The sequence below is a fragment of the Paenibacillus chartarius genome (genome assembly GCF_042432825.1).
In the GTDB taxonomy this organism is placed as follows: domain Bacteria; phylum Bacillota; class Bacilli; order Paenibacillales; family NBRC-103111; genus Gordoniibacillus; species Gordoniibacillus chartarius.
On the sequence record NZ_JBHLWN010000068.1, the window covers coordinates 1 to 57,671 of the forward strand.

At 53.7% G+C, this 57,671-nt stretch carries 53 protein-coding genes, 3 pseudogenes and 1 riboswitch (1 of these 57 running past the window's edge); of the genes and pseudogenes, 43 read left to right on the plus strand and 13 right to left on the minus strand.

Annotated elements, in window-relative coordinates:
- Positions 1-70 precede the first annotated feature (70 nt).
- From ACFFK0_RS16515 to ACFFK0_RS16530, 4 genes are all read left to right on the plus strand, one after another.
- On the plus strand, positions 71-886 hold the full coding sequence (locus ACFFK0_RS16515; protein ID WP_377471375.1) for a Cof-type HAD-IIB family hydrolase: 816 nt from the start codon (positions 71-73) through the stop codon (positions 884-886).
- A gap of 32 nt (positions 887-918) precedes the next feature.
- The gene (locus ACFFK0_RS16520; protein WP_377471472.1) at positions 919-1,404 is read left to right on the plus strand and encodes a DUF456 domain-containing protein; all 486 of its coding nucleotides are present in this window, start codon (positions 919-921) and stop codon (positions 1,402-1,404) included.
- 19 nt (positions 1,405-1,423) lie between these two features.
- Positions 1,424-2,146: a ThuA domain-containing protein gene (locus ACFFK0_RS16525; RefSeq protein WP_377471376.1), complete on the plus strand. Its 723-nt coding sequence runs from the start codon at positions 1,424-1,426 to the stop codon at positions 2,144-2,146.
- Positions 2,147-2,240: 94 nt separating this feature from the next.
- Positions 2,241-3,893 (plus strand): putative polysaccharide biosynthesis protein, encoded by a 1,653-nt coding sequence (locus ACFFK0_RS16530; RefSeq protein WP_377471377.1) that lies wholly within the window; start codon positions 2,241-2,243, stop codon positions 3,891-3,893.
- A 58-nt stretch (positions 3,894-3,951) separates the two neighbouring features.
- Here the strand turns inward: ACFFK0_RS16530 and ACFFK0_RS16535 are convergent, their stop codons facing one another.
- On the minus strand, positions 3,952-4,287 hold the full coding sequence (locus tag ACFFK0_RS16535) for a hypothetical protein (RefSeq protein WP_377471378.1): 336 nt from the start codon (positions 4,285-4,287) through the stop codon (positions 3,952-3,954).
- A 161-nt stretch (positions 4,288-4,448) separates the two neighbouring features.
- Here ACFFK0_RS16535 and ACFFK0_RS16540 point away from each other — a divergent pair, with 161 nt between their 5' ends.
- Positions 4,449-5,669: a C40 family peptidase gene (locus tag ACFFK0_RS16540; protein WP_377471379.1), complete on the plus strand. Its 1,221-nt coding sequence runs from the start codon at positions 4,449-4,451 to the stop codon at positions 5,667-5,669.
- Between the two features lie 131 nt (positions 5,670-5,800).
- Here ACFFK0_RS16540 and ACFFK0_RS16545 read toward each other — a convergent pair whose 3' ends face one another.
- Both ACFFK0_RS16545 and moaD read right to left on the minus strand, forming a co-directional pair.
- A complete protein-coding gene (locus tag ACFFK0_RS16545; protein ID WP_377471380.1) occupies positions 5,801-6,838 on the minus strand; it encodes an HD-GYP domain-containing protein in 1,038 nt (345 codons plus the stop codon).
- A 112-nt stretch (positions 6,839-6,950) separates the two neighbouring features.
- Complete coding sequence (moaD, locus tag ACFFK0_RS16550; RefSeq protein WP_377471381.1) at positions 6,951-7,688, minus strand: molybdopterin converting factor subunit 1; 738 nt, start codon at positions 7,686-7,688, stop codon at positions 6,951-6,953.
- A gap of 77 nt (positions 7,689-7,765) precedes the next feature.
- On the opposite strand from moaD, the gene ACFFK0_RS16555 reads away from it, so the two are divergent.
- The 6 genes from ACFFK0_RS16555 to ytvI all read left to right on the plus strand — a co-directional run bounded on the left by ACFFK0_RS16555 (position 7,766) and on the right by ytvI (position 15,028).
- The gene (locus ACFFK0_RS16555) at positions 7,766-8,002 is read left to right on the plus strand and encodes a hypothetical protein (protein ID WP_377471382.1); all 237 of its coding nucleotides are present in this window, start codon (positions 7,766-7,768) and stop codon (positions 8,000-8,002) included.
- Position 8,003: 1 nt separating this feature from the next.
- The gene (locus ACFFK0_RS16560) at positions 8,004-9,518 is read left to right on the plus strand and encodes a bifunctional metallophosphatase/5'-nucleotidase (protein ID WP_377471383.1); all 1,515 of its coding nucleotides are present in this window, start codon (positions 8,004-8,006) and stop codon (positions 9,516-9,518) included.
- Positions 9,519-9,650: 132 nt separating this feature from the next.
- Positions 9,651-10,751 (plus strand): HD-GYP domain-containing protein, encoded by a 1,101-nt coding sequence (locus ACFFK0_RS16565; RefSeq protein ID WP_377471384.1) that lies wholly within the window; start codon positions 9,651-9,653, stop codon positions 10,749-10,751.
- A 651-nt stretch (positions 10,752-11,402) separates the two neighbouring features.
- The gene (gene yfkAB, locus ACFFK0_RS16570) at positions 11,403-12,533 is read left to right on the plus strand and encodes a radical SAM/CxCxxxxC motif protein YfkAB (protein ID WP_377471473.1); all 1,131 of its coding nucleotides are present in this window, start codon (positions 11,403-11,405) and stop codon (positions 12,531-12,533) included.
- Between the two features lie 96 nt (positions 12,534-12,629).
- Entirely contained in the window at positions 12,630-13,940 is a 1,311-nt protein-coding gene (locus tag ACFFK0_RS16575) for a hemolysin family protein (RefSeq protein WP_377471474.1), read from the plus strand.
- Positions 13,941-13,981: 41 nt separating this feature from the next.
- A complete protein-coding gene (gene ytvI / locus ACFFK0_RS16580; protein ID WP_377471385.1) occupies positions 13,982-15,028 on the plus strand; it encodes a sporulation integral membrane protein YtvI in 1,047 nt (348 codons plus the stop codon).
- Positions 15,029-15,072: 44 nt separating this feature from the next.
- On the opposite strand, the gene ACFFK0_RS16585 is transcribed toward ytvI, so the two are convergent.
- Complete coding sequence (locus ACFFK0_RS16585; protein WP_377471386.1) at positions 15,073-15,756, minus strand: C40 family peptidase; 684 nt, start codon at positions 15,754-15,756, stop codon at positions 15,073-15,075.
- A gap of 187 nt (positions 15,757-15,943) precedes the next feature.
- Here ACFFK0_RS16585 and ACFFK0_RS16590 point away from each other — a divergent pair, with 187 nt between their 5' ends.
- The 5 genes and pseudogenes from ACFFK0_RS16590 to ACFFK0_RS16610 all read left to right on the plus strand — a co-directional run bounded on the left by ACFFK0_RS16590 (position 15,944) and on the right by ACFFK0_RS16610 (position 18,234).
- On the plus strand, positions 15,944-16,213 hold the full coding sequence (locus ACFFK0_RS16590; protein WP_377471387.1) for a spore coat associated protein CotJA: 270 nt from the start codon (positions 15,944-15,946) through the stop codon (positions 16,211-16,213).
- An 80-nt stretch (positions 16,214-16,293) separates the two neighbouring features.
- Positions 16,294-16,569: a spore coat protein CotJB gene (locus tag ACFFK0_RS16595; RefSeq protein ID WP_377471476.1), complete on the plus strand. Its 276-nt coding sequence runs from the start codon at positions 16,294-16,296 to the stop codon at positions 16,567-16,569.
- A gap of 27 nt (positions 16,570-16,596) precedes the next feature.
- Positions 16,597-16,797: pseudogene (locus ACFFK0_RS16600) on the plus strand (manganese catalase family protein); the annotation flags it as partial.
- Between the two features lie 401 nt (positions 16,798-17,198).
- Positions 17,199-17,468 carry a DUF1801 domain-containing protein gene (locus ACFFK0_RS16605; protein WP_377471388.1) on the plus strand — a complete coding sequence of 90 codons (270 nt, stop codon included), beginning with the start codon at positions 17,199-17,201 and terminating at the stop codon, positions 17,466-17,468.
- A 307-nt stretch (positions 17,469-17,775) separates the two neighbouring features.
- Positions 17,776-18,234, plus strand: coding sequence for an SAM-dependent methyltransferase (locus ACFFK0_RS16610; RefSeq protein ID WP_377471389.1), 459 nt, complete (start codon positions 17,776-17,778; stop codon positions 18,232-18,234).
- Between the two features lie 300 nt (positions 18,235-18,534).
- On the opposite strand, the gene ACFFK0_RS16615 is transcribed toward ACFFK0_RS16610, so the two are convergent.
- The gene (locus ACFFK0_RS16615) at positions 18,535-20,127 is read right to left on the minus strand and encodes a recombinase family protein (RefSeq protein ID WP_377471390.1); all 1,593 of its coding nucleotides are present in this window, start codon (positions 20,125-20,127) and stop codon (positions 18,535-18,537) included.
- A gap of 371 nt (positions 20,128-20,498) precedes the next feature.
- Between ACFFK0_RS16615 and ACFFK0_RS16620 the strand changes: the two genes are divergently transcribed.
- Together ACFFK0_RS16620 and ACFFK0_RS16625 are read left to right on the plus strand one after the other, a co-directional pair.
- Positions 20,499-20,699 carry a hypothetical protein gene (locus tag ACFFK0_RS16620; protein WP_377471391.1) on the plus strand — a complete coding sequence of 67 codons (201 nt, stop codon included), beginning with the start codon at positions 20,499-20,501 and terminating at the stop codon, positions 20,697-20,699.
- Between the two features lie 228 nt (positions 20,700-20,927).
- Positions 20,928-21,299, plus strand: a complete 372-nt coding sequence (locus tag ACFFK0_RS16625; protein WP_377471392.1) for an XRE family transcriptional regulator — start codon at positions 20,928-20,930, stop codon at positions 21,297-21,299.
- Between the two features lie 244 nt (positions 21,300-21,543).
- Here ACFFK0_RS16625 and ACFFK0_RS16630 read toward each other — a convergent pair.
- Positions 21,544-21,930 (minus strand): annotated as a pseudogene (locus tag ACFFK0_RS16630) (manganese catalase family protein); the annotation flags it as partial.
- 467 nt (positions 21,931-22,397) lie between these two features.
- Between ACFFK0_RS16630 and ACFFK0_RS16635 the strand changes: the two are divergent.
- From ACFFK0_RS16635 to ACFFK0_RS16655, 5 genes are all read left to right on the plus strand, one after another.
- Complete coding sequence (locus ACFFK0_RS16635) at positions 22,398-23,417, plus strand: DUF3231 family protein (protein WP_377471393.1); 1,020 nt, start codon at positions 22,398-22,400, stop codon at positions 23,415-23,417.
- Between the two features lie 300 nt (positions 23,418-23,717).
- Entirely contained in the window at positions 23,718-24,344 is a 627-nt protein-coding gene (locus tag ACFFK0_RS16640) for an ExeA family protein (RefSeq protein WP_377471477.1), read from the plus strand.
- A 305-nt stretch (positions 24,345-24,649) separates the two neighbouring features.
- Positions 24,650-25,111: a MarR family winged helix-turn-helix transcriptional regulator gene (locus tag ACFFK0_RS16645; RefSeq protein ID WP_377471394.1), complete on the plus strand. Its 462-nt coding sequence runs from the start codon at positions 24,650-24,652 to the stop codon at positions 25,109-25,111.
- 1 nt (position 25,112) lies between these two features.
- Positions 25,113-25,445: a luciferase domain-containing protein gene (locus tag ACFFK0_RS16650; protein WP_377471395.1), complete on the plus strand. Its 333-nt coding sequence runs from the start codon at positions 25,113-25,115 to the stop codon at positions 25,443-25,445.
- Positions 25,438-26,310, plus strand: a complete 873-nt coding sequence (locus ACFFK0_RS16655) for a haloalkane dehalogenase (RefSeq protein ID WP_377471396.1) — start codon at positions 25,438-25,440, stop codon at positions 26,308-26,310. Before ACFFK0_RS16650 ends, ACFFK0_RS16655 begins: the two co-directional genes overlap by 8 nt.
- A 73-nt stretch (positions 26,311-26,383) precedes the next feature.
- Here the strand turns inward: ACFFK0_RS16655 and ACFFK0_RS16660 are convergent.
- A pseudogene (locus tag ACFFK0_RS16660) lies at positions 26,384-27,140 on the minus strand (transposase); the annotation flags it as partial.
- Positions 27,141-27,418: 278 nt separating this feature from the next.
- Here ACFFK0_RS16660 and ACFFK0_RS16665 point away from each other — a divergent pair.
- The 6 genes from ACFFK0_RS16665 (at position 27,419) to ACFFK0_RS16690 (ending at position 36,173) form a co-directional block, all read left to right on the plus strand.
- Positions 27,419-29,866 carry an O-antigen ligase family protein gene (locus ACFFK0_RS16665; RefSeq protein ID WP_377471397.1) on the plus strand — a complete coding sequence of 816 codons (2,448 nt, stop codon included), beginning with the start codon at positions 27,419-27,421 and terminating at the stop codon, positions 29,864-29,866.
- 458 nt (positions 29,867-30,324) lie between these two features.
- A complete protein-coding gene (locus ACFFK0_RS16670; RefSeq protein WP_377471398.1) occupies positions 30,325-32,121 on the plus strand; it encodes a cache domain-containing sensor histidine kinase in 1,797 nt (598 codons plus the stop codon).
- Positions 32,099-32,863, plus strand: coding sequence for a response regulator transcription factor (locus ACFFK0_RS16675; RefSeq protein ID WP_377471399.1), 765 nt, complete (start codon positions 32,099-32,101; stop codon positions 32,861-32,863). The genes ACFFK0_RS16670 and ACFFK0_RS16675 overlap by 23 nt, the downstream gene beginning before the upstream one ends.
- Positions 32,864-33,025: 162 nt before the next feature.
- Positions 33,026-34,375 carry an ABC transporter substrate-binding protein gene (locus ACFFK0_RS16680; RefSeq protein ID WP_377471400.1) on the plus strand — a complete coding sequence of 450 codons (1,350 nt, stop codon included), beginning with the start codon at positions 33,026-33,028 and terminating at the stop codon, positions 34,373-34,375.
- A gap of 73 nt (positions 34,376-34,448) precedes the next feature.
- Positions 34,449-35,330, plus strand: a complete 882-nt coding sequence (locus ACFFK0_RS16685) for a carbohydrate ABC transporter permease (protein WP_377471401.1) — start codon at positions 34,449-34,451, stop codon at positions 35,328-35,330.
- 18 nt (positions 35,331-35,348) lie between these two features.
- Positions 35,349-36,173, plus strand: coding sequence for a carbohydrate ABC transporter permease (locus tag ACFFK0_RS16690; protein WP_377471402.1), 825 nt, complete (start codon positions 35,349-35,351; stop codon positions 36,171-36,173).
- Positions 36,174-36,322: 149 nt separating this feature from the next.
- Here ACFFK0_RS16690 and ACFFK0_RS16695 read toward each other — a convergent pair whose 3' ends face one another.
- Together ACFFK0_RS16695 and ACFFK0_RS16700 are read right to left on the minus strand one after the other, a co-directional pair.
- On the minus strand, positions 36,323-36,853 hold the full coding sequence (locus ACFFK0_RS16695; protein ID WP_377471403.1) for a hypothetical protein: 531 nt from the start codon (positions 36,851-36,853) through the stop codon (positions 36,323-36,325).
- A gap of 172 nt (positions 36,854-37,025) precedes the next feature.
- Positions 37,026-38,792 (minus strand): methyl-accepting chemotaxis protein, encoded by a 1,767-nt coding sequence (locus tag ACFFK0_RS16700; RefSeq protein ID WP_377471404.1) that lies wholly within the window; start codon positions 38,790-38,792, stop codon positions 37,026-37,028.
- 250 nt (positions 38,793-39,042) lie between these two features.
- Here ACFFK0_RS16700 and ACFFK0_RS16705 point away from each other — a divergent pair, with 250 nt between their 5' ends.
- The 8 genes from ACFFK0_RS16705 (at position 39,043) to ACFFK0_RS16740 (ending at position 46,330) form a co-directional block, all read left to right on the plus strand.
- A complete protein-coding gene (locus ACFFK0_RS16705; protein ID WP_377471405.1) occupies positions 39,043-39,405 on the plus strand; it encodes a response regulator in 363 nt (120 codons plus the stop codon).
- Positions 39,406-39,733: 328 nt separating this feature from the next.
- Positions 39,734-40,648 carry an N-acetylmuramic acid 6-phosphate etherase gene (gene murQ, locus ACFFK0_RS16710; RefSeq protein WP_377471406.1) on the plus strand — a complete coding sequence of 305 codons (915 nt, stop codon included), beginning with the start codon at positions 39,734-39,736 and terminating at the stop codon, positions 40,646-40,648.
- A gap of 47 nt (positions 40,649-40,695) precedes the next feature.
- Complete coding sequence (locus tag ACFFK0_RS16715; RefSeq protein WP_377471407.1) at positions 40,696-42,150, plus strand: ABC transporter substrate-binding protein; 1,455 nt, start codon at positions 40,696-40,698, stop codon at positions 42,148-42,150.
- Between the two features lie 96 nt (positions 42,151-42,246).
- The gene (locus tag ACFFK0_RS16720; RefSeq protein ID WP_377471408.1) at positions 42,247-43,146 is read left to right on the plus strand and encodes a carbohydrate ABC transporter permease; all 900 of its coding nucleotides are present in this window, start codon (positions 42,247-42,249) and stop codon (positions 43,144-43,146) included.
- A 17-nt stretch (positions 43,147-43,163) separates the two neighbouring features.
- Positions 43,164-44,024 (plus strand): carbohydrate ABC transporter permease, encoded by an 861-nt coding sequence (locus ACFFK0_RS16725; protein WP_377471409.1) that lies wholly within the window; start codon positions 43,164-43,166, stop codon positions 44,022-44,024.
- Between the two features lie 48 nt (positions 44,025-44,072).
- The gene (locus ACFFK0_RS16730; RefSeq protein ID WP_377471410.1) at positions 44,073-44,561 is read left to right on the plus strand and encodes a GNAT family N-acetyltransferase; all 489 of its coding nucleotides are present in this window, start codon (positions 44,073-44,075) and stop codon (positions 44,559-44,561) included.
- Positions 44,562-44,576: 15 nt separating this feature from the next.
- Entirely contained in the window at positions 44,577-45,530 is a 954-nt protein-coding gene (locus ACFFK0_RS16735) for a GNAT family N-acetyltransferase (RefSeq protein ID WP_377471411.1), read from the plus strand.
- Positions 45,531-45,622: 92 nt separating this feature from the next.
- Positions 45,623-46,330, plus strand: coding sequence for a PIG-L deacetylase family protein (locus ACFFK0_RS16740; RefSeq protein ID WP_377471412.1), 708 nt, complete (start codon positions 45,623-45,625; stop codon positions 46,328-46,330).
- Between the two features lie 756 nt (positions 46,331-47,086).
- Here the strand turns inward: ACFFK0_RS16740 and ACFFK0_RS16745 are convergent.
- Complete coding sequence (locus ACFFK0_RS16745) at positions 47,087-48,040, minus strand: N-acetylglucosamine kinase (RefSeq protein ID WP_377471413.1); 954 nt, start codon at positions 48,038-48,040, stop codon at positions 47,087-47,089.
- Between the two features lie 181 nt (positions 48,041-48,221).
- On the opposite strand from ACFFK0_RS16745, the gene ACFFK0_RS16750 reads away from it, so the two are divergent.
- The 5 genes from ACFFK0_RS16750 (at position 48,222) to ACFFK0_RS16770 (ending at position 54,156) form a co-directional block, all read left to right on the plus strand.
- Positions 48,222-49,076: a MurR/RpiR family transcriptional regulator gene (locus ACFFK0_RS16750; RefSeq protein WP_377471414.1), complete on the plus strand. Its 855-nt coding sequence runs from the start codon at positions 48,222-48,224 to the stop codon at positions 49,074-49,076.
- A 94-nt stretch (positions 49,077-49,170) separates the two neighbouring features.
- Positions 49,171-50,343 carry a DUF1343 domain-containing protein gene (locus tag ACFFK0_RS16755; protein ID WP_377471415.1) on the plus strand — a complete coding sequence of 391 codons (1,173 nt, stop codon included), beginning with the start codon at positions 49,171-49,173 and terminating at the stop codon, positions 50,341-50,343.
- Positions 50,344-50,382: 39 nt separating this feature from the next.
- Complete coding sequence (gene nagZ / locus ACFFK0_RS16760) at positions 50,383-52,005, plus strand: beta-N-acetylhexosaminidase (protein ID WP_377471416.1); 1,623 nt, start codon at positions 50,383-50,385, stop codon at positions 52,003-52,005.
- The gene (locus ACFFK0_RS16765) at positions 51,983-53,170 is read left to right on the plus strand and encodes an anhydro-N-acetylmuramic acid kinase (RefSeq protein ID WP_377471417.1); all 1,188 of its coding nucleotides are present in this window, start codon (positions 51,983-51,985) and stop codon (positions 53,168-53,170) included. The genes nagZ and ACFFK0_RS16765 overlap by 23 nt, the downstream gene beginning before the upstream one ends.
- Before the next feature lie 92 nt (positions 53,171-53,262).
- Positions 53,263-53,453: riboswitch (cyclic di-AMP (ydaO/yuaA leader) on the plus strand.
- A 10-nt stretch (positions 53,454-53,463) separates the two neighbouring features.
- A complete protein-coding gene (locus ACFFK0_RS16770) occupies positions 53,464-54,156 on the plus strand; it encodes a 3D domain-containing protein (RefSeq protein WP_377471418.1) in 693 nt (230 codons plus the stop codon).
- Between the two features lie 57 nt (positions 54,157-54,213).
- Here the strand turns inward: ACFFK0_RS16770 and ACFFK0_RS16775 are convergent, their stop codons facing one another.
- Positions 54,214-55,359 carry a polysaccharide deacetylase family protein gene (locus tag ACFFK0_RS16775; protein ID WP_377471419.1) on the minus strand — a complete coding sequence of 382 codons (1,146 nt, stop codon included), beginning with the start codon at positions 55,357-55,359 and terminating at the stop codon, positions 54,214-54,216.
- Between the two features lie 167 nt (positions 55,360-55,526).
- Here ACFFK0_RS16775 and ACFFK0_RS16780 point away from each other — a divergent pair, with 167 nt between their 5' ends.
- Positions 55,527-56,426, plus strand: a complete 900-nt coding sequence (locus ACFFK0_RS16780) for a C40 family peptidase (protein WP_377471420.1) — start codon at positions 55,527-55,529, stop codon at positions 56,424-56,426.
- A gap of 98 nt (positions 56,427-56,524) precedes the next feature.
- Here ACFFK0_RS16780 and ACFFK0_RS16785 read toward each other — a convergent pair whose 3' ends face one another.
- Together ACFFK0_RS16785 and ACFFK0_RS16790 are read right to left on the minus strand one after the other, a co-directional pair.
- On the minus strand, positions 56,525-56,785 hold the full coding sequence (locus tag ACFFK0_RS16785; RefSeq protein ID WP_377471421.1) for a metal-sensitive transcriptional regulator: 261 nt from the start codon (positions 56,783-56,785) through the stop codon (positions 56,525-56,527).
- An 11-nt stretch (positions 56,786-56,796) separates the two neighbouring features.
- Positions 56,797-57,671: the 3' portion of a CoA-disulfide reductase gene (locus ACFFK0_RS16790; RefSeq protein WP_377471422.1), read on the minus strand. It continues 1,570 nt past the right edge of the window; only the last 875 of its 2,445 coding nucleotides appear in the window; its start codon lies off the right edge, out of view; its stop codon occupies positions 56,797-56,799.

A 57,671-nucleotide genomic window follows, 5' to 3' on the forward strand; every position in this document is an offset into this window, starting at 1 on the left:
CAAAGAAGAAAACACGCGAAAAAGTCAGAAAAACGGAGAAAACATTAATTTATTGAGGGAGAGAGGAACCATGGGAAAGTATAAGCTGGTCGCACTCGATATGGACGGAACGCTGCTCAACGAGGAGAAGCATATCAGCGCGGAAAATCGCGAGGCGATCTTTGCTGCGCTTAACGCCGGTGTAACGGTCATGATGTCGACCGGACGGGGCGTGCAGAGCGCCTCCCCTTATGTGAGGGAGCTGGGCCTGCAAACGCCGATCGTCGCGGTCAACGGCAGCGAAGTATGGAAAAATCCCGACGAGCTGCTTCACCGCGAGCTGATGCCCGTTGCGACGATTAAGGAGCTGCACCGCATCGCTGTGGAGAACGACACCTGGTACTGGGCTTACGCGGTGGAAGGCATCTTCAACAAGGATGGCTGGACGGACGCGCCGGATGACATTCATTGGCTGAAATTCGGGTATTATACGGAAGATGAGGAGAAGCTTGCCGCCATTCGACGTACGGTAGACAGCTGGGGGACGCTGGAAATTACCAATTCTCACCCTTGCAATATCGAGCTGAATCCGCTGGGCGTGTCCAAAGCAAGCGGCCTCCGCCGCGTCTGCGACATGCTCGGCATCACGATGGACGAAGTAATCGCGATGGGCGACAGCTTCAACGATCTCGCCATGATTAAGGAAGCGGGGCTGGGCGTCGCTATGGGCAACGCGCAGGACGGCGTGAAGGCGGCGGCTGATGTCGTGACGGTAACGAATGAGGAGCACGGCGTTGCGAAAATCATCAGCGAATACGTGCTGCAGCGCAGCGATTTGCCGGAAATCGGCACGGCCGGCCGGCATGCAGCCGGTACCGCAGCTGCACAAGCTCCGAAGGAGTATTGATCATTACCTCATAAGGAGGCAGCCCTGTGACACTGGAAGTCATCGGTTGGATCGTTGTCGTGCTGTTGTTCGCCGTCGGCATGCTGGGGGCCGTGTTTCCGGTCCTGCCCGGCGTCTTCGCCATTATCGGCGCTTACATCGCCTACGGATTTTTGATTTCGTGGGAGCCGTTCGGCTGGTGGTTCTGGATTATTCAATCGGCCATCGCTGTAACGCTTATTGCCGCAGATTATGCGGTTAGTGCGATCGGGGTGAAGAAATTCGGCGGTACGCGCGCGTCCGTTATCGGAAGCACGATCGGCATTATTTTGGGCCCGTTCGTCATCCCGGCGTTCGGTCTGTTGATCGGTCCATTCCTCGGCGCGCTCATCGGCGAGCTGATGACCGGCGCTGCGTGGCAGCAAGGGGTTCGGGCCGGAATCGGCGCGGTCGTCGGATTCTTCTCGAGTGTCGTCGTCAAAGTGCTGCTGCAAGCGCTCATGATTGTCCTCTTCATCGTCTGGCTGTTGGTGAACTAACGCAGAGGAGTGAAATCAAGTGGTGAAGGTAACGGTCTGGAACGAAAATGTTCACGAGCAAACGCATGAGGAAGTTCGCAGCGTATATCCCGAAGGTATCCATAACGCCATCGCCAAAGGCATCGCCGGTTCCGGCTTCGACGTTCGTACGGCGACGCTGGAGCAGCCGGAGCATGGCTTGACCGAAGCGGTATTGAACGATACGGATGTGCTGATCTGGTGGGGCCATATGGCCCATGACAAGGTTGACGACGCGATTGTGGAGCGGGTACAGAAGCGCGTATGGGAAGGGATGGGGCTCATCGTGCTGCATTCCGGCCACTTCTCCAAAATATTCAAGAAGCTCATGGGAACGAGCTGCGATCTGAAATGGCGCGAAGCGAACGAGAAGGAGCGGATCTGGGTCGTCGACCCGGCGCATCCGATCGCGGAAGGGCTCGGGCAATACTTTGAGCTGAAGCATGAGGAAATGTACGGCGAGCACTTCGATATTCCGGCTCCCGACGAGCTGGTCTTCATCTCCTGGTTCGAAGGCGGCGAGGTGTTCCGCTCGGGTGTAACGTATCATCGCGGACAAGGGAAAATTTTTTATTTCCGCCCTGGCCATGAGACGCACCCTACGTATTACGACGAGAATGTGCTGAAGGTCATTTCGAATGGCGTGAGATGGGCTGCGCAGCCGCACGGGACGAAGCAGTACTATGGCAACCATAAGCCGCTCGAAGAGATTCGTTCGAAGTAAGTTACGTATGGAGGACCGCTTTGCCGTCAGGCGGGGCGGTCTTCGTACTAAGCGCACTTATTTATTTTGATGAAGGAAGTAGGCAGGAGCCCATATGTCCAAAGATTCGCTGATTAAAGGTACACTCATTCTTACCGTCGCGGCACTGGTGGCGCGCTTCATCGGCGTCTTTCAGAAAATTCCGCTCGTCCATCTGCTGGACGATACCGGCATGGGCTCATACGGCATCGCGTTCAATTTGTATTCCAGCCTGCTGGTTGTCGCCACCGCGGGGATACCGAGTGCGCTCAGCAAGCTGGTGGCCGAATCCACCGCGCTCGGCCGGCAGCGGGAGGCGGACCGGATATATCGGGCGGCGGTATGGTTTTCGCTAGCCTCGGGGTTCGTAATGGCGGTACTGCTGTTCGCGCTGGCGCCTTGGTATGCCGAATCGGCCGGCGACCCGAAAGCTGCTTTAGCGACGCAAGCGATTGCGCCGGCGATGCTGATGTTTCCGCTGATTGCCGTGATGCGCGGTTATTTTCAAGGGCGGCGCCGGATGATGCCCAATGGCGTCTCGCAGGTGATCGAGCAGGTATTCCGCTTGGCGGCAGCCGTCGGTTTGGCTTATGCGCTGCTTCATGTCGGGGACGTTGAAGCGATAGCGGGCGCATCGTTCGGCGGAGTCGTCGGCGGGGCGGCAGCGCTGGCGGTCATGGTCTACTACATGCTGAAGCTGCGGCGGGAAGACCGGGTAGCGGCCTCGGAGGCCGGAAAAGGGAATGAGGATGGAGCTTCGGCGCCGCTGATGCCCTATCGGGTTATCTATGCGAAGCTGCTTCGCCTCTCCGTACCGATCGTTCTGTATTCGGTTGTCGTGACGCTGATATATTTGATCGATTCGAGATTGCTGCACCCGCTGCTGAGCGGTACGTTCGAGCTGGAGCAGCGCCGCGAGCTGCTCGGCATATTGACGGGGCGGGCCCAATCGCTCGCAGGCATTCCGATCATTCTGGCGATCGCCCTCAGCCAGTCGATCGTCCCGATCATTTCCGCCGCATACTCGAGCGGTAATCTCGAGCAGGTACGTTCCCAGACCTCGCGTGTTCTGCAAATCTCGCTGCTGTCCGGGCTGCCGGCCGTGCTGCTCATCGCCATTGCCGCACGGCCGATTGACGGAGCGATATTCGGCTACGAGAAGACGGCGTATGGCTACGAGAACGCTCCTTACATCATCGGTTTGTTGACAATGGGTGCGCTTTTCCAGATTTTGATGCAAACTTCCGGCGGCGTATTAATGGGCATGGGCAAAATGAAGGCGCTCATCGTCAGTGTCGGCATCGGCATTGCGATCAAGCTGGCCGGGACGTATGCGCTGGCCCCATTTATCGGCATATACGGACTGATCGTTTCCACCGGCTTATGTTTTGTTGCGATGACGGCGTTCAATCTCCTTGTGCTTCGCAAAGAGATCAACTTCCATGTGCTGGGCAGGAAATGGATAGGACTCGGTTTGACGACGGCGGTCATCGTCGGACTCGGCATTCCGCTCGAGCTATGGACGCACGGGGCGGTAAAGCTGTTCGCTTATAGCCGGATGAACGAGATCGTGAACGCCGTGATCGTCGCGGGCTGGACGGTCGCCGCATACGCAATCGGCCTCGTGCTGTTCCGGGTCGTGACGAAGAACGACATCGATAAGCTGCCTAAGCCGCTGCAGAAGCTGATCGGCAAGGGGCAGAAGCTGATGGGGCGTGCAGGAGCGTAAACAAACGAACAAAACCCCGATAGCCGAGGAAGAACCGGTTATCGGGGTTTTGCTATGATTATTCCGTTCTAGGTCCGAGAGTCGGATCGACCAGCATCGGCAGTCCGACGCTTGCAAGATAAATCAAAAGTACTAGCGCCGAAACTGCGGCGAGGACGAGTCCTGCACGCCCGCTGCGGCTTGATCTGCCGGCAATGATTCCGCTGATGAGGGCGATAATTCCGAATATCAGACCGAGAGGAGAAGTGATGAAAAAGACGTTCAGCGCCACGGCCGCGATCCCGCATATGAGGGATACGGCGGAAGAGGCGGAGGGAGCCGGGGGCTCGGGCAGCGGCTGCCATATCGGCTGCCGGCCTGACATCTCATCGGTCGATGCCGGTTCCTGGGACATCCGAAATCGCTCCTTTTTCCTTGAGAAACATCGTTACGTTCATCTTAGCATATCGGGGTCGGTTTGGCATCTTTTGCCTCGCTGCGGGCTGCATATGAATGCTGCCAAGTCCCGAGACTACTGAATGGAACGAATCATTAGAACAAAGGAGCAAACCTTACATGAATCGACGCCATATGAAATCGCTCGGCATGCTATTGTTGTCTTTCAGTATTGCAGGCGTGTCGGGCTGCGGCGGAGCGGACACGAACAATGCAGGAACGCAGGGAACCCAGCAATCTCAGCAAGCGAATCAAGCGCCGAATACGCAGCAGCAAAGCCTGAACTCGCCGCAGACAGCCTCAGGTTCATCGTCGGCAAGCGGATCGATGCAAGCCCGTTCGTCTCAGCAGGGCGCGACGATAAACTCGGCCAATGGCAGCGGCGACGCCGTCATCGCGTCGGAGTCGATTAACGGAGCATCGTATATTCCGCTTCGGAAGCTGACGGATATATTGGAATTACAGACGGAATGGGACGCCACGTCGCAAACGATGCGGATGGGAGAGAACGATTTTCCATTTGAATTGACGAATAACTCGACCAAAGCGGTGAAGGACGGAGACCCGGTTACATTGCCGGCGCCTCCGGTTATGAAGGACGGCAGCATGTATGTGCCGCTATCCGCCGTTGTAGACTTGTTCCGGCAGGATATGAATGCTGAGGTCAGGGACGGACAATTGATTGTTCACCCGTCTCCGGAGCAGGTCGAACCCCTGAACGAGTCGGATGACGCCGGGCAGACGACGGCTTCCGGAGCCGGACAGGATGCAGACGGCCTGGATTTTGGCGAAGATCCGAACGATCCGTTCCGTACGGCGGATACGAACCCGAATGCCGAAGCGGGGAAACCTTCGGCTGCGTCAGGAGATCAAGCGGAAATACCGGTTCTGGCCGAAGACTTCGATCTGGAACCGCTCGTTCTCGCAGCGGCCGCCAAAAATATCGATATTAACGGGCTGATCGCCAGAGGCAAACGTTACATGGGTGTGAAATATCAGTTTGGAGCAAGGCCGTACGCGCAGTCAGGCCGATTCGACTGCTCGACCTTCACGCAATATTTGTTCGGCCATTACGGCGTCAAGCTGCCCCGGGTGGCACGGCAGCAGGCGAGAATCGGGACGACGGTCGCCCGCAAAAATCTGCGCCGCGGCGATCTGATGTATTTCTATGTGCCTGGGAGATTTAAGGCGAACAAAACGGTTGGCCACGTCGGTATTTACATCGGCAACAACCAAATGCTCCATGCGAGTCCGAAGCCGAAGAACGGCGTGCAAATTACGAACATTAACAAGGCGTATTGGAAAAGAACGTATTTGTACGCGAAGCGGGTTGCCTATTGAGCCGGACAAAAATCGAAATAGATCGCAATAGGTTAAAGTAAAGCAGTGACCATAGGAAAAGCTCCTGAGCCGCGGATCGACGCGGAGCAGGAGCTTTTCCTACAAGAAGCGATAATAGCGATGAGAGCATGCTACATGGAGATCGTTTCAATTTCCAAATGTCGTTCTTTGCTTAAATCATAGAAAACACCGTTAATACGAACGAGCGGCCGGAAATAGTCTTGGGGATTCGTCATGACGATGGTGCCGCTGCGGCCGTCCTTAAGGGTGACCGCTTTTCCGATAAAATTCGGTATCATATGCGAAATAAACGCATGAACGTGGTGGGGATCCAGCTCGCCGAAGCTCATCCGATGCAGCTCCCTCAATACGACGAGCAAATCCCGCTTCTGCTGGTAAACCCTTGTGCAGATCATAGCGCTGTACACATCCGCGACGGCGACGATTTTGGAGGTCGGATGCATGCGTTCGGCCGATATGCCGTGCGGATAACCGCGGCCGTCCAGTCGTTCATGATGCTGCAGGGCGACAAGAGCCAGCTCATCGTCATGGAAAGAACGCCGTAAGATGTCGTGTCCGTAGATGGTATGCTTCTTGATTTCCTCGTACTCCTCATCGGTGAGACGCGAAGGCTTCTGAAGGATCGCATTGTCGATATGGCTTTTGCCGATATCATGAAGATAGCCCGCTTTGCCTGCGCGCAGCGCCTCATCTTCATTCGCCCCGGACCATTTGGCAATATAATACGACAGCATGCCGACCTGTACGCTGTGCTGATATGTATAATCGTCCTTCGAGTTGAGGACCAGCAGCATCGAGACGACGTCCTTCTCCTGCTGAAAGTTATCGATGAGTGGCTCAAAGCTGCGGTTTACTTCGTTTTCATTGAGCTTGCCTTCTGCGCGAACGCTTTCAAAAAGCTTCTTGATGCCGTCCACGGCACCGTGGAACGAATCCATGCGTTCTTGTTCATAGTATCCGGCTTGTACTGGAGCGTTGTTGTCGCTTCTTGGCAAGATGTCCACATAATCCACGTTATGCGAGGCGAGCTTCGCGATGTCACTCTTCTGCAGCTGGGTGCCGGCAGCAATCAGCTGCAATCCGTAGGAATTAAAAACGTCGGCAAGCAGTCGGTCACCGACCTCGACCTGGAATAGAGAAACTCTCACGGGGATCATCCTTTGTCGGTTGTAAGTTCGGCTTTACAACTAGTGCATTCCCAAGAATTGTAACAAGGCAGTCGATATTCGTCAAATTCCATTGTCATTTGTAAAAAAATATTTAAGAATGGGGGGTGGCCGTCGGATTCCAGGGACCCTGCTGATGCCCTTTCCACTCCGACCCGTCTTCCCAAATTTCCTTCTTCCAAATCGGGACGATCTGCTTAAGCCGCTCGATCGCATATCGGCTAGCCTCGTAGCAGTCGCCGCGGTGCGGTGCGGAAACGGCGATGGCGACGCTCGCTTCACCGATCTGTACCGTACCCAAGCGGTGCGTAATCGCCGTGCGTGTGCCGGGCCAGCGCTGCCCGATCTCATTGCCGATTTGTTCCATCGTCTTTAAGGCCATCGGCTCGTAGGCTTCGTAATCCAGCTTGACCGTCCTCTGGCCCTTGGTCCATTCACGGGTTGTCCCGACGAAGAGAAGCGAGGCGCCGTGGTTCGGATCCAGCACTTGCTGCAGAACCGATTCCGACTGGATGGGTTCATAAGTAAGCCGGTAGAGCGAAGCATCGTCCTCCTGCAGCTGACCTTCAGCCGCGGGCTCGCCGCCGGAAACCGGCGGAATGACTGCTATTTCATCGGTTACGGAAACGATATCCTCCGGCGGTGCATACGATTGGTTGACGGCGACGAAGGACGTCCGCAGAATGGCCGCCGCCTGCGGATACGCTTCGGCCAGCATCGCCTTCAGCTCGGCGACTGTCACCTTCTCACGTTCGGAAGCAAGCCGGACGACTGGGGCGCCGGCCGCTTCGGCAAGTCCTGCAAACAGTTGAACCTGATATTCATTCGACATAGAGCGATACCTCCGTACAAACTATCGACATGAGTCTAATGGGATAAGCATATCACATTTATGAAGAGCAAGGTATAATGGAACCGATGAATTGTTATCACGGCGAGAGCAGCATGGCGGTGACGGTGGACATTACGCCGCTGCGCAAGGGAGCCCCGCTGCAGCTGTATGCTCCTGACGGGTGCAGTCAATGCTTGGATGTGAAGAGCGTCGTTAAGCTCGCTTTCCTGACGGATGTGTCATTAGGAAGTGAAGCTGTCTACGGCTTCGTCATCCGGCTTTCGCCGGAGGAGCAGACTGGGAAGCGGCTTTAGTATGACGAAGGGAGCGGTGCGGATGGAACCGGTATACGAGCAGCAATCGGAGCGGCTGGAGAAGCTGACCATTATCCATACCAACGATATTCATAGCCACTTTGAGTCGATGCCGCGCATCGCCTCGTTCATTCGAACCGAGCGGGAGCGGTTAGGGAGCGAACGGGTTCTCGCCGTCGATATCGGCGATCATCTGGACCGGATGAGTCCGGAGACGGAGGGAACGGGAGGGCGTGCCAACGTGGACGTTCTGAACGCGACGGGGATCGAGGCGTTCGTGCCCGGCAACAACGAGGGACTGACGCTGGAGAAGCATAGGCTTCGCGATGCTTTTGCCGGCCGGGCTAGCTTCCCGGTTATTTGCGCCAACTTGCGGGAGACGTCTACAGGGCAAATTCCCGCCTGGATGACGCCTTCGCATATCGTCCGGAAGGGCGGACTTCGCATCGGCCTTACCGGCGCTACGTTCGCATATCCGATCTACTATACGCTGCTCGGCTGGGAGGTCGACGATCCGCTGGAAGCGGTAGCGAAGCAGGCTGCGCGTCTCAAGCAAGAGTCGGACATCGTCGTTGTCCTGTCGCATCTCGGATTGCGCCTTGACGAACGAATGGCGGCGGAAGTGCCCGGCATCGACGTAATTCTCGGCGGACATACGCACCATGTATTGGAGCAGCCGCTGCAGATCGGTGCGGTGACCGTCTGCGGCGCAGGCAAATTCGGCCAGCACGCGGGCGTCGTCGAGCTGTCCTACGACCGTGAGCGGCGCCGTATCGTCAGCGCCGCCGGGCGCGTCGTCGATGTCGGCGGCTGGGCGCCCGACGTGGCGGTTGGCCGGGTCATCGCCGAGAGCCGGCGGGAGAGCGCGGCCGTGCTGGGCGAGACGGTCGCACTGCTGAAGCAGCCGGTTCCGCTCAGCTGGACCGGCGAATCGCCGCTCGGCAATCTGATGGCGAGCGGGCTGAGGGCGTGGGCCGGAGCGGAGCTCGGGCTCGTGAACGCCGGCCAGGCGCTCGCCGGACTGCCGGCCGGTCCCGTCACGAGATCCGCGATGCTGTCGTTGTGTCCCGGCCCGATCAATCCTTGCCGGCTGCGGCTGCTCGGCAAGCATATCCGGCAAGCGCTGGAGGAGGCGCTGCTGCCGGAATTCACCGCGCTCGAAATTCGCGGCTTAGGCTTTCGCGGCAAGGTGCTGGGCACTTTGGCCGTCGATGGGCTGACGGTCGAGGCCGATCTCGACCGCCCCGCCTACGAGCGCATTCGCCGCATACAAATCGACGGGGGCGGCGAGCTGGAGGACGAGCGGGAGTACGTTGTCGGTACGATCGATATGTTCACGTTCGGATCGGGATATTTGTCTCTCGGTCAAGGAACGCATGTGGAGTATATGCTCCCCGAGCTGCTGCGAGAGGTGCTGGCCGTCCAGCTTCGAAGTGAAGATGCCCTGCGCGATTGCTACCGCTTGCGGTGGAAGCTGACCGGGGACGATCAGCCTCAAACCGCACCGCCTTTGTAAGCAAAATTCGACAGAGTTTGTTGAAACCGCGCGAATGACGCGGTTTTTTCATTGCTCTTTTCCATAAAATCCGATACTCTTAAATGAGATGCTAGCTAAGTGTCGACATAAGGTAGAGAAAGGTGAGGTCCAATGCGGCTGGTGTCTGTGAGCTCCTGCAGGCCGGGAATGAAGCTGGGCAGGAATATCTATAACGAGGATGGGGCTGTTCTGCTAGCTTCCGGAGTGGAGCTGTCCGAACCGCTGATCACCCGGCTCAGCCGTTACGGTATCGATTATGTATACATACAAGATTCGAGAACGGATGATATAGTCATCCAAAACATATTGAGCGACGAGACGAGAATACGTGCCACGAAAGAAATTCGTACCGCTTTCCGGCGAATGATGGAAGACGCCGGCAAGAAGAGGCTCGTTAGCTCATATCAGCTAGGCAAATCGTTCCGTCCGCTGCTGGAGGATGTCATCGACGAGCTTGCGGGCCACCCCGAAGCGATGATCATGCTGACGAATATTTCGGTGACGGACCATTACTTGTATCAGCACTCGATGAATGTCGGCATTTATGCGACGATGCTCGGTCTCGCACACGGATACAGCAAGGAAGAGTTGATGGTGCTGGGGCTCGGGGCGCTGCTGCACGATATCGGCAAGACTATGGTGCCTCTGGAGCTGCTGCGCAAGCCGGGCAAGCTGACGAATGAAGAGTTTGCCGTCATTCGCAAGCACGCCGAGTACGGCTTTCAAATCCTCAAGGACGAGCCGAACATACCTTTGATCTCGGCCCACTGCGCATTTCAGCATCATGAGCGGATCGACGGCAGCGGCTACCCGCGCGGGATCGCCGGAACGGACATTCACGAGTATGCGCGCTGGATCGGGCTCGTCGATTCCTACGACGCAATGACGACGCAGCGGGTATACCGGGATACGATGCTGCCCCATCAGGCAATGGAAATATTGTTTACCGGAGCGGGCACGCTGTACGATCAGGAGAAAATCGCCTTATTTCGTGACAAAATCGCGCTCTACCCGATCGGTGTGACGGTCGGTCTCAATACCGGAGAAACGGGTGTCGTCGTCGATTTGAACTCGTCCGCTCCGCACCGCCCGGTCGTGCGGGTGCTGGAAGATGCGGACGGGCAGGAGGTCCAGCCTTACGAAATCGATCTGTCCAAGAAGCTGACCGTGATGATTACTGCCGTGAATAAGGTCAGCGTCGTGCAGTTTTAAAGTAAGCGGCATGTGGGTAAACTACGACGGATAACGGTCAAAGAGAACCTGGGAGCAGGTTCTTTTTTGCTGCCGGGAACCGATACGGAAACCCAATTTTGCGGATTGTGGCATTTCGTCATCCCGAGGGATTCCCTGTGAGAGTACGGATGAATTTATTCCGCTTTCCTTCTTCCAATCGCTCTATCTCGGAGGTGTGCTCGTTGTGGCGATCTCCGTGCTGGCCGCAGTACGCTGTTTGCGGCTTTCCTGGTCCTATTGGGCGCTCTCATCAACGCGCTTCGGGTCGTTCCCGGAGCATGGCGGCAAGAGGGTAGCGGAGGGGCGTCCTGGCGGTAGCTGAACAAAGCCGTAATGAAACGGCCGATCCTGCTTACTGTCGTTATGAGTAGACTCCTTCTTGTTACTGACATCAGGCTTATAAAGGGGCTTGGGACCCGGTTTGGCCGTCTTGGTCGACGCCGCCGTCGTTCGGATAACGCTGGTCCCGGCATTCATGAAGCTGCTGGGGCGGGCGAACTGGGTGGGCTCCTAAGTGGCTGGGCGTGTTATGGAAAAAACCGTAAGGCAGCGGTACAATTTTCTTTTGCGGTTGTTTCAGGTACAATAAGGGGTAAACTTCTAATAGATAGGTGACTGCAAATCGTGAATATACACACAACAAATGCCGAAGCGTTAGAGCTTGCCCCGCTGACACCGCAATACGACCCATGGGATCCGATCCGCTCGCTAGGGCGGTACGGCCGCCATACGCTTACGAGCGTCGAATTCACTGTGACGAATTTATGCAACATGAGGTGTGAGCACTGCGCTGTCGGAGATTCGCTTACCATGAAGGAAGGGGCGAGAATCCCGGTCGATCGGGTGCTGAGGCGGCTGGAGGAAGTGGAGCGGCTGGAGACGATCTCCATTACCGGCGGCGAGCCGATGCTTCACGAAGCGACCGTACGGGATACGATTGTACCGCTGCTGCAGTACGCACGGTCCCGGGGAATCCGTTCCCAGATCAATTCGAACGCGACACTCGATCTGGAACGCTATGAGCTTATAGCTCCGTATCTTGACGTGCTTCATATATCGTTCAACTACACCGATCCGGCGGATTTCCACCAGGTCGGCTTCGTCCGTACCGGCCGCGATGTAAACCGCGAGACGGCGGATAAGCTGTACCGGCGGATGATCGACAACACCGAGGCGCTAACCCGCGGCGGCCTGTTCGTCTCGGCCGAGACGATGATTAATTTTCGTACGCATAAGAAGCTGCCCGAGATCCATAGATTAATCGTAGAGATGGGTTGTCAGCGCCATGAGGTGCATCCGATGTATCCGAGCTCTTTCGCCGCCGGGCTGCCGCTCCTGACGCTTGAGGAACTGCGGACAGCGATTGGCCGGCTGCTCGATGCGCGCGATCCGAATGTCTGGATGCTATTCGGTACGCTGCCTTTCTTCGCCTGCAGCGACCGGGACGATGATCTGAAGATCGTCAAGCGGCTGCGCGAAGCGCCGAACGTTACGGTTCGCAACGATCCGGACGGGCGAAACCGGCTAAATGTTAACCTGTTTACCGGGGACGTGTTTGTAACCGACTTCGCCAACGAGCCGCCGCTCGGCTCGATGCTGACGGAACGGCTAGACGATATCTTTGCGAAGTGGGAGCGCCATCCGCTGAACCTGCGGGTCAACTGCCATTGCCCGGCCGCCGCCTGCTGCGGCCCGAACCTGCTCGTTGCCGATTCGTACTACCGGGATGTCGATTTTCACCACCGCCAAGCCGTCGTCTAGCTTCGGCGCCGCCGATGTCCGCAGACTCTCGACATAGGAGCTGAAACCGTGCCACAGGAACATTACGCCTTCCACTTGGACCTCATCATAGTCAATATGCTGCTGGTGCTCGCTCTTGTGCTGCTTAACGGATTCTTCGTCGCTGCGGAATTCGCCCTGGTCAAAGTCAGACAATCGAGATTGCAGCAGCTGGCCGACGAAGGCAACGGGAAAGCGAAGTACGCATTGGCCGTTACTCGCGATCTGGACACGTATTTGTCGGCGACGCAGCTCGGCATTACGCTCGCTTCGCTCGCGCTCGGGTGGGTCGGAGAGCAGGCCTTCGCGGAGCTGGTCGTTATGCCGGCGCTGGCGGCGTTCCACCTGGAGAATGCGATCTTTGCCCATACGGTGTCGTTCATCGTTTCGTTCGTCTCAATCACGTTTCTGCACATCGTATTAGGCGAGCTGGCACCAAAGTCGCTTGCCATTCAGCGGCCCGACACGACCTCGTTGTGGCTGGCCATGCCGCTGCTTATGTTTTACCGGATATTCCGCCCGTTCATTTGGATCCTCAACAAAGCCGCAGCCGGCCTGCTGAAGCTCGTCGGCGTCAAGCCGGCGGGGGAGGCGGAAGCGGCTCACACGGAGGAAGAGCTGCGGATCTTGATGGATCAAAGCGCACGCAGCGGTCACATCGACAAGGACGAGATGGCGCTGTTCGACAACATCTTCGAGTTCTCGGACCGCATCGCCCGCGAGGTGATGCTGCCGCGGATCGATATGGACTGCTTGTATTTGACGAGTTCGTTCGAAGAGAACATGAAACTGGTGTATGCAACGAAGCATACCCGCTATCCGGTTGCCGCAGGGGACAAGGACCAGATTGTCGGGTTCGTACATATTACCGACCTGCTTACAGCCGATCCGGATAAAGACAACGTCCTGGAGACGTTCATACGCCCGATCTTGAACGTGCCGGAGTCGATGGAGGTGTCCCGCGTGCTGAAGCTGATGCAAAAGAGGCACTCACAGCTCGCGATCGTCGTCGACGAATACGGGGGGACGGCAGGACTGCTGACAACGGAAGATATTCTGGAGGAGATTGTCGGCGAGCTGCTGGACGAATTCGATGAGAATGAGCGGCCGGAAATGGAAGTGAGCGGCGACGTGACGTTCGTCGACGGGAGAATGCTGCTCGAGGACTTGAACGGTTCGCTTGGGCTCAACATTGAGGACGAGGAGGTCGACTCCATCGGCGGCTGGATGTTCAAGCATTTGGAGGGGGCCGTGGCGAAGGGGAAGAAGCTCGTTCACGGCCGTTACGAATACGAAGTCGCCGAAGCCGAGCGCCTGCGCGTCGTCCGGGTGGCGATCCGCATGCTGGAAAATAAGGTGACGGAAGGCGAGCAGATCGGTCAGCTGTAGTCGATCATTTCGGCGGAGAGCCGGGAGGGAGCGGGGCGCGAATGTCGCTTCGAACGATGGTTCTGCTAGGACTGGCTCTGCTGGTCTTGTACGGGATGTTTACCGTAGGCTTGCCTTTCCTGTTAGCGCTGATGACGGCCATTTTCCTTGAGCCGGTTCATCGGCTGCTTATACAGCGGGTGAAAGTAAACCGCTTCATCGCCGCGACCATCGTATGTACCTGCTTTACGTTAACGGCTTTGCTCGCGGCATATTTGCTGGGAACGAAGATTGTGGCGGAAGTGATTCGATTTTGGAAAGACATTCCCCAGCACATCGCCGATGCAAGAACCTATATCGACAATGCGACGGAACAGACGCGCCTGTTCTATAATTCGCTGCCGCCGGAAACGGCCGACATGCTGCGCGGCACGATCGAAAGCGGGCTTCTGCACTTGACGGATTCTTTGACGGAGTTTATTACCGGGATTTCCGCCTATTTTCTCGGCATTGCGTATTCGATTCCGAATTTTTTCATTTTCCTGGTCGTTTATGTGATTGCGCTGTATTTGTATGCGTACAGCTTGCCCATGCTGCACAGCGGCTTCATCGCTTTATTTGAGGAAGGGTCGAGGGATAAAGTGGCCGACGTATTGGACAATCTGCGGCTTGCGATCTTCGGCTTCCTCCGGGCACAGCTGATCTTATCGATGTTGACATACCTCGTATGCTTCGTCGGACTTATGATGCTGGACGCCGATTATCCGCTTGCTATCGCTGTGCTCGTATCCGTAGCCGAGTTTATTCCGATTGTCGGCACCGCGATGATTTTCGTCCCATGGGCGGGGTATCAGTTTTTGAACGGCAATTCCGGGCTCGGCATCGCCATCCTCGTGCTATTTTTCGTCATCGCCCTGTTCCGCCGGATCGTCGAGCCCAAAATTTTGAGCGATTCCGTAGGCATCAGCTCGCTGGCCGCGCTCATCTCCGTCTATATCGGATTTGAGCTGGCGGGAGTCGTCGGCATTTTCCTCGGGCCAGTCATAGTCATCATTTATCAGGCGATGCGGCGGGTCGGATTATTGAATATCGGTATTAAGCTGGATTGAACGAAGACGCCTCGCGGCCTGTAGCTGCGGGCGTCTTCCGTCGTTTATACGCGCTTGGCTCCGACATAGCGGGGGCCCCAATACGCATGATTCAATGCTCTTGTTGCGATGCCCTTCGACGAAGTCGCCGAAATAAATTTATTGCTGCCGGCATAGATGCCGACGTGCGTGATGACGCCATCCTGTTTGCCGCTAAAGAAAACGAGGTCGCCGGGCTTCAAGTTCGAGTTATCGATGGTTGTGCCCTGCTTGTACAGCTCTGCTGCCGTCGTACGGTACGTAGGAAATCTGAATTTGGTAAACATGAAATAGACAAAGCCGGAGCAGTCGAAGCCGCTCGGCGTCGTCCCGCCCCACAGGAACGGCGTTCCGGTATAGGTGGCCGCATCCTTGACCAGCCGGATCATGACGGCTTCACGGATGGCGGCTAATGTCGCCGAATCGGCGGTGCCGGTCACGGGGAGGCTGTGCTCGTTCTGGAACTTGCGCGTCGCCGCTTCGGTGTAAGGTCCGTAGAAGCCGGTGACGTTCGGATACGTAAAATAACCCATATCCCGCAGATGCGCCTGCAGCTCGCTGACGGCACCGCCGCTGATGCCTCGGGAAAGCGCCGTCGTTGCAGCTTGCGCCTGAGCGGTACCGACCATCAGCGTCAGAGCGCCGCCGGTCGTGAACAGGGCGGCCGACAAAATCAGCGTGCGTAATGTTTTGAATGTATAAGTCATCATTGTGAATGTCCTCCGCATTGGTAAGAGTATTGAGACCCCCGTTTGCTTCCGGTAATCATTGTAGGCGCTCGGGGCCGGTGCAAACAACACGCAAAACTTGTAAGTCGGCGGGCAAAACAGGCATATTGGCGCTTGTACTCAACATAGTTGTAACCATGACAGACGAACAGCGAGGAGGAGCATGCCCATGACTGTTGATCCGAGACGAGAGCAGCTGCGTGTGTGGCATCCGTACATCAGTCCGCAAGACCCGTGCCCGCCGATCCCTGTAAAGACGTATATTGTGCCGCCCAATGTCACCGCACCGTTCCAGCCGCCCGGTCTGCCGCAATTCAGTCCATATGAAGCGCTGCGGCTCGGGACGTTATGGCCGGCCTATTACAGTCCGTACGAGCCGAAGCGCTTCATCACGCACATTCGGGAAGAGGAGCGGCCAGGAGAGGAGCAGGAGCGATGACTGTCAACAAGCCGAGAGCGTCTGAGTCGGAGTCGAGGCTGGAGCAGGCCGGGGCTTTGCCTTCATCCGAGCCGAGAGCGATGCATGCTGCGGTATCAATGCCGATGCCGGAGCGGTATTACAAGCTGCTGCACGATTTGCAGGCGATGGATTTCGTTCTCGTCGAGCTTACGCTTTATTTGGATACACATCCGGGCGATATGGCTGCCCTGCAGCAGTACAATCAATTCGCGGCGGCGCGGCGGCAGCTGAGTATGACCTTCGAGCACGAATTCGGCCCGCTGAAGCCATTCGGACAAAGCTTTTCGCGCGCCCCGTGGGAATGGAACAACGGGCCGTGGCCGTGGCAGGTGTGAGATCGGATCTTAAGGAGGGGCCGTGCAATGTGGGTGTATGAGAAGAAACTGCAGTATCCTGTCAAGGTAAGCAAATGCGACCCGTACATGGCAAAGCTGCTTCACGAGCAGTATGGAGGAGCGGACGGCGAGCTCGCCGCGGCGCTGCGGTATTTGAACCAGCGATACACGATTCCGGACAAAGTGATCGGGCTGCTGACGGACATCGGGACGGAGGAATTAGTACACTATAGATATAGGTGAATGAAAATCCCAAGCACTTGGGATTTTTTATTTTTTCAGCAGAAAATATTGTATTTGACTGACAAGGGGGTTAAGCTATACGAACGGGCAGGATAACGCAGGCATAAACCTTGTTGAATCAAAGATAGCAATCGAAAAGAAGCTCTTAGTTATACATTGTAATAATATTAAGCTGACTGTCCCCCGCCTCTAACGAATAGGGGTTGTAGTATTTCGAAATCGATTGTTATTACTATCAAATAAATAGGAAGTGGTCAGAATGGCGAAACTTTCAGGTCCACAACAAGTCGAAGAATACCTTCAGAAACTTGAACATCCATTAAAAAAATGAGATAGAGGAAGTTCGTAGAATCATCTTAAGTATTGATAAGGAGCTTACTGAACAAGTGAAATGGAATGCACCAAGTTTCTGTTTTCATAATGACGATAGAGTAACATTTAACCTTCATGGTAACGGTTTTTTTAGACTTGTGCTTCACCGAGGAGCCAAAGCAAAGGAAAGCGTAAACTTAAAGCCTCATTTCGAAGATTTGCAAGGGCTTATGGAATGGGCAGCAAATGACAGGGCCAGCATAAAATTTTCCAGTATAAGAGATGTCGAGGCAAAAAGAGAACTGCTAAAAGAAGTGGTCAGAAGATGGGTAGATGTAACGTAAAAAAACAAATTAATCTGCAAGTGAATTTGAAACTTTAGCAGAAGGACTCAACTAACGAAGAACTTTAGTTTATTGATCCAGGAGCAGTTTGCCCGCCGCGGCAGCTGCTCCTCTTGCCGTTGAACTATCGGGCAGATTTGTTGAACAAATGGAACTTTTACCGTAAAATAGTGATACTAACAGATAGAACCTCATTTCACTTAGTGAAACAAAAAGGTGGGGAACGATAAAAGGAATAATTGAGATTGGTGGACTGCAGATGTTGCTTACTTAGTTTGCTACTTATTCAAATTGGGAGGTAAACATTATGATTAACATGCAACCGGTTGCTTATGTTAGAAACAGTAGAGAAACAACAGAAGATGATTATTGGGGTGAAGTTATATCCTCTATTGAGCTTGCAGATGGATACACTGAACAGAGTCTTGTAGGCATCGATGATTTCTCACATATAGAAGTCATCTTTTACTTTGATAAAGTAAAAGATGATAATATCGAAATGGATGCAAGACACCCACGGAATAACAAAGCGTACCCGAAAGTAGGAATCTTCGCCCAACGAGGAAAGAATAGACCAAACAAAATCGGGCTAACTACAGTAGAATTAATAAAGCGAGAAGGCAATAAGATCTATGTTAAAGGACTTGATGCCATAAATGGGACACCGGTACTAGATTTAAAACCTGTAATGAAGGAATTTACACAACATCGGGAGATTAAGCAACCATCCTGGGTCTCAGACCTCATGAAAAATTACTGGGGGTAACTCCGGCTGCGTTCTGAGTTGCTTCAGAAACTTGGAACATGTTCCACGATCGTTGGACCCTTTAGGTAATCAACTCCATGTCGATAGATAAACAAGTATTCAATCCTTTCGTTTCAAGTGATACCCTAAAATGATTAACCTAACGGAGAACGTTAATTCAATAGAACAGCGACAGTCAGGACTTTTATTATCGAGCCCATGGCTGTCGCTGTTTCATGTTCTTTGGCCGGTTAATACTTTGGCTTACAGCCGTGGATTAAAGACATCCAGCCTAAATCTTTCTTTTCATTCTAAACATTTTTATGGGTTTTTATCGATCTTTGGATAAAGCAGCAACTCAAATTGATCCTTCATGCCGCTCCAGCGTCCGCCGCGCTCTTTGCGATAAATCGCACGTTCCAGGACGGATTTCAATAGATCATTTCGAATCTTAGGATCGTCTGTTTTGTAGTATTGATCCAGAAGGTTTTCAACCTTAGGGATAATCTCGATTTTGGCGACATTTCGCTTATTTTCAATGAGCAGCTCAGACTCTGTAGCCGCTATCGTTGATTTGAGCAGATCTGTACGCTCGGTCAGCACCTTGGAGCGTTCGACGTATTTCTCAATAGAGTAGGCCCCTCTTTCAACCAGGTCATCAAGGTTGTTCATTTGAGTCTGCAATTCATTTAATTGCTTTTGCAATCCCTTCAAACGCTCCTCGAGCACCTTAACCACTGTATCTCCGCTGTCATGCCCATCACTTGGTTTTGTCTTATCCCATTCGGCTTTGTAATTGTTTATCCACTCTCTAAGAGCCTGAATTAATCGTTGCTCCACGATTTCCAGATAGGAGCTGACAGTCTTACAATACTGAGTCGAGCACATTAACGTGGGAGGTGTTTTACCCCGATGTGGCCTTAAAATCATTGCAGCATTACACATAGCACATTTTACAAGTCCGGCAAGTGGGTTTTTAACGATACCACGCGGAGCCGGTGCATGAGCATTGTTTTTCATGATTTCTTGAGCCTGTTTATAAGTGGATTCATCGATCAGTGGCGGGTGAAGACCTTCGCCCATGATCCATTGATCGACTGGCTTTCTTGGTCGGCTTTTGCTATCTCTCTTCCGCACTATTGACCGAGCGCCCCATCGTACCTTTCCGATGTATATGGGGTTTCTGATAATCCCGTTTATCGTGGCGACTGTCCACTTCTTATTACGGCGTGTAGGAACCTTCTTATCATTCAGATATGCTGCAATCAATCCGGTACCCATCCGTTTCTCAGGGTCTGGGTTAGTATAAAGGCTGAAGATGAGCTCAACAATGGGAGACTCTTCAGGGTGAGGTTTAAGCGTGAAGCCCTTTCCAGGCAACTTCTCGCGTTCGTACCCATACGGAGCTTGATTGCCCACATATCTACCGAAGTCACGAACACCGCTTATGCGGCCGCCCTGGAGACGGCGTGTAATTGTTTTGAATTCCCTCCGGCTCATGAACAACCCGAATTCAAAATATTCTTCATCGTCGGGGTTCTTGGGGTCAAAAATTCGCATCGGAGTAATGATCAGGGTGTTCGAATATTTAAATGCCTGCGCAACAATCCCCTGGTCCATGGTGTCGCCGCGGGCAAGTCGCTCAACCTCAACCACGAGTATACCGGTCCATTGCTCGTCTTCTACATCGCCCAGCAGAGAAATCATCTCAGGGCGTTCAGAAATGCGCTCCCCAGACGTCGCCGGCTTTTCCCTGTATATCTTAGTCAGATTGATGTTATAACGGCTGCAGAGGTCCATCAAAATCTTCTCGTGTGCTACGTAAGTATCCTCGCCACCGCGGGCTTCGTTTTCGAGGTCAATCCGAGACTTACGAAGGTAAGCGGCATATTTGCCTTCCGGAAGTTGATACATTTTGACCCCCCTGTTTCGTGATCATGAGTGCTTCAACGAGTATGAGATTAAACCACCCATTCATAATACGGGCTAACCTCCATTTGCAACACTTCTTCAATATCGGAAAGCCTGAAAATAAATTGCTCAAGATTATGGAAGAATTCAGTCTCCGCATACCGAGTTACATACGCTTGACGCTGTCCTAGAGTGGTGTGTTTTGGTAGTTATGCAGCATTGGTTCCCTTGATGGGAATGTTTGTTCTTATTTTATTGAAAAAGAAAAGGCCAACGGGCCTTCTCAATAACTCGATGAAAATAATATGCCCGTCCCACTTCAACAGCTGCATACCTTGAATAGTGAACAACCTACACAAGGTGGTGCCGCGATTATGAAAAAAGCTATGGAAGAGCCAAACATCGTTGAGACATATAAATTTGGCAACAGCACGGTTCATATCGCCAGCAATTTTTTTGTTTCAACTCCAGAGGCCAAACAAAGAGTACTTAATGAAATGCACGCGATCGGTTGGCTTATTGAAGAAAAAAGAGCCCGCCAAGAAGTTGCGAGCAGTAGGGAATGCCGATTATGACCATCCATGTAATTGGATGATACATATCAAGATTAACAACTATTAACGTCAAAATCCAGATGGGATTTGGACAAATGGGAGGGTTTTCAAGTAAGTTTTGGACAAACGTTTGATAAGGTTCTGTCCGAGCGCGAAGAAACACGAGATTTACCAGCCAGCGCAGTGCACGTGAGCAGTTCAACGATTGCATAAGTAGCAACAGGTACCCGAGCGCCATCGCTCGATCAGATGACAACCACTGCGGCACATTACGATGAGCGAAAGCTTTATCTCGCAGCTATGGAGGAAGTGACTGCCGGCGATTGCGTTCCGTATTTGAACAACGCTGATGATTTACACAAGGCAAACGTCCACTTGATGACTTCGGAGGAAGTTAGCGAGGCGCTTCAAGCATTGTCTGCGGCGCCGATTACCAAGCGGAAGGATCAGCTTTTAGACAGCGACAAACAGGCCATTAAGGCGGCCATCATGGAATCCATTGAGGCGATCACAGTCTTGACGCATTACGTTGCGGTCCTTTGTAAGGAGTATATGTTCAGTTGGTCATGCATGTGGAAGTTGCACCGGCAGGAGCTGCATTGGAAGCAATATCAGAATTAATAGGTGGAACGAGTATGAAGGTAGTACAGGCAGCACACATGCACTTGACTGGTGCATCTGACTTCACGAAACATGAAGTTGAGACTTTACAAAACATGAAGCGGAAGAGGGCTCTCCTTATGGATATAGGAGCAAGTAGGCCCGTCTCCCTTGTAAACCACTATCGCGCTGAGGTTTCCCTCAGAAATTGACTCCCTTATCCAGACTAAAACCCAGGGAGTTCTCCCTGGGCCAACCATATCATTCAAAATATTTTCTTCGCTGCCTGATCCTCCTTGATGATCTCCACCGCTTCCCGGAACCGCAGCGAGTGAATGACTTCTCGCTCCCGCAGAAACCTCAAGCCGTCCTGCAGATCGACGTCGTCCGTCATATCGATCAGCCACTGATACGTCGCCCTTGCCTTCTCCTCGGCGGCAATGTCCTCGTACAGATCCGCGATCGGATCGCCCTTCGCTTGAATGTAGGTAGCCGTCCAAGGAACGCCGGCAGCATTATGATAAAACAGCGCCGTGTCGTGGTTCGCGTAATGATCGCCCAGCCCGACGGCCCGCAGCTGCTCCGGCGTAGCGTCCTTCGTGAGCTTGTAGATCATCGTGGCAATCATTTCTAGGTGCGCGAATTCCTTGGTACATTGTTGTTATGGGTGATATTGGAATTGTTAATAATCTAATCTCATTGTAGATTTCACATATGATTTCACAATTTGAAGCTCCATCTTGTCAAGAGCATGCACATGGTATGAAGTGATCTGTATGAACAGGAAAATCACAGAAATAAACGGGGTAATCTGCATCAATTGCAAAACATACCTTAATGCTTGGTCCCAAGTCGTCCCCATACTTAGTCGTCGAAATTATTAAAGCTCTCCATAAACCAGGTAACTTTTACAATCATAAATAGGACGCTCTGGCATCATTAATATAATCTCTGTTAGCTTAACGACGCGTTCAATCTGCATCTTTTATTTTCACCGCTGGTGCCGTTTCGCGTCGGTCACCGTTGCTCCTTGAGAAGTGAAAATGCAATTTTGTAACCAGGATAAAATTCCAGTTTAGTGGCATCATATTTTTAATGACTAAAGAGGAGATAAAAACGATGCAGCATAATGAACATTTAACTCGACATAACATCCGCTTAACATCTGCGGAGATCGCAAATTTATGGGGAGCATACATGGGGAATTCAATGGCGGTTTGTATTCTTCAATACTTTAATAAACACGTTGAAGACATAGAAATCAAAGAAGTGTTGGAATATGCACTTTCTATATCTAAGAAGCATGTTTCGACCATAACAGAAATTTTTGAACATGAAAAGTTTCCGATTCCAGTTGGGTTTACGGATAAAGATGTAAACCTTAATGCTCCGAGATTGTATTCTGATACCTTCTTTTTGAATTATCTCCATCAAACTACAAAGAGCGGATTCAGTTTATATGCTATCGCATTACCTAACATCGCTCGTTCGGATGTACGTGATTTCGTGTCGGAGTGTATTGTATCTTTGACGGAACTATACAATAAAGTCGCAGACGTATCCTTATCAAAAGGTATTTTTATACGTCCACCATATATTACGGTTTCACACGACGTTGAGTTTGTTGAATCGAAAGGTTTTTTTACGGGTTTTTTAGGTCACGTCCGTCCCCTAAATGCCTTGGAAATCACGCATTTATATTCTAATATATTAACAAATGCCCTAGGTAAAGCCCTAATAATGGGTTTCAGTCAAGTAACAAAATCTGATGAAATAAAAGAATACTTTAATCGTGGTAAGGATATAGCTTCAAAGCACCTTGAAGTCTTTAGCAGCATGCTACGCAAAGAAGATTTACCTGCTCCAATGACTTGGGACCATGATGTGATGGATTCAAAAGATGCTCCTTTCTCAGAAAAGTTAATGCTTTTTCATGTTAATGGGTTGAATGCATTGGGAATTTTTAATTATGGGGCGGCATTGTCTGGAAGCCAGCGACATGATATTCATGTCGAATATGGCCGTCTGTTATCTGAGATCGGTCTCTATGCTGAAGCAGGGGCTAAACTGATGGTAAAAAATCATTGGTTGGAACAAACCCCTTTATCACCTGACCGGAAAGAAATGACCAAAGCGTGATAGAATTTCCTCAATGAATGTAATCAAGGAGTTGTTATTGGGTTGGGTCGCTGACGGCACTCCAAGGTTCACTTAGCCACGGTCATGATTTTCAACAGTTCCGAACAGGCGTACGAGCATACGAATACGAATACGAACCTGCCGGGCGTTTCTCATTCCCTAGAATCCCAACAATCAGCAGCTTCTTTTCCAACATTACAACGATTCATCCGGTCTATTAAATTTTTTCCCCCAAAAACGCCTCTTTCATAAAGGCGGTTTAAACTTCATATCTGAACCACCGATATTCCAACGACAACGATTCGCAAGTTCACCGAAGTGCTCGATCCGGCCAAGTATAAAGTGCTCTACTTGTCAGATTCAAAACTGACTCCGCGGCATTTTTATAAAGGGTTACTCGAGCAGCTTGGATGCGTATCGAAATTCTACCGTGGCGATGCCAAGCGTCAGCTGCATCGCGACATCGAGCTTATGCGCGGCATTCACCGGCTCTTGCCTGTTGTCGTCGTAGATGAAGCACATCTTTTGGATCGCGAAATGCTGGAAGAAGTGCGCTTCCAGCTCAACTTCAAGATGGATGCGCAGAGTCCCATGGCGCTTATTTTGGTTGGTCAAAGCGAGCTCTGGGATCGCCTGAACCTGCAGGCTTATGCGGCTATCCGTCAGAGGATCGACCTGCAATGTAAGCTTCCGCATTACGATCAGGCTCAGACGGGCGATTATATCAGGCGTCACATGACGTTCGCTGGCGCAGATCATGACATTTTCACTGAAGGAGCGATCGATGACGTCTTTCGCTTCTCAAGTGGCGCCGCCAGAATGATCGACAAAGTATGTACTCACGCTCTCATCTACGGTTCGCAGAATAAACGTCGCATCGTCGACGATCATATGGTCAAGCGAGTCATCCAGGGAGAATTATCGTGATTCTTGTCCGCAGAAAATAAAGTTGTAGACTGACCTGAGGGATTAAGCTAAACAGGGAGATTATTGTGTCGAAACCAGTACGTTATTTGTACCCAAAAGGTAGGTATTCAAAGCAACGAATCACGTATACGGTATATTGATTTGATAAAGCGATAACATATTTTTCGGCTATCTAGGTAGGCCTTACAAAACAAAATAGTTGCAATAACATCCTATTCAGTGTATCATGAATTTAGTTGCAATAACATCCTATTCGGTGCATCATGAATTTAGTTGCAATAACATGCTATTAAAGGAGGGATAATATGAGCGATCGTTGGAGGCAGAATGACAAGGGCGCAGCGGAATCGCATGGTCAATACATCTCGGCCATCTACCGACATATGCAAGTGTTGATCTCAGCCGAGTTGGCACCATATAGAATCGGAAGCGGACAGTATATTTTTCTGATGGCGATTGCGTTTCGGCAACCAATCACTCAGAAGGAGCTAAGTGAGAAACTGCTCATTGACAAAACGACAACCGCCAAAGCGATTACCAAGCTGGAAGCAGAAGGTTACGTACGGAGGGAAGTCGATCCCGCAGATAACCGCTATCATCTGCTCTATTTGACGGACTCGGGACGTGAGGTGGTACCTAAGGTGCAGGAAGCGCTGGACCGCGTTAAGAACAAAACGCGGAAAGGCATTGCCGATGAAGAGTATGACTTGTTAGTAAGCTTGCTGAAAATCGTGCTTCGCAACCTGACCGAGCGGGAGGAGACGTAAGATGAGCAGGTACGCGAAAACAAACTTGACGAAAGAGCTGTTGACTTGGGCTGGCGTTACAAAGCATCCTCATCGGTTCGGAGGAGTGGAATTTCAGCTAAACGGAACGGAAATTGGGCATCTTCACGGCAATCGCTTGTTCGACCTGCTTTTGTCAAAATCCGAACGCGATAGGTGGATTGAAGAAGGGAAGGCAAGTCCGCATCATATGTATCCCGATTCTGGCTGGGTATCCGTTTATTTGAATACCGAGCAAGATATTGCTTGTGCCATTGAAATCGCGCGCTCTAAATATGATCAAATAAAATTGAAGGGTGAGATGAAAAATGATTAACGCTGCATTCCCCTATGAGAAAAAGCGAATTCAAGTATTCGGATTAGAGATGGCATATGTGGATGAAGGAAGCGGTGATCCGATCGTCTTCCTACACGGCAATCCGACATCCTCCTATCTCTGGCGCAACATTATTCCTTATGCCCAGAAGTTTGGCCGCTGCATTGCGCCTGATCTCATTGGAATGGGGGATTCCGCAAAGCTTCCGGACAGCGGTCCTGACTCCTACAGCTTTTTTGAACATCGGAAATATCTCGATGAGCTTCTCGACAAACTTGGAATCCACAAAAATATCATTTTCGTAGTACAAGATTGGGGTTCGGTTTTGGGCTTTGATTGGGCACGGCGACATCCTGACGCTGTAGATGGCATTGTTTATACGGAAGCACTGTTCCCGGGTAGCTGGAGCGAGATGTCGGAACAAGGGCGAAAAATCTTTCAGGCATTGCAATCTTCAGAAGGAGAAAAGATGATACTGGAACAAAACTCTTTTCTCAATGTCAATCTTCCTGTTAATATTTTGCGTGAGTTGACGGAGGAAGAGGTGGAGCAGTATCACCGCCCCTTTATCGAACCAGGTGAAAGTCGTCGTCCGATGTTATCTTGGGCACGACAACTTCCTTTTGATAGCGATTCAGCAGTTGCTGAAATTATGACAGATAATGGTAAATGGTTAGCCCAAAGTCCCGTTCCAAAACTATTCCTCCATACAGAACAAGGAAGAACTACACAATCTCAATTGGATTTTTGTCGCAGTTGGCCTGAACAGACAGAAGTCACAGTGCCGGGAATTCATTATCCAATGGAAGATGCGCCTGATGAGGTTGGGAAAGCCCTTGCCGAATGGCTGAAAAATTTGGCTTAACGTTACGTTTAAGGAATTGTAGGGCCAATAAATGCTGCTCCTCGAAGCTATCTCATTAGAATTTCAATTAGCAGAAGGTTTCTATGCTCCACCGCATTCCGTAAATCCTCACGATTTCTGTGTCGCTCAGCTCGGTATCGGTGCTCAAGATCACAAGCCATTCCCTACGATAGTTACGGTTTTGCACAAATACGAGCCGAATCGGTAGACCGCAAGCAGTTTGAACAAGTAATGAGCCGAGTACCTCTTCCAAGCGCCGCTTATATCCTTGAGTCCGCTTCGACAAGTTATCTTTTATTTCACAAAAACGGTTCGTGATCTTAGCGGAACTGAGCATGACAAAATCGATCGGTGAAAAGCTGAATCCATCCGACCAACCCAGTGTAAGCATATTGTAACCGCGGACGAAACGCCCTGTTGTATGGTCATGAACGCGAGCTAACAGTTCTGCTTTCTTGCTTCGATTTCGCTTCAAAACAGAATCGTCTATGATAAACACGCGAGTACGAGAACTGGAGATGAGCGATTCGAAGCGCCGGACCACCAAGAGACTAAGCTATGAAGGAATTTACGCCACGAAAACCGGAATGATTAAGAAATCGATAAATGACATCCTTGCCAGGAGCCGAGGCGCGCTCACTCTCTAACAAGCGATACCTATTACGCTGCTGGAAGACGAGAGTGAACAGAAGCTGAAACACTTCCAGCGCCGGCATACCGAATGACTTGCGGATGCCTGCCTGGCGTAGCAAATGGCCGATTTTCAAAGTAACAACCAACGATGTAATTCGATGTAAACTCTTTTCAGACGGAGCGTTCTGGTGTACCATGAAGATACGCACCTTTCTGTTTGGAATGGGGATCTAGTCAATTTCCATTTTACCAAAAGAAAGGTGTTTTTTCTGTCAATTCAAAGAATAGACATGCATTGATGTACGATGCGATGAATCCGAGGATATCTTCCTCGGGTTTTTTGTTTCCAAGATAACTGGGAGTATATGATCGCAATTATAAAAATTAATTATTATAAATATATCAGTATTTTATGGTAATATATTCAAAGAAATGTATGGAAAATATTACGTAACAGGAAGGCGGTTTCACTGCAGTGCAGACTTCGACTTACAAAGAACTGAGGGCTAAGATGAATGTGGAGGAAGGTAAAGGCGCTTTCTTGCGGTGGATCTTTCTAGGCTTCACCATTTGTTTTTTGGCGGTGGCGCCGTTTTATCAGGGGTTATTCTTCTCGGCAAGAGTTGAATTTGCCCCGTTCCGGAAGCTGGATTACGATCTTCCTATGTATATAGCTTTGATGATTACTTTTGTCGTCCTTGGGTTAATAGGCATCTATTTGTTTTCCAAATGGTCCATACGGGATTATAGGGATTTTGCCCTGATTTCTATCGGATTCATTCCTCTCGTGTACTTCATCTCCTTCCTTCACGCCCCGGCATCTGCGCAAATGGCTTCGCAATCGATATATGTTCAATTCATGATCGCGGCGTTTTTCATGCTCGGCATGCTGCTTTCAGAGCATGAGCGAGCATCGGCTGTAATCCAGCAAGCCATTATGGCTGCAGGCTATGTGATCGTTATGTTTGGTTTGTTGGTTTGGTATGGAAATATAGATAGTCCGGGTGTGATTATCGAGGATAGCAACGGTCTGCGGCTAACGTCTGTGTTTACTTATGCCAATTCTTATGCCGGAATGCTGATCGCCATTATTTTGGGCTCAGCGTATTTGAGCGCCCGGTATCGCAAATGGCCGTTCGTCGCGATTCATGCATTGTTTTTGGTGCCTGCCATCTTGTCGTTGATCTTGACGTTATCCCGCGGGGGCCTGATCCTACTTCCCGTTATTTTCATACTCATTCTGCCGTTAATCCCGCTGGCCAAACAAATGACGATGCTGTTTAACCTGCTTGCAGCGGCAGCGGGATCGATACTCATTTCTTCCTTCAGTACGTCGTACGGCATACAGCTGCAAGATTCCTTCAGCCTGGACATTTCGTTGCGCGCGTGGGGCATTCTATGTGTCGCATCGGTAGTTTCGGCACTTTGCATTGTCATGTTCGGCAGATGGGTCAGTCCGCTGATCACCGCTTTCATCGAGAAGAAAAAGCTGAAATACGGCAACCTGTACTTTCCGATTCTCATTATGCTTGCGGGGGCTGGAGGATTTTTACTTGTCAGCAACAGCGGCATCGTCGGCCGCTTATTGCCTCCAAGCATTTCGCAGCGTATCGCATCGATTAACCTGCAGCAGCACAGTGTTCAAGAGAGATTTGTGTTTTATAAGGATGCGCTGAAAATATTGCAGGAATATCCGCTGCTCGGTGCGGGCGGGGGAGCATGGGCTTCGCTGTATCAGAAGTTCCAGGACTACGGCTACTCCAGCAGACAGGCTCATAATTACATTATTCAAACGCTCACGGATGTCGGGATTGTCGGGGCGCTGCTTATTTTCATATTGATTCTGGGAATCTACGTCGCGTTCGTTCGGAACGCCATGAGGAATTGGAATACCGAACAATCCGGCCGAAGCATGGTTTACTTTATCGTCGGAAGCGCCATTCTTGTCCATAGCTGGATGGATTTCGATATGAGTTATATGTATTTGTCGTGTCTCGTGTTTCTTTGCCTGGGAGGGATGCTTTCCGGCATAACGGTGAAGCCGATTCCATCGGGAGCTTCAAGCAAACCGTTTCAAATCGTCAAATGGGCGTATCCGTCGATCCTGATCGTCATTTCATTGATGCTATTTATTCAGTCTGCCATTCTGCTGCAAGGGAATATGAACATTCGACAGGTCCAGGAACAGCTGAAGCAAGGTAATGTTAATCTGTCTGAGGTCATACCTGCCTTGGACTCGGCCATAAGTGCAAATCCGAATATTGCTGAGTATAGATTGATCAAGATCAATTTGCTTCTGACCGCTTTTAATCAATTAAAGGATAAGCGGTACATCCAGCAAGCGGTAGATGCGGTTCAAGCCCTCAAACGCAAAGAGCCCTTCGACAAGGAAGCGGCTGAGTACGAATATTTATTAGCGGTTGGCAATCAAGATGAACAGCAAGCGTTGGAAGCGGCAAGCCGGGCGATGGTCAACAATCCATGGAATATGACATGGTATGCAAGGATGATATCCCTGAACGTGTCATTGGGAGAGAAAGCCCAGGCGGAAGGCAAAGCTGCGGATAGTCAAAAATATGGGGACGATGCACTATCCGTATACGACCAGATCCTGGCGAATCAGAAGCATTTGGAGACCGTACCGAAGTCGATTGCCGTTCCTCCGTTCGCTGTATCCAGCGATATTTATGTGAATATTGGCGGAATTTTGTATAAACGCGGTGAATACCGTTTGGCTGAGGAAACGCTGCAAAAGGGATTAACCGCAGACTTGAGCCAAGATGGCAACCAGAAGCAGCTGGCTTTGTTATACTTGGCATCCAAACGGAGGCAAGGTCAGGACGATGCGGCTTTATACGATAAGCTGATAGCGATTGATGCGGAAGCGGGGACGAAGCTGAACGGCTTGCTGGAGGGCATGTAGCTTCGTTGCATGCTCGCCGCGTCATTTTCCTCCGGTCGCATGAAAGGAGTCGTGCTGCGAACACGACTCCTCTGACAACAGGCCGCTTCAAAGGCGGTCGGCATCAGGTGAATGATCTATGAATAGACCGCATCCCTTTGCGAGGAGGGCGGTCTATTTGCGTTCGTTCCGGCTCGAATGAAGCAGTAATGCGATTATGTTGATTAGCATGAGGAGCAGTGATAACCCAAATAGGAGATAACGAACGTTTGCAGGAAGACTATCAAACTGAAAGGCCAAAACTCCCGAAATAAATGATAAGCCCATATTTTCTTTGTTCCATTTGCGGAAGCGATGGAGCCAGAAACGATTTAGCCTTTCCCTTACCAAATTTTAAGCCCAGAAAAATAAAGACCTTCCGCCGAGTTTGCAGTATGATAAAAGCAATCAACCGTATTTCAGCCAAGGAGACGACCGCGATGAAGGTCTTGTTGAAAGCGATTACGCCGGCTCAACTGAAAAACCGACTGTTCATTTCCTTTCTGCTGCTCATTTTGCTGCCGTTCTCGATGTTGTCCTACTATAACTTCAACGAGACTGAGAAGCTGCTCCAGCGCAAATACAGCCAGCAGGATTTGGAGCGGCTGGAGAGCATCAAGCGCTCGCTGGAGGATTTCATGGGCGAGGTGGCGAAGTCGGCTATTTTGCTGGAGCAGGACGCCGCGATCGTTCCGATCATGGAACATCCGGAGCGTTATGACGCCTGGACTCGGAAGGTGACGGTGGAGAACAAGTTCTTCGCCATTACGAACAGTTTTTTTCTGTCTGCGTCCCAGGTATTCTATACGATGCTGGACTACCATGGGAACGTGTATTCATCCTATCTTCCGGAAAAAATGCTGAATTACCATGAAATCAGCAACGAGCCATGGTATCGTTCGGTAAGCGGAGATTCATCCGCGAAATATATATGGAACAGCTCGGAGCCGAACTACGTGTCCCGCGGGCTATCCACGAGCCCTTATCTCGTGTCGCTATACGCGGAGCTGAAGAACGAGCGCCTGGTGCCTTTCGGCGTTGTGCGGATCAGCATCGATTACAAGGAATGGTTCAAACGCGCGATCGGAACGGCGATGCCGGGGCAATCGTTTTACATCTTGAATTATGACGGACATGAAGTGCTGCGGTCGGAGGGGGCGGATCCGATCGGGCCCGAGCTCGCCGGGCAAATGACGGCCGCAGGCGGCGAAGCCGGCTCGATCACCGATCAATCCGGCAACGCGATGTACACGTTCAGCTACTTGCCTTCGCTTCGCTGGTATGTCGCCAAGAAGGTGCCGCTGGATGTGCTGTTTCTGGAGTCTGAGCAATTGAAGCAGCGCTATTACGGGTCGATCCTTCTGTTCACGTCGCTGTTCATCGCGATGACTTTTCTCATTGCGTCCACCATTACGAGACCGATCAAGCTGCTGGAGAGGAAGATGGTGGCCGCTGCCGAAAGCAGCTTGAAGGTCGAGCTCGCGGAGAAGGGACAGGGTGAAATCTTGTCGCTCACCAAGAGCTTCAACCGGATGATGCGGGACATGAAGGATTTGATTCAGAGGCTGAAGATGGAGGAACGCCACAAGCAGGCCGTCCGCTTCCAGGTATTGATTTCCCAAATGAATCCGCACTTCCTGCTGAACACGCTGAATACGATCAAGAGCATTTCCATGCGCAACGGCGACGAGGAAATTCACGAAATATGCCTGGCGCTCGGACGTATGCTCGAACAGAGCCTGAACCTTGATGTCGATATGATTTTCCTAAAGGATGAAATTCAGCTCGCTCAAGCGTACATGCACATTCAAAATTCCCGGTACGACCACCAGTTTGAAGTGGAGTTTGAGTTCGAAGACAGGCTGAAGTATGCGCTCGTTCCGAAATTCAGTCTGCAGCCACTGATGGAGAATTCGATCTACCATGGCTTCGGACCGACACGGCAAAAGGGTGTGATCGCCATTCGGGTACAGGAGGAGGCGAAGCAGCTCGTGATCGAAGTCCGCGATAACGGCGTTGGCATCGAGAAGGCGCTCGAGTACAAGACGCCGCGGAGGCGCAAAGGCATCGGGCTGCAAAACCTGCGCGAACGGCTGGAGCTGCTGTTTCCTGCGCAGAACGAGCTGAAGCTGATGCCGCTGCCGCAAGGAGCCATGGTACTGCTCCGCTTCCCGCTGCTGTTATCGACGCCATATTCGGAAGGAGGCGAGGCCGGTGTGGACCGTATTGCTCGTTGAAGACGAGCCGCAGGCGAGAGAATACGTTCGGGCGGTCTTTCAGAAAGTGACGGCCGATTTCCGCGTCGTCGGCGAGGCCAATCACGGAGAGGAAGCGATCGCCTTCATTCGGGAGCACGAGCCGGATCTCGTGATTTCCGATATTGTCATGCCGGTGATGGACGGTGTGGAGCTGCTGCAGACGGCAAGAGAGGAAGGGTTTGACTGCCGGTTCGTGATGCTGACCTGCATGAGCGATTTCGAATATGCCCGGCAGGCCGTGGAATACGGCGCGTCCGGCTACCTCCTGAAGCTGTCGATGGACGCCGTCTCTCTGGAACGCACCTTGTCCAAGGTCGGTCAGGAGCTTAGGCAGAGAGGGAAGCTGCGCAAGATCGAACGGTATTTGTCCGATGTAACGGAGCCTTCCTTGCAGCCGACCGATCATCCGACGGTAAATCAGGTCATTGCCTTGATCCAAAACCATTACCGCGACAACTTGTCCCTATCCTCCCTCGCGGAGCAGGTGAATATCGATTCGAGTTACTTGAGCGATCTGTTCCGCAAGAAAACAGGGGATACGGTTACCCATTATATGCAAAAAGTAAGAGTAGAGGCCGCTAAGCTGCTATTGCTGGAAACGGACCGGACGGTCAGCGAAATCGGGGAGCAGGTCGGGTTCGTCAACGATAACTATTTCATTAAGATTTTCAAGAAATGGACCGGGGCTACACCAAGCGATTTTCGCAGAAAAGAGAAGTGACGGGACCGGCAAAAGAAGTCTATCGCGGCGGATAGGCTTTTTTTGTTCCAAAAATCGTTCTATCGTTTCCCAAAATGCGTTCCTACAGAACCGATTTGACCCGTGCTATAGTTTGAAGTGTCAAGGATACAGCGCTTACAGAGACGAAGGAGGTTCAACCCTATGAAGATGTCAAAGGGATGGTCGATTGCGGCAAGCGTTTTACTCACAGCAACGGTTCTTGCCGGATGCGGGGGCGGAGGCGGCACGAATACCGGAAGCGGGACGGCGGGGAATGCCCCGGCAGGCAATGCGGGAACGAACCCGGCGTCTCAGAAAGCCGTCAAGCTGAAGTTTTGGGGCGGCGTTCCGGCGGAAGCGGGACCACAGGCGGTCGTCGATGCATGGAATGCGAAAAATCCCGATATTCAGGTGGAATACGTGCGATTCGTCAACGACGACAACGGCAATCTGAAGCTGGATACCGCATTGATGGCGGGACAGGATGCCGACCTTTACGTCAACTACCAGCTGTCGCGGTTAAAGAAGAGAGCGGACGCGGGACTCGCTGTCGATCTCGGCACGTTCAAGGATTATAACATCGACGAGAAGATGGGCCCGGATGCGAAGCAGTGGCTTGTGAACGACAAATATTACGGCATGCCGACCAAGAAAAACATGAGCTTCGTCTGGCTGAACAAAGATATGCTGGACGCGGCGGGGCTGCCCCTTCCTCCGCTGGACTGGTCATGGGAAGAACTTCAGGTGTACTCGGCCAAGCTGAAGAAAGACAAAGTGTGGGGAACCGTGATCCACGAAGCGGCGAATACGACACAGTTCGACGGAACGATCGCTTCGCTCGGCGCCGTGAAGAGCGACGGTACTTCCAATTTCAACAACCCGCTTTGGCAGCAAGGGTTTGAAATTTGGCACACGATGATGCATAAGGACAAAACGACGCCGACCTACGGCGAGCAGTTTACGAGCAAGATGTCGGTGGATACGATGTTCCTGAAGGGCGAAGCGGCGATGCTGGGCGCGGGCGAATTCGTGTTCCGGAACGCCAACAACACGAAGGATTTCCCGCGCAGCTTTAAGATCGCCTTTGCGACTTGGCCGAAAATATCCAAGGATCAGAAGGACTTTAAATATCCGGGCGGCCTGGGCGACGTCATCTCCATTAACGCCAAATCGGCCAACAAAGAGGCGGCATGGAAATTCCTGAAGTGGTATGCGGACGGAGGCATGCTGCCGATGGCGAGCGGCGGACGCATTCCATCCTCGAAAGAAGTAAACAGCGACGAAGCAATTAAGCTGATGCTGCAAGGCGTAGAGAACATGTACGACCAGGAATCGCTCAAGAAAGTCGTCTTCGGCAATTTCCCGACATACCAATTGGACATCGATCAGCAGGTGCTCGACGCCCGTAAGGAAGAGTTCGAGAAATATTTCCTGAACAAGCAAGATATCGCAGCAACGCTCAAAAATATGGAAAAGCGCCATAACGATTTTATCAAGCAGAGCAAAAAATAAAGAAAGGAACGGGAAGGAAGCGTTCTTCGGGACCTTCCTTCTCGGTTTCTCAGCGGAGAGGGGCATAACGGCGATGAATCGAAGCTGGCTACAGAGACAGCAGTTGACCGGATACTTATTCATACTTCCGAATTTACTCGGCATTCTTCTCTTTTTTGTAATCCCTGCAGTGTTCTCGTTCGGACTCATGTTTACGAATTATCAGTTCGCCAATCCGGATTTCCGCTTTGTCGGTTTGGACAATATCATCAGACTGTTTCAAGACGAATCGTTTTATGTTTCCATCCAAAATACGCTGGTGTACTTGGCTTCAGTCCCCGTCTCGATCGGGCTCGCCTTCTTCGTTGCCGTCGTGTTGAACCGCAGCGTCTATTTGAAAAATTTGCTTCGCACCGTTTATTTCATGCCGTACATTACGAGCGGGGTTGCCGTCGCCTTCGTCTGGATGCTGCTGTTTCAGCCTTCGCAGGGGCCGATCAACGCCTTCCTGAGAGGGATCGGCATCGCCAATCCTCCCGGCTGGTTCGCCGAGACGGAAACGGCGCTTTATGCGATTGACATCATCCAAATTTGGCTCTTGCTGGGCTATAACATGATCATCTATTTGGCTGCGATGCAGGAAATTTCCCCTGAGCTGCTGGAAGCGGCCAAAATCGACGGCGCCAAATCGTGGACCTCGCTGCGGCATATTATCTGGCCGCTCGTCAGCCCGACGACGTTCCTACTGCTCATTACCGGCATCATCGCTACGATCAAATCGTTCGGCTTGATTCAGGCTGTTACGCAGGGCGGACCGGGCAACAGTACGATGGTTATTTCTCTGTTTGTGTACAAGACGGCTTTCCGTTATTACGAGATGAGCTATGCCTCGGCCATTTCGTGGGTGCTGTTCGCCATCATTTTGCTGTTTACGATCACCCAATGGGTCGGCCAAAAACGGTGGGTCCATTACTAGGACGGGAGGAGGAGCGATATGGCAACGCGCAATGCTGTAATTTCCAAAACACTCATGACGGCCGTGATGCTCGCCTTCGGCATCTTAATGATCCTTCCGTTTATTTGGATGGCGCTCACCTCGGTCAAGACGCCGCTCGATGTGTTCGCCGGCTGGTGGCCTACCCAATTCGAATGGAAGCATCATATCAACGTATGGACCGGGCCGCAGAGCTTCGGCAGCTATTATCTCAATTCGATCAAAATATCGCTGATTTGCATGGCAGGCGCTACGTTTCTTTCGGCGCTGGCGGCATACGGATTTTCACGTATCGAATTTAAAGGCAGAGAGACGCTGTTTCTGTTTTATTTGTCGATGATGATGATTCCGCCGCAAATTTTGTTCGTTCCGAAATTCATTATGTTTGACTGGCTCGGGATCTACAATACGCATTGGGCGCTCATTCTCCCGGGACTGTTCTCCATCTTCGGCGTGTTTATGCTTCGGCAGTTTATGCTCGGCATCCCAAAGGAAATATCGGAATCGGCGTTCATCGACGGCGCAGGCCATTTCACGATTTTTACCCGGCTCGTGCTGCCGCTTGCCAAGCCCGCGCTCGCTACGTTCGCGATCATTGACTTCTCGTGGAGCTGGAACGATTACGAGAACTCCCTGGTGTTTCTGACCAGTCCGGAGCTGTATACCGTACCGCTTGGGCTGCAAAACTTCATTCTGGAAAATACGATAGATTACAACGGCATGATGGCGGCGGCTACGGCCGGTGTCGTTCCGATGATCATCGTGTTCCTGCTCGGTCAGCAATACATTATTCAAGGTCTCTCGAATACGGCGGTCAAAGGTTAATGACGCCTGCAACCAGACTTTCGGACGGGAGACGATCCTCCGAAAGCGCAAATAGCCGGGCAAGGGTGAGCCCTGCCCGGCATGATTTTCGATTATTTTCCCAATTCCAAGGGATCGCTTGCAAGCAGTCGCATAGTTCTCAGCTTGCTCTACTCCGCCACCTTTACCATAATGTTGGCAACGTACCCCTCAGTGCCAATACTATCGCCGTTGTAAATTTGCACAGTCGCGTCCATTTTATCGGATTTTCCGGCTAAAATAACGGTGTCGACTCCTGCATCGCCGGTAAGCTCCGTTCGCTCGGCCTCGATCCCTTTAGACTTGAGGGCTTCTGCATAGTAGGCCGCTACTTCCTTGATCGGTTTCCGGGATGAGACGGATACAACGTAGCTTTTGGCTCCGTTTTCGGTTGAAGCCAGGGAGCTTTCCACCTTTCCGCCGGGAAGGATGGTAAAAGGAAAACCTTCCGGCACTTTACCCGAATCGGTGGAAATTTCGACTTTCTCGCCGTCCTTGCCGGTGACTGTTATCGAATTATCCTTCTCGTCAACTTTGACACCGGTCGTTTTCTCGACAGCAGTTTGGACGGCCTTCTCGCTCACCCCGCAACCGGCGGCCAGGGCGGCGCCCGCCAGAAGCATTCCCCCAATGAATAGACCCCGCAATACGGTTTTGCACATGATACTGATCCTCTCCTTCTTTTTATCTGCTACCAATTGTAGCATTTTGCATTCGGAAAAGATGTAATGCGCATTACAAGTTGAAAATTTTATCGTAACGTAATGCCTATACATCGTAAAAGCTGCAATCTGTGACTATTGCTAGCTCTAGACTGCCGCTTTTCGGATGCGTTCAAACGTTGATTTTCCCGACCGCCGCTTTCATTTCGCTCGACATGCCATTTAATTGCCGGGCGAAATCCGCTATGTGACGGGCCGCCTGCAGTTGTTGAGAGGTTAGTCGGTGGATCTCGCGAATTTCTGCGGACGCTCCATTGGAAATATCGGAGATCTCCGCAACGGAAGCGGCGACTTCCTGCGAGCCCGCTGATATTTGCTCGGCCGAAGCGGATATGTCTTCGATCTGCGTAGTCACGAACCGGAACGAGGTGACGACATGGCTGAACGCTTCGTCCGCCTCTGCCGAGAGCTGGATTCCCTCTTGGATCTCGGCAGAACCGGCAGCCATCGTTCTGCCGATCTGTTCGGATACTTGCTGAATATTGGTCAGTAGGGAAGCGATTTGGGAGGAGGAAGAAGCCGAAATTTCCGCTAGCTTGCGCACCTCGCCGGCAACGACGGCAAACCCGCTTCCGTGCTCCCCGGCGCGGGCCGCCTCGATGGAAGCATTAAGGGCGAGCAGTTTCGTCTGATCCGCAATATCTACGATCACTCGCAGAACTTCCCCGATTTGATGGGAATGCCCTCTCAAATCTTCAACAAGCTGCTGCGTTCGGCTTGCCGCTTGGGCAATGGCGCCGACCTGATCCTTCATTCGGTGAACGGTGCCTTTGCCGGACTCCGCCGAGTCGAGCGCCTTATGGGAGGCATCCGATACGTTCAATGCGGCCTCCGAAACGCGGCCGATGGATCCGGTAATCTCATCCATGGAACGTGCGCATTCTTCCGCGCTATATCGCTGGGCTTGAGCGCCTTCGTCCACCTTCCGCACCGCAGCGCTTACAATTTGGTTGAAGTGAACCAACTCCTGCGATTCTTGGGTAAATAACTCCATGGAAGCCGCAAGTTGATCGGCTGTACCCTGTACATTCGTTGTAATTGCCGCAAAAAGTGCGTTCAATTGGTCCGACATTTGCTTAGTGCTTCGATAAGCGGCCCCGATCTCATCCACGGAGCTTACGGCTTGTGTTGCCAATGTCGCGGTTGCGAGGGCAAGATCTCCTTTGGCTATGCTCTCCGTTGCACTCACGAGATAGCGGAGCGGGCGCAGCGCGCGGGCAATGAACCAGCCGATCAACAGCAGCGCCGCAACCGTCAAGACCGCCGAGATGATGAAAAACAAGGCGTTATCACGGAGGATATCCATCGAGAGCCGGTCGACTTCTTCTGCCGCGGTATCGATACCGAGCACACCGATCATGTTGCCTTGATCATCTCGTACTGGAGAGTAGGCGGAGATATAGGTACCGTATTGAGGATTCTCAATGAGTGAGGAGCGGGCCGCTTCTCCCTTCAACAAAGAATCGATGGCATTCTGCGGTATATCCGTTATTTCATTAATTGGAGACGCCGATTCGTCATCCTTCGGCTGACCGTCGATCATGATGAGGGGCTCCCGATTTTCGTTGATTTTGACTAAATACACATACAGCGCTCCGATTTGCCTGCGGTACTGGTCAAGCTCCTCCCGAATCGCCCAGTAGCGCTCATTCTCCTGGGGATCCTTCAAAAATTCCTCATAAGGCTTCACATCCATTTGGCTCGCATAGCTATGAGCCAAATTCATTCCATAGCTGGCAATGGCACTTTCGCTGGCGGACTTCGCATTACGCATCTGCATAGCCGCACTGACGCCGAACAGCAGAACGATGATAAGCGCGACTGCCAATACCAGCCTTGCTGCTAGGCGCATATTAAAATATCTGATCAGCTTGTTCACGTTCAGTTCCCCCAAATCTAGTAAGCAGATAAAATAACGTCATGACATATTTCGACATAATCAGACCGAATCCTTCACATAAGGTGTTTTTGAAGCCGGGATATTTCAGGGGGCACGGGTTGTTATTGAGAGGTTTTCTATAACCGATGTCGAATCTCAAGCATTGCACGAAACCGTTTCCGACGTGCCGAATTGTTGCAGGTCCGAACGATGCTAAAGATCACGACTTACGAAGAAATGGGGAAGGCATATGGCCAAAATACTTGTCGTAGATGATGCCGCTTTCATGAGGTCGATGCTCCGTTTGATTTTAACCGAGGCCGGTCATGAAGTGGAGGAGGCCGCCAACGGCCAGGAGGCTTGCACGAAATATTTGTCGACGAAGCCCGATCTGGTTACCTTGGATATCACCATGCCTGTCATGGACGGGATCGAGACCGTCAAACGGCTCAAAGAAATCGATTCCAGCGCCAGAATCATCATGTGCTCCGCGATGGGACAGCAGGGCATGGTCGCCCAAGCGGTCAAGAACGGAGCGATCGATTTTATCGTCAAGCCTTTCCAGCGGGACCGGGTCCTAAACGCCGTTATGAACGCATTGAACAGACAGTAAACGGAGGGGGCCGGATGTCCGATCCTATGACTGAATGTATGTTTCACGAACGGTGCGGCGAATTTGAATGAAGGGTGTGAATCTGAGGTCCAAGCCGTAGCGAAAATAACCTTGCAAGCTGCGCTGCGAACTGCCGTATAGCGGTTCCGGCGCTATTTTTGTTGGCTTTGTTAACGTTGTTGTTAATTGGTTATTTAAGTAGCGGAGAAGCGAGACAAACCCGTCCTATTAACGCCGTGAAATAATATTTCAAAAACTATTGACAATAATGAAATTTATCGTTATGATTGAATCAGCAACAAGAAGTAACCGGGATAGGAGGATGGCCATGGATGAATATTTGTCGGGGTTGACTACAGAGAAAATAAACGAGAGAACGCTGGATATGGACGAGTGCAGTACGGAGCAGATGGTGCGCATGATGAATGAGCAGGACGCTTTAGTACCGCTCGCCGTGGCCGCTGAAATTCCGCAAATTGTGAAAGCGGTTGATGTGCTCTATCACGCCCTGAAGAACGGCGGCAAAATGTTTTATGTCGGCGCCGGATCTTCCGGCCGGATCGGTGTGCTCGACGCATCGGAATGTCCGCCGACCTTCGGGACCGACCCGACGCTGGTTCAGGGACATATTGCCGGCGGCGATGTAGCGCTGAGACTGGCTGTCGAAGGGTGTGAGGATGACGCGGAGGAGGGGATGTCGCTGATCGACCGATGCGGCGTGACGGAGAAAGATGTCGTCATCGGGATTACCGCGAGCGGAAGCGCGCAGTTCGTCATCGCGGCACTGCGGAGGGCGAGAGAGCTTGGAGCCGTGACGATCGGCGTCGTGAACAACGCGAATTCCAAGCTGGCGCCGGAATGCGATATCTGCATAGCGCCCGTCGTCGGACCGGAAGTGATTATGGGCTCCACCCGCTTGAAGGCGGGAACGGCACAGAAGCTGGTGCTTAACATGCTGAGCACGTGCACGATGGTGAAGCTGGGCAAGACGTACAACAATTTAATGGTCGATTTGAAGGCCAGCAATATCAAACTGCGGGACCGTTCGGTACGAATTATTAAATCCGCTACAGGAGTCGATGAAGCGACAGCTCTCAAGTTTTTAGAGAGCGCTTCCATGAGCTGCAAGCTGGCGATTTTGATGATCAAGACCGGTTTGGACGCCGCCGCAGCGGAAAGGGCGCTTGCCGAGTGCGACGGCAGGCTGAAGACGGCAATACGCAGCTTTAGTCAGGTTGTTTGAGCCATACAAGGCAATACATCTCAACGATAATGGGAGGTCGTTCTTGCATGAAAAGAAAGATAAACGTAATCACATCCGTATTGGCCGTTACGATGGCGATGTCCATGCTGACCGCTTGCAGCGGCAACTCCGGCTCCGCCGGCGGCAAAGACGCTGCATCGGCTCCGAATGGCGGCTCCGCAAGCCCGGCCGCGTCCGAAGCGAAAGATACGATTACGGCGCTGCTCCCGCCGGTTTCTCCGAACTTCCAGAAGACCTTCGATCAAATCCAGAAGGATTTCACGGCGAAGTACCCGAATCTTACTTTGAGAATCGAGCCGGCCTCCTGGGAGGACATGACGCAGAAGCTCGACACGCAGGTGAATGCCGGCAGCCCGCCGGACATTGCGTTCGTCTCCTCCGACGCGATCTCCAAATACGTGCAGCAAGGCATGCTGATGGACATTACGGATGCGGTGACGCCGGAGATGGTGTCCGACTTCGATAAAGCGCCGCTCGATTATATGAAGAACGCGAAGGGCTTGTTCGGCTTCCCGGCCTATATGGAAGTGCACGCATTGGGCGGCAACAAGGCGTTCATGGAGAAGGCGGGCATCGACTGGAAGAAGGTGCAGCAAAACGGCTGGACGTATGACGAGTTCCGCGAAGCGGTGAAGAAGGGCGTCGTGCAGGAGAACGGCCAAACCCGCTACGGCTTCGTCTTCGCAACGAAGGGTGTGGCGGCGAAGGACTACTTGGCGATTATGGCGAAGAATGCCGGCATGCCGCATGCGTTCGATAAAGACTTGAAATACGCGTACACGAGCAAGAATTACCTCGGTCTGCTGAAGGATCTGCGCCAGCTGATCGACGACGGCTCGATGCCGAAGGAACTCAGCTCCGTTGACGCGGGCAAGCGCTGGAACATGTTCCTGACCGGCCAAACGATGATCACCGGCAAAGGCCTTGCCGTATTCGAGAACTCCGCGAAGACGAATAACAAGAAGCTCCAGGCGAATGACGGCAGCGCCGTGAAAGGCTCCATTCCGGTCGATTACATCGTCCTGCCGGCTCCGACGTTCCAAGGGGCGAAGCCGTCGTCCTACGCGGTCGTCGACGGATACCTGACGTTCCGCGGCAAGAAAGAGCCGACGCCGGAGCATAAAGCAAACGTTGTTAAGGCGGCTTACTTCCTCGCCAGCGGTCAAGTCGCCGCAACGACGAACAACGATCTGTTCGCGGCTCACATTACGCAAAGCGGCCGCAAGGCAGCCGAGAGCATGAAGATCGACAGAATGCCGGAAAACATCGCGGCCGTAGACAGCATGCTAAAGAACGCGACGCCGGCCCGCCCTGACATCCCGACAGACTTGGGCGCGAAAGCGATCAAGCTGGAAACCGAAGTCATCGTACCGAAATTCCAGGCGCTGATCGCCGGCGAAATTACGCCGCAAGCGATGTACGACGCCGTGAAGGCCGCTGCGATTCAAGCGTTCGGCGAGAACGGAATTGTGAAAGACTAAGCTGAACGAACCGTCTTCGGATAGTCGTGGCCTGCGAGCGGTGCGCGGCTATCCGAAGCTATTTGAAACCGATGTTTGCGAAACGGGGTTGACACGATGAATATCGCAAAGCCGATGAAACGAAGGAAAATCCGGGGGGAGAGCACGTGGGGATACGCGTTTATCGCCGTGGCTCTGGTCGCGTTCGCGATGTTTACCGCCTACCCGGTCGTCAGCGCCTTTATCATCAGTCTACAAGAATACAAACCGCTCGGCTCGACGTATATCGGCGCGGATAATTACGTCAACACGCTGAAGGACGCGTTGTTCTGGAAGGCGCTGCGCAATACCGTGGTGTACACGGTATTGACCGTACCCGTGAACCTGCTGCTGTCGCTCGTTATCGCGATTCTGATTTTGCCGCTGCAGAAGAAGACGCAGTCGTTTTTCAAAGCCGTCTATTACTTGCCGGTCGTCGCCTCCGGAGTCGCTTTGTCGGTTGTTTGGCTGTGGATTTTCGATCCAATGGAGGGCGGCATTCTGAACCGGATCGTGAACCTTTTCGGTGTTTCCAACCAAAACTGGCTCGGCGCCAGCGCAACCGCGATGTTCTCGCTTGTGCTTATGTCCTGGCTTTCCAGTCACGGCACCGCGATCATCATTTATTTGGCGGGACTGCTCGGTATCGACTCGACCTACTATGAAGCCGCCGAAATCGACGGGGCGAGCTTCCTGCAGAAGCTGTGGCATATCGTCGTTCCTTGCTTAAAGCCGGCTACGCTGTTCCTGCTGGTGACTGGCGTCATCGGCTCGTTTCAGGTGTTCCAGAACGCCTATCTGATGACGGGCGGCGGCCCGGACAACGCGACGACGATGGTCGGACTGCTTATTTTCAACAACGCGTTCACGTATTTCGAATTCGGTAAAGCTGCGGCGCAGTCGCTGTTATTGGCGCTGATCGTCGCCGTCATTTCGCTGATCCAGTTCAAATATGCGGGTAAGGACGTCGAGTACTGAGGGAAGGGGGATAACAAATGGCGTTATACAGCAATCACACAGGAAATCCGAAGATCAAGACGATCCGTAATGCGGTCATTTTTATCGTCCTTCTGCTCTTTGCGCTGGCGACGATCTTCCCGATCTATTTCATGTTCGTCTCCTCGTTCGGCGATCCGGTCGAGGCCGGCGCCGTCAGCTACTCGATTTGGCCGACCAAGTTTACGCTTGAATCGTACAAATTCTTCTTCGACTACAGCGAATATTCGTACCGGTGGATATTGAACTCGCTGATCGTCGCTTCGGCTGTAACGGTATCGAACGTTGTGTTTGCCTCGATGGCCGGGTACGCGTTCTCCAAGCTTCGCTTCCGGGGAAGAGGTGTGCTGTTCGCGATCCTGCTCGTATCGATGATGATTCCGTACCAGGTGACGCAGGTGCCGCTTTACATCTTGATCGTGAACGTGTTCGAGCTGCAAAATACGTACAGCGCGCTGATTATGCCGAGCATTGTAACGGTGTACAATATTTTTCTCGCCAAGCAGTTCATGAGCTCCATACCGAACGAAGTGCTCGAATGCGCGAAGATCGAAGGCTGCTCCCAGCCGCAAATTTATTTGAAAATCATCCTGCCGCTGTCGAAGACGGTGCTGGCCGTTATGGCGATTCTGACGTTCATGGACAGCTGGAATACGTTCTTCTGGCCGCTGCTTGTTACGAATACGATGGAAATGCAGACGATTCAGGTCGGACTGAAAAATTTCCGCTTCGCCAACACGACGTTTATCGCGCCAATGATGGCCGGTGCGGCGATTTCGGCGCTGCCGATGTTTATCCTGTTCTTCAGCCTGCAGAAATACTTCCTGGAAGGCGTCACCGTCGGAGCGGTGAAGGGCTGATTTGGGCTTAAGTGAAATATCCTCTAGCCGTGAAGGAGAGAATGAACGATGCCGGATATGCTTGTCAGGCTGTACGAATTGCCGGAGGAAGCCGCGTTTTATGCGAAGCCTTATGAAGGGACGCCGATTACGGTGCGCAGGGCGCTTCCGCCGGAAAGGCACGTGATCGCCGCATGGGTGGAAGCGAACTTTAATCCGCACTGGCGCAGCGAATGCGAAGCGGCCCTGTCCCGGCTTCCGGTTACGATGTTCGTGGCGACAGTGACGGAAGAGGACGGTCCGACGCGCATGATCGGCTTCGGCTGCTACGATGCGACGGCGAAAGGCTTCTTCGGGCCGACGGGCGTCGATCCGGCGTTTCGCGGGCAAGGTGTCGGCAAGGCGCTGCTGCTCGCATGCCTGGATGCGATGCGTTCCGACGGCTATGGCTATGCCGTTATCGGCGGCGCGGGGCCGACGGAATTCTATGAGCGATGCGTTGGAGCCGTGGCGATCCCGGATTCGTCGCCGGGCATCTATCGCGGCATGCTGAGGTGAGTGAAGGTGACGGACATGAACGCTATCACGTTTCGCTGTTACAAGCCAGGCGATGAAGCAGGAATTGTCTCCTTATGGAACCGCTGTCTCGTGCGCGATCCCGTGACGGCGCTGAGGTTCCGTAAGCTGGTGCTGCTGGATCCGAATTTCGATCCGCAGGGGATGCGCGTTGCCGAAGCGGACGGAGCTGTGATCGGCTGCCTTTATGCCGTTCGCCGCCTGCTGCCGATGCACGGCGTCGAGTTGGAAGCGGACCGAGGCTGGATTCCGTTCTTCTTCGTCGACGCCGGCTACCGGCGACTCGGTGTAGCCGCGCGGCTGCTGGAGGACGCACAGGCGTTCCTGCGTGAAGCCGGTCGAGACAAACTGCTGTTCTCCGGCTACGCGCCGAACTATATCGTACCGGGCATCGACATGAAAGCGTATTCATCGGGAGCGGAGTTTTTGCAGCGGTCGGGGTTCAACAAGCTGTATACAGCCGTTGCTATGGACTACTCCCTGGTGGAGTTTGAGGTGCCGGACGACGTGCAGCAGCTCAAGCGGGAGCGGGAGCGCGAGGGCTATACGTTCCGCATGGCAGCGGACAGCGACTTGTACGAGCTGATCCGGTTCGCAACGGAATCGTTTAACCCGGACTGGGGCCGGGCGATCCGCGAAGGGCTGCAGCAGCAGCTGACGCTTCAGCAAATTATCGTGGCCCGTCATCACGGCGAGCTGGTCGGTTTCTGCTTACACGGCGGCTACGAAGGCGTTCGCGAGCGGTTCGGGCCGTTCGGCGTCGATCCGAGAGAGCGGGGTAAGGGCATCGGCAAAATTTTGCTGTACGACTGTCTGCAGCTCATGCGAGCCCAAGGGCTGCACGGCGCCTGGTTCTTATGGACGGGGGAGAAGACGGCGGCCGGCCAGCTGTACGTGAAGCTCGGCTTCGAGATTACGCGCCGCTTCGATGTGATGGTCAAGGCTCTATGATGCCGTTTACGCCGCCGTGCACAAGAGGATTGCAGCTTCGATTCGGACGGATGCCGAATAAATAAGCGGGTTGAAGGAGAGGCAGAACATCGATGACAACGGACCAAAAGCACATTTTAGCGATTTCCGCCCACGCCGGCGACCAGGAGCTGACGGCGGGAGCCGTCATCGCGAAATATACGATGGAAGGCCATAAAGCGACGTTCCTGCATCTGACGCCGGGGGAGAAAGGGCATCCGCGCCTCACGCCGGACGAATACAAGAAGCAGAAAATCGAGGAAGCATACCGGGCGGCCGACATTCTCGGCGCCGACGTGCGGTTCTTCGATTACAAGGATGCGGAACTTCCGGTCCATGACGAGATTAAGTACCGGGTCGCCGACGTCATCCGCGAAGTGAAGCCGGATATCATCATTACGCACTGGAAGAACAGCATGCACAAGGATCACGCCAATACGCACCGGATCGTGGAGGACGCGCATTTCTATGCGGCGCTGAAGACAATTGAGCGCGAGCTCCCGGCCCATTATGCGAGGAAGCTGTATTTTTCGGAAAACTGGGAGGATATGGACGAATTCGTGCCGGAGGTGTTCGTCGACATCCCGGAGGATGCGTTCGAAACGTGGATCAAAGCGATCGGCGAGTATGCCTTCGCGCGCGGCGAAACGTACGGCTTTCCGTATATCGACTACTATAAGGCGCTTACGGTTGTCCGCGGCGCTCCGGTTTACTTCAAGCGGGCGCAAGGGTTTATGGTGCCGAAGGGCGGGCTGAATCAGCGGCTGCAGTGGCTCGGGTAAAATAACGAAGGCGCAGCTGCGGCGGCGTGATGCCGGCAGCTGCGCCTCTGTCGTTGCACTATAGTAAGTTGATTTAGGGGGACTGGACTTCAAATGTTGGAAGAGCCGCATAAAGCAACTTTTCAAGGCTCGGTCGATGGATATTGGGAAAGGTAGGGGAACGAGTGTCGAGCAGCTGTTAAACGCGTATGCACAATAGATGCCTTAAGCGGCTTCAATCTTTTGGCTAGAAAAACCGTTATCCGTCAGGTACAGCGGTTTGTGCTGAATAACGGATTTGCAGGGAGCTATTTTCACCATTTGGATGAAGTTCAGGCAATTAGCGGATTTCCAGAATCTTATTGGACTGCAAAGCCGCAAAATCGTGCCGCATCGGGGCTGCCCAGAAAAAATAAGACCTCACAGATCCGTTTTATGAGCTTTTCGCAGCCTAACAAGAGAGATAACGCCTAGTAAATCCTTTATTCAGGTCACCTAGTCTTACTGCATATTCAGGCAGGCCATCGGCTTTTGCTCCGGTTCCAGCCGAGCTTGGGCTAGATCGTTTTGCTCCACGCAGCATCAACATCCCCGGGAGCAAGACGAGATGAATAACGGATTTGCTAATCTCTAGGTGCCATGAAGACCCAAGACCGCCCAAAAGGGGCCGGCTTTTCGGATCCAAGGTGCCACGATGGACCCAAGTGCCTTTAAATACATTATCGGGACATATTCTAGCCGGCGTTTCCTATACTCCGCTTTTTTGCCGATCCAGGGCTAGTCCGGCTTGCGCCCCGCGGTCTCCGCATCCTTGGCGGCAAGCCGTGCCGCCCCGTAGGCGGCGCTGCAGCGCATGAGCGTCGTGCGGACCTTGGGCCAGCTCTTGTGAAGCTCGGCTTCGAACGCTTGCCGGAATAAGGCCGAGTGGGCGAAAATCGATCCGGCCAGCACCAGCTCGGCTGCTGCGAACGAAGCGTCTTTACGGATCAGCGCAGACGCCTGCTCGGCGAGGGCGACGGCCTCCGCCGTCAGCAGCCGAATCGCGGCGGAATCGCCAAGTAAGGACGATTCGATGCAATAACGGGCGAAAGCGGCGATATCCTGCTTCGAGCGTTCCGGGGCGTATACGTAATCCTTGAGCTGCTGAGGCTCGGACAGCCCGACGGATGACAGCGCCTTCTCGCTCATCAATGTAGCCGGACGCATCCCGTCGTAGCTGTGCATGACCGCCTGCAGCGTGCGGAGTCCGATCATGTAACCGCTTCCCGCATCGCCGAGCAGATGTCCCCAGCCGCCGACGCGAAGCTTGCGTCCTTCCGGTGTTATGCCGTACAGGATGGAGCCGGTGCCGCTGATCGCGACGATTCCTTCGCGCTTGCCGACCGACCCGAACAACGCGGTTTCCGCATCGTTGCTGATTGCGACGATCGCGTCGGCGGCTCCCCGCTGCCGGAGCCATCCCGTCAGGGCGTCGGACCATTTGCGCTTGTCCTCCTCGCGGTCAACGCCGGCAAGTCCGACGCCGAGACCTGCGCAAGCTTCCGGTTGAAGCGGCGATTCCAGCCAAAGCCGTTCCAGCAGCCGGATAATTTCCGATAATGCGCGGTCGAAGCCGACCGCGAAGGCGTTGCTGGCGCCGCCGGTGAAGCCGGCAAGCTGCTCTCCATCCAGCGTTAAAGCGGCAATCTCCGTCTTTGTGCCGCCACCGTCAATGCCGATCGTATAGGGCATATGGATCTTCTCCTGATCTTTTGCTTTTCACTTCTATCTTGTAGTATAAACAGAGAGGTATTCATTTGTAAAATAAAATTTCATTATCGATAATCTTATTGAAATATAATTTTATACAAGCTATAATGAGCTCACTGGAAAAGGTACAGAACGTTGCCGCTCAGGGAGAGGTGATCGCCGGGTGAATGGCGGATTAGTGAGATTGAAAGAGTTGTATCAAGATTTGAAGCCGTCCGAGCAGATCGCTGCCTCGTACATTCTTCAGCATCCCGAACGGATGCTGGGGCTGTCCATCGCCCAGCTCGCCGATGAGAGCGGTTCCAGTCAAGCTGCTATCGTGCGCCTTTGCAAGTCAATGGGCGTTAAAGGCTATCAGGATTTGAAGCTGAAGGTTGCAGGCGACCTGCAGCAAGGACAGTCGGGGCGCAGCGGCGCCGGATATTTGGAAATCCGGTCCGGGGAATCGGTTGAGAACATCATCGAATGCGTGTCCGGCAACAACGTACAATCGATTCTGGACACGGTCAAGGTGCTTGACGCTGCGGTCGTTGCACAGGCGATTGCAGCGCTCGACAAGGCGCGGAGAATTTTTTTCTACGGCATCGGAGCTTCGAACTTGATTGCGATGGACGCCCAGCAAAAGTTTCTGCGTATTTCGAAGACGGCGCTTTCTTTCGCCGATCCGCATGTGCAGCTGACCGCCTCCGTCTCCTTGGGAGCGGGCGACGTCGCCGTCGGCATCTCGTATTCCGGCGAGACGAAGCCGGTGATCGCCGCGCTGCGCAGTGCGCGCGAACAAGGGGCCGAAACGATTTCGATTACGAAGTACGGCAATACGACGCTCAGCACTTATGCCGACTATCCGCTGTTTATTTCCTCAACGGAGCATGAAATCCGCAGCGGAGCGATGGCGTCGCGGATATCGCAGCTGAACGTGATCGACATCTTGTACTTGGGCGTTGCAAGCCGCGATTACGATCAGTCGGTACAGCATCTGGAACGGAGCCGAAGGGCGATCAAAGAAACGGAACACTGAGACGAACGCCGCCGACGAGGCGCGCCGAGGCTGCGGTACGCCCTCGTTGAGCGAGGCGGAGACGGCCTCTTTATGTCTAAAGGGAGGTTACCGTATGAGAACCACCATCATGACCGGTTCGGACCGGCTGGCGGAAGCGGAGAGCGACTGGCCAAGCGGCCTGCGCCTCGGGCTGCTGACGAATCCGACCGGCGTCAATGCCGGCTTCGAGACGACGGCCGAGCTCTGCTCCCGTCTGACCCGTGTCCGGTTGACTGCACTCATGGCGTGCGAGCACGGCATCCGCGGCGAACGCCAGGCAGGCGTGCTGTTCGAGGACGAACGCGACGAACGTCTCCAAGTGCCGGTTTACAGCCTGTACAGCTCCGCCGGCAAGCGCCCGCTGCCCTATATGCTGGACAATCTCGATGCCGTCCTGTTCGACATTCAAGATGTCGGCGTACGGTTCTATACGTATATTTCGACGCTGAAGACGGTTATGGAGTCTTGTGCGGAGGCGGGGAAAGCCGTAATCGTGCTGGATCGGCCGAACCCGCTCGGCGGCGGAGCGGGGGAAGGCGGCTTGCTGGAGCCGGGCTTCGAATCGTTCGTCGGTGCGGCCCGTATGCCGATCCGCACGGGGCTGACGATCGGAGAGACGGCGCAGTACTTGAACGGTTTGCTTCCGCAGCCCTGCCGGCTGCAGGTCGTTCCGCTCAAGGGCTGGAACCGTTCTATGGGCTATGAGGAAACGGGGCTTCCGTGGATCGTGCCGTCGCCGAACATTCCGACACTCGAGACGGTTCGTCTTTATGCCGGCATCTGCCTCTTCGAGGGCACGAACGTTTCGGAGGGCCGCGGCACGACGAGGCCGTTCGAGCAGATCGGGGCGCCGTGGATCGACGGCGAGCGGCTCGCGGACGAATTCAACGGACGAGGTATGCCGGGCGTGCATGCGCATCCCGTGTACTTTACGCCGACGTTCTCGAAGCATCAAGGGGAGCTGTGCGGCGGGGTTCGCTTGTTCGTTACGGATGCTGCGGCATTCATGGCGGTCCGGACGGGGCTGTATCTGCTGAACGCCGTTCATCGTCTCCACCCGGACCGGTTCGTCTGGCTTCCCCCATACCGCGAAGGGGGAAGGCCGTTTATCGATCTGCTGACCGGCAGCGAGCTTGTCCGGGAGACGGTGACGGGCGATGACGGTCCGGAGCGCATCGGCACCGTGTGGGCGGAGCATGAGAACGCATGGAATGAGCAGCGGAAACGCTATGAAATATACTCATAGAGACGGGAAGTGAAGGCTGTGTTGTTGGACGTTCGGAACATGACCCTGGAAGAAAAAATCGGGCAGCTGCTGCTCGTCGGCTTCGAAGGAACGGAGCCTTCCTCGCAAATCGTCCGGCTCATTCGCAAGCACCGGGTCGGCGGCGTCATCTACTTTGCGCGGAACGTTCGCAATAAGAAGCAGCTGGCCGAGCTGAGCGATGCGCTGCAGCAGGAGGCGCGGGAAGCCGGAACGCTGCCGCTGTGGATCTCCATCGATCAGGAGGGCGGCATGGTCGCCCGCATTACCGACGGCGTCGCCCTCATGCCTGGCGCTATGGCGCTTGCCGCCGGCGGCTCCTTAGACGATGCATACGAAGTGGCGCATATCACGGGTAAGGAGCTGCGTGCGCTCGGCATCAATTTGAACTATGCGCCGGTGCTCGACGTGAACAACAATGCCCGCAATCCGGTCATCGGCGTGCGTTCCTTCGGCGAATCGCCGGATGCGGTCGCCGCGTTCGGCGCGGCAACGGTAAGGGGTCTGCAGGATGCCGGCGTAGCGGCGACGGCGAAGCATTTTCCCGGGCATGGAGACACGGAGACGGACTCCCATTTGGATTTGCCGGTCGTGCCGCACGGCGAGGAGCGTATACGCGAGGTGGAGCTGAAGCCGTTCGTGCGTGCGATCGAGGAAGGCGTCGATCTGATCATGTCGTCGCATATTTATTTTCCGGCGTTCGAGCCGCAGCGGCTGCCCGTCACGCTGTCTCACCGCGTGTTGACCGGACTGCTGCGGGAGGAGCTGGGCTACAAGGGAGTGATCGTGACCGATTGCATGGAAATGCATGCGATTTCGAAGCATTTCGGGACGGTTCAAGCCGCAGTGGCGGCGATAGAAGCGGGCGCCGATGCGGTTCTCCTCAGCCACACGTACGAGCTGCAGACAGGGGCGATCGAGGCCATTGCGGATGCGGTGCGCACAGGAAGGCTGAGCGAAGCGCGGATCGACGCCTCCGTGGAACGGCTGCTTGCTCTGAAGGCTAAGCGCGGCATCATAGGCGCACAAGAAGATCAGCCATTGACGGAGCGTCTTGCAGCCGTGGGCACGGCCGAGCACTTGGCGGCAGCGCGGCGGTTCAGCGAGAAGAGCGTTACGGTTGTCAAGGACGGCGGACTGCTGCCGCTGGCGGCGGAACCGACACTCGTCATTGCTATTGAGCCGTCAGTCGTGACGATGGTCGATGATGTTATGAAGACGCAGCTTACGCTCGGCAAGGCGCTGTCGGCGCTCGGCTTCGACGTACGGGAGGAGCTGATCCCGCTGACGGATACGAAAGCGCTTCTTGGGCAAACGCTTACAATAGCTGCGGAGTTTGACCAAATCGTCGTAGCGACGTATAATGCGGCGTTCGACCCGCATCAGGCCGGCTTGGTGAACGGTTTACTTGCAGCGGGGAAACGGCCGATCGTCGTAGCGACGCGAAATCCGTACGATTGGGCCTCGTTCCCGGAGGCGCCGGCATACGTTTGCACCTACGAAAGCAGACCGCTGGCCTTGGAAAGCGCCGCCAGCGTACTTGCCGGCCGGATCGCGCCGAAGGGAAAGCTTCCGGTGTCGATCGCTCCGCATGTTCAGGCCGGCTGGGGGGTGACCGACCTTGCTCGCGGCCCTGCTGAATAAGAGGACCAAGCTCGTGGCCGGCCTCATGTCGGGCACGTCGCTGGACGGGATCGACGCGGCGATCGTCCGCATCGAAGGCGCCGGTCCGGGCAGCCGGATCGAGATGGTGCATTTTAGTTCGTATCCGTTTGAGGCCGAGCTGAGGGAGCGGTTGAAGGCCATTTGCTCGACCGATCAATCGTCAACGCCCGACGTTTGCGGGATGAATTTCTACTTGGGTGCGCGTTTCGCCGAGGCGGTCAGGCTAGCTGCGAACGATGCGGGCATCGGCTTGGCGGAAATCGACCTGATTGCGTCGCACGGCCAGACGGTTTGGCACCTCCCGACAGACGATCCCGTACATCCGTACCGGGTGCGTTCCACCCTGCAGATCGGCGACATCAGCGTCATCGCCAAGGAGACGGGCATCGTCACTGTGGGCGACTTCCGGACAGCGGACATGGCGGTAGGCGGCCAAGGGGCGCCGCTAGTGCCCTATGCCGACTACTTGCTGCTGCGGGATGAGCGCCACGGGCGCATCGCTCAAAATATCGGAGGCATCGGCAACTGCACGGCGATTCCGGCCGGCGGCAAGCCGGAGCAGGTCGTCGCTTTCGATACCGGACCCGGCAATATGATCATCGATCAAGCGGTTTTGGAGCTGAGCGGCGGCCGGCTCGTCTACGACGGGGGAGGTGCTTGGGCGGCTTCGGGCTCAGTCAGGGAGGATTTGCTGGCAGGGCTCATGGCGCACCCGTATTTCGCACTGCCGCCGGTCAAGACGACAGGCCGTGAAATGTTCGGCAAAGCGTTTGCCGCATCGTGGATCGCCGAAGCGAGAGCGGCTGGCGCGGCCGATGCCGATATAGTCGCGACGGCGACGGCGTTCACGGCCCGCTCGATTGCGGACGGCTATCGCCGCTTTATTTTCCCGGACATGGCGGTTCGCGATGTGATCGTATCGGGCGGCGGTGCCCGCAACGATACGCTGCTGCGCATGCTGGCCGGCGAATTGCCGGAGCAGCAGGTGCACCGCTCGGACGCTTTCGGTATAGACAGTGACGCCAAGGAAGCGATTGTATTTGCACTGCTTGGTTGTCATTTCGTGCATGGCGTCCCGAACAATATGCCGTCGGCGACCGGAGCCAGAACGGCAACGGTTATGGGAAAATTGGCCCTTCCTTAAGCACGCTGCTGGATGCCGCTGCACGATTCGCCAGGACGATCCAGAGCGGATGGAAAATTTTGCGGGTTTTCACCCCTTGTTGTCGTATGGTACAGTTTCAGGAGCCGAAACCTCCCCTTCCGGAGAGGTGCGGGGGACGCTTTTCGGCGAACGGAAAAACGCGGCACGCGTGTGTGCGTTGATCGTTCGTCAGGGGTGAATCTCGGTGTCGAAACCCGAGTAGGGACTAACCTTTGGTCCGAACCCGTCAACTAACCTCGTAGGCAATATAATCAAAGGGGTAACTGCATACGATGACTGTGAAGTCAACCGTTCCATGGCGCGCAGGCCTTGTTCTGGGCTTGTCGCTGCTCGGCTTTAGTTTGGCTGCAGGAGGCTCGCCGGCTCACGCCGCAGCGGCCGCGGATCATACTTACGTTGCGCAAGGCGACGATACGTTCTGGCTTATTTCCAAAAAGCTAAACGTGCCGCTTCAGGCGTTGGTGGATGCGAACCCTGATGTTTCGGCAACGAACATATACCCGGGATTAACGATTCGGCTGCCGGAAACATCAGCCTCAGGCACGGTGCATACTGCATCGGCCGAAGCGCCGGCGGAAGCGGCAACCCTCATGCGGGCAGCGTCCACAGAGCCGACCGTTACCGCTGCAAGCGGCGAGGTCTTGGCGTACAGCAAGACGATCTCGGCCGTTGCGAGCGCTTATTCGGACAGTCCGAGTGAAAACGGGGCGTGGGGGGCTGTCGACTACTTCGGCAAACCGCTCGCTCTCGGTACGATCGCGGTAGATCCGAGCGTCATTCCGCTCGGCACAAAGGTGTATGTAACCGGCTATACGTTTAGCGGCCTCCCGACCGGAATAGTCGCCACGGCATCGGATATGGGCGGCGCGATTAAAGGAAACCGGATCGACATGTTCATTCCCCGCTCCGTCGGCAACGCTTGGAGCTTCGGTCTGCAAAACGTGACGATCTACGTACTGAAATAAGAAAAGCTTTGAGCCCCCGGACTCCGTCGATTGACGGGAACGGGGGCTTTTGCATGGTTATTTGGCCTTCGAAACATGCAGCAGCTCAGGTACCGTAACAAAGCGGTATCCTTGCTGTTTCAGCGATTGAATGACACCGGGCAGAGCCTGTACCGTACCCGACAAATCTTGTCCTTGCCCGCCTCCGCAGTGCTGCAAAATAATCGAGCCGCTCCGCGCCGCAGCCAATATATTGCTGCTCACCTGATCCGCCTTCAAGCTTTTCCAATCGAGCGAGTCTACGTTCCAGTTCACAATCAGGAACTGATGCTCGCCGGCCCAGCGCACCTGGTCTTCGTTGACCGCGCCGTATGGCGGCCGGAACAGACGCGGCTCGTAGCCGGCCAGCTCTTTCAGAATCGATTGGGTCGATTCAATCTGCTTCTCGAAATTGGCCGTTGACAGCTTGGGCATCACCGCGTGGCTGTAGGAATGGTTGCCGATGCTGTGGCCTTCGCGTACCATGCGCGACACCAGCTCGGGGTATTCCTTCGCTTTGGATCCAATGACGAAGAACGTCGCTTTGACATTCATGCTCTTCAGCACGTCCAGCACTTGAGCCGTATATTTATCGTCAGGGCCGTCATCGAAGGTGAGCGCGATGTTGTTCTCTGAAGCGGAACCGGCAACTTTAAAATAATCCGAGTATTTCATCCGCAGCTGCGCAAGGGTCAACGACTTCTGCGCAATACGGTGCTGCTGTACGGGAACGGACTTTTTCTCCGGACGTTCTTTCTTTGCATTCGCGGCAGGCTTCTTGACCGGCTTCTCGGATTCCTTATCGTCCGATCCGGTGTCGCGCGGGTTTGCGGCGGCCGATGCCGAAACGCCTTGCTTTCCGGTGTCCGGGGCTGCCGGGGACGGCGGCACCGGCACGGGCTTTGGCTCGCTTACTTGGGCGGGCGGAATCGGTTCGGGAACGGCCGCTCCGGGCGATGCTGGCGGAATCGGAGCAGGCAGGGGGGCAGCCGTCTCGGTCCGGACGGTCGTTTTGCGGGGTTCGAGCTCGGTTACCGCAGGCCGTTCCGGTTCCGGGAGTGCCATTCCCGCTGCACCGGTTTCGGTGCGGCTTCCGCCGCTGCCCCCGCCGGCAAGTCCGCAGCCGCCTCCCGTTGCAACGATCGCCAAGGCGGCGATTCCGATGAAGAGCGACTTATTCCTCACGTCATAACCCTCCCCCAGTGTGATTTTGTCATAGTTTGTGCGATTGAACGGTTATTATCCGTGCTGTTTCCAATCATTGGATACATGAAGAAGGGCGATTCCGTCCAAAATGAGGCAGTCTCGATATTTATGGAGAAAGCATCCATGAAATAGGAGGATCGAAGTCATTGAAACGGATCGTATTACCGCACAAGAAGCTGGTGAGAGCGGTGCTGATCGCGGCGGGATTTGCGGCGATGCAGCCGGTACCCGCCTACGGGGCGGCGGGCGACGGCATCCGGAGCCCCGATCCTAAGGCGGCTGTATACGTGCAGGTGAATGATACGGTGCTGGCATTTCCCGATTTACAGCCCTATGTCAATGCCGAAGGACGGCTCATTGTTCCGGTTCGTCCTCTCGCGGAAGCTTTGGGAGTGCAGGTGGAGGTTGGCTTCAATGCGGGGGGCTTTTACAGCCCGGCTGCACATGTGACGCTTCGTAAAGGGAATAAACAATTGGATCTGTTCGAAGGGTCGATAACGGCATCGGCGGACGGATTGCCCGAGCTGCTGGAGGCCGAGCCGAAGGTGGAGGCAGGACGCTTTACGGTGCCGTACGCGTCCGTAATCAGATGGCTCGGGCATGCTGCAAGGTGGGACGAAGAGACCGGCACGGCGCTCGTGGCGACGGACGGTCAAAGCCATATTCCCGCCGTGCAAACCGTTCCTGCAACTTCGAATCTGATCGTCGACACCGTCGAAGATTATTTGGGAGTGCCGTATGTATGGGGCGGCACGAAGCCGGACGGCTTCGATTGCTCCGGCTTTGTTCAGTACGTGTACCGCCAGCATGGCGTCGAGCTGCCGCGGACGTCCCGGGAAATGTATACCGTCGGCGACCACGTTCGCGAGCTGCAGCCGGGCGATCTCGTATTTTTCCGGACGGTCGGAAAGACGACATCTCATGTCGGCATCTACATAGGAGATAATCGTTTCATCTCGGCGACGACTTCGTACGGCGTTCATGTCGCCAATCTGTACAGCTCTTACTGGGGGCCGAAATACGTAGGCGCTAGACGCGTATTATAATGTGGGGCAGTTAGGAACGTTGAGTCAATAAAATCTAAGCCGGGCAAGGCTCAACCTTACCCGGCTTCTATGTTTGTTGCCGTTATCTCGCTTGGTCGTTACCTGCTCTTCACGAGCAGCTCGACGGCATCTTGAATGACTTTGTCGGGGCTATTGCCCTTCTCCAGCTCTTCGGAGATGCAGTGCTGCAGGTTTGCACCAATCACGACACCGATCGTCCGGTCGACAGCCGTCCGTACGGCCGACAGCTGAGTCACGATGTCCCGGCAGTCTTCTCCGGAATCGAGCATTCCGAGCACGCCGCGGATTTGGCCTTCAATCCGCTTCAATCTATTTTTCAATGCGTTGTCGTATTCCATATCGCCTCTCCTTAAATGAAGAGATTGACCGCGGCATCCTCCGCTTCGCCCAAATAACTTGCTACTCCTGCGTAGTCGATGCCGTCGATCAATTCTTCCCGCTTGATACCCATTATATCCATACTCATCGTACATGCAATGAGTTTCACTCCGGAGCGGATTGCGCCTTGCATCAAAGACTCCAGAGATTCGACATGCTTCTTCTCCATGACGTGACGGATCATCTTTGCGCCTATTCCGCCCATGTTCATTTTTGAAATCGGCAATTGGCCCGTTCCTTTGGGCAGCATCATACCGAACATTTTCTCCAATCCGTCCTTCGCTGCCGGCGGAGCATCTTCCTTGCGCAGCACGCTCAAACCCCAGAACGTGAAGAACATTGTGACCTTCTTGCCCATCGCCGCTGCACCCGAAGCAATGATGAAGGCGGCTATAGTTTTGTCGAGATCTCCGCTGAAGACGACCATCGTCGTTCCTTCGGCACGCTCCGGAAGGACATCCGACCGAGGCGGGGATATCGTCACTTTGCCTTTGCGGACTACCGCCTTTACGGTGCCGGACGATGTATCGACCGATTCCAGCGTATGGCCGGTCTTCTCCGACCACTTCCGGATATCGGCGGCAAAGCCGAAGTCGGTAGCGTGAATCTCAAGCCGTTCTCCTTCGGCGATGCTTTGCATCGTTTCGTAAACTTTCATGATCGGCCCCGGACACTGCAGCCCGCAAGCGTCGACAAGAACAGGAGGACGGGCGGCATCCGTATCGGCCGACGACGTTGCAGGCGTTGCTGGCACAGCAGGAACCGGGAAGCTTGTCATCATCGCCGAATACGTTTTATAGCCTCCGTCCACGTTGCGTACGCGGAATCCGTGCTGCTGCAGCAGGC

Coding starts and splice junctions, on each gene's coding strand:
- ACFFK0_RS16685 (WP_377471401.1), top strand. CDS start 34,449: ATGAATCGAAGCTGGCTACAGAGACAGCAGTTGACCGGATACTTATTC.
- ACFFK0_RS16720 (WP_377471408.1), top strand. CDS start 42,247: ATGAATATCGCAAAGCCGATGAAACGAAGGAAAATCCGGGGGGAGAGC.
- ACFFK0_RS16515 (WP_377471375.1), top strand. CDS start 71: ATGGGAAAGTATAAGCTGGTCGCACTCGATATGGACGGAACGCTGCTC.
- ACFFK0_RS16645 (WP_377471394.1), top strand. CDS start 24,650: ATGAGCGATCGTTGGAGGCAGAATGACAAGGGCGCAGCGGAATCGCAT.
- moaD (WP_377471381.1), bottom strand. CDS start 7,688: ATGTCGAATGAATATCAGGTTCAACTGTTTGCAGGACTTGCCGAAGCG.
- ACFFK0_RS16705 (WP_377471405.1), top strand. CDS start 39,043: ATGGCCAAAATACTTGTCGTAGATGATGCCGCTTTCATGAGGTCGATG.
- ACFFK0_RS16690 (WP_377471402.1), top strand. CDS start 35,349: ATGGCAACGCGCAATGCTGTAATTTCCAAAACACTCATGACGGCCGTG.
- ACFFK0_RS16610 (WP_377471389.1), top strand. CDS start 17,776: ATGATTAACATGCAACCGGTTGCTTATGTTAGAAACAGTAGAGAAACA.
- ACFFK0_RS16595 (WP_377471476.1), top strand. CDS start 16,294: ATGCATGCTGCGGTATCAATGCCGATGCCGGAGCGGTATTACAAGCTG.
- ACFFK0_RS16680 (WP_377471400.1), top strand. CDS start 33,026: ATGAAGATGTCAAAGGGATGGTCGATTGCGGCAAGCGTTTTACTCACA.
- ACFFK0_RS16695 (WP_377471403.1), bottom strand. CDS start 36,853: ATGTGCAAAACCGTATTGCGGGGTCTATTCATTGGGGGAATGCTTCTG.
- ACFFK0_RS16575 (WP_377471474.1), top strand. CDS start 12,630: ATGCTGCTGGTGCTCGCTCTTGTGCTGCTTAACGGATTCTTCGTCGCT.
- ACFFK0_RS16755 (WP_377471415.1), top strand. CDS start 49,171: ATGAGAACCACCATCATGACCGGTTCGGACCGGCTGGCGGAAGCGGAG.
- ytvI (WP_377471385.1), top strand. CDS start 13,982: ATGTCGCTTCGAACGATGGTTCTGCTAGGACTGGCTCTGCTGGTCTTG.
- ACFFK0_RS16730 (WP_377471410.1), top strand. CDS start 44,073: ATGCCGGATATGCTTGTCAGGCTGTACGAATTGCCGGAGGAAGCCGCG.
- ACFFK0_RS16535 (WP_377471378.1), bottom strand. CDS start 4,287: ATGTCCCAGGAACCGGCATCGACCGATGAGATGTCAGGCCGGCAGCCG.
- ACFFK0_RS16590 (WP_377471387.1), top strand. CDS start 15,944: ATGACTGTTGATCCGAGACGAGAGCAGCTGCGTGTGTGGCATCCGTAC.
- ACFFK0_RS16655 (WP_377471396.1), top strand. CDS start 25,438: ATGATTAACGCTGCATTCCCCTATGAGAAAAAGCGAATTCAAGTATTC.
- ACFFK0_RS16585 (WP_377471386.1), bottom strand. CDS start 15,756: ATGATGACTTATACATTCAAAACATTACGCACGCTGATTTTGTCGGCC.
- ACFFK0_RS16565 (WP_377471384.1), top strand. CDS start 9,651: ATGCGGCTGGTGTCTGTGAGCTCCTGCAGGCCGGGAATGAAGCTGGGC.
- murQ (WP_377471406.1), top strand. CDS start 39,734: ATGGATGAATATTTGTCGGGGTTGACTACAGAGAAAATAAACGAGAGA.
- ACFFK0_RS16625 (WP_377471392.1), top strand. CDS start 20,928: ATGACAACCACTGCGGCACATTACGATGAGCGAAAGCTTTATCTCGCA.
- ACFFK0_RS16650 (WP_377471395.1), top strand. CDS start 25,113: ATGAGCAGGTACGCGAAAACAAACTTGACGAAAGAGCTGTTGACTTGG.
- ACFFK0_RS16740 (WP_377471412.1), top strand. CDS start 45,623: ATGACAACGGACCAAAAGCACATTTTAGCGATTTCCGCCCACGCCGGC.
- ACFFK0_RS16725 (WP_377471409.1), top strand. CDS start 43,164: ATGGCGTTATACAGCAATCACACAGGAAATCCGAAGATCAAGACGATC.
- ACFFK0_RS16785 (WP_377471421.1), bottom strand. CDS start 56,785: ATGGAATACGACAACGCATTGAAAAATAGATTGAAGCGGATTGAAGGC.
- ACFFK0_RS16635 (WP_377471393.1), top strand. CDS start 22,398: ATGCAGCATAATGAACATTTAACTCGACATAACATCCGCTTAACATCT.
- ACFFK0_RS16715 (WP_377471407.1), top strand. CDS start 40,696: ATGAAAAGAAAGATAAACGTAATCACATCCGTATTGGCCGTTACGATG.
- ACFFK0_RS16615 (WP_377471390.1), bottom strand. CDS start 20,127: ATGTATCAACTTCCGGAAGGCAAATATGCCGCTTACCTTCGTAAGTCT.
- ACFFK0_RS16560 (WP_377471383.1), top strand. CDS start 8,004: ATGACGAAGGGAGCGGTGCGGATGGAACCGGTATACGAGCAGCAATCG.
- ACFFK0_RS16770 (WP_377471418.1), top strand. CDS start 53,464: ATGACTGTGAAGTCAACCGTTCCATGGCGCGCAGGCCTTGTTCTGGGC.
- ACFFK0_RS16555 (WP_377471382.1), top strand. CDS start 7,766: ATGGAACCGATGAATTGTTATCACGGCGAGAGCAGCATGGCGGTGACG.
- ACFFK0_RS16620 (WP_377471391.1), top strand. CDS start 20,499: ATGAAAAAAGCTATGGAAGAGCCAAACATCGTTGAGACATATAAATTT.
- ACFFK0_RS16745 (WP_377471413.1), bottom strand. CDS start 48,040: ATGCCCTATACGATCGGCATTGACGGTGGCGGCACAAAGACGGAGATT.
- ACFFK0_RS16670 (WP_377471398.1), top strand. CDS start 30,325: ATGAAGGTCTTGTTGAAAGCGATTACGCCGGCTCAACTGAAAAACCGA.
- ACFFK0_RS16540 (WP_377471379.1), top strand. CDS start 4,449: ATGAATCGACGCCATATGAAATCGCTCGGCATGCTATTGTTGTCTTTC.
- ACFFK0_RS16530 (WP_377471377.1), top strand. CDS start 2,241: ATGTCCAAAGATTCGCTGATTAAAGGTACACTCATTCTTACCGTCGCG.
- ACFFK0_RS16735 (WP_377471411.1), top strand. CDS start 44,577: ATGAACGCTATCACGTTTCGCTGTTACAAGCCAGGCGATGAAGCAGGA.
- nagZ (WP_377471416.1), top strand. CDS start 50,383: ATGACCCTGGAAGAAAAAATCGGGCAGCTGCTGCTCGTCGGCTTCGAA.